A 53,741-nucleotide genomic window follows, 5' to 3' on the forward strand; every position below is an offset into this window, starting at 1 on the left:
TGTCATCCAGAAGCGAATATTGAAAACCCGCCGGCAGTTGTCCGACAGCCCGCGACAGGTCGGCTGCAAGCCCGGGCGAACCATCGATCGGTCGATCTCCCACCTCGGTTCCGATACGCCGCAGGGCCTGGTCGCTTGCTTCGATCATCCACTCCAGGTGAGCCGCGACCACATGCGCGGACGAGAGCGCGCGAGCTTCGCCTTCCTTCAGGGCCGTCCGGTAGTTTTCGAGGATAATAAGGCCGGCGACCGCCAGCAGGGCGAGGGCGAACAAGCCGGTCAGCAGGATCGGGAGGGTGGGCCTCGTTGCACGGGCCGCGTGTGGCAAGCCTGGTTTCACATCGTCACGCACAACCCGCTCCGGTTTCAGAGATTCCCTCCTAGCAGGTTGGATGCATCGGGGAAATGTCTTCCGACAAGGCGACACCAAAAACATTCGCCCGCAACCTGGATGATGCGGGCGAATGTCAATCTGTACTCAAGGGTGCAGGTTATTTCAATGCACCGACCAGCAGGTCGCGGCCGTTTTCGATGGTGACCCAGCGTCCCGTGTTGAACGAGGCCTGACGCTTCAGGAAGGTGTAGGGCGTTGCAAACCAGGGCTTCACCTCGTTATCGAGGTTGTCGAGGATGAAATCCCCGTCCGACGTGCGCAACGTCAGGACCGCATGGCCTTCGCCGTCCGGCTTGCGGACAACGGTCATCAGGAGATCGGAAAGGGCGAAGCCTTGCGCCGCGAGTTCCTTGCGCTTCTCGAGCGCAAAGTCCTCGCAATCGGCGAAATTGCTTGGATAGCTCCAGACCTCTTCGCGGCCGTAGACTTCCTTGTCGGTCTTGGCGATGTAACGCGCGTTGACGGCCCGGTTGATCTGGCGGACGGCAGCCCAGCCTTTGGCGCTGACCTTGGGGGAGGGAGCGGAGCGGCTCTTGATAGAGCATTCCGTCGCATATTTATGACAGAATTCGTAATGGCCGATTGGCTGGGAGGTAACGGCACCGGTGACCATCGCGGCCATTGGCCTTGGAGCCGGAACTGCAGCACTCACTGGTACAAGTACGCTAACTAGGATCACGGCTATACGCCGCGCCTGCAAGGCTATCATCATGGACCCGTCCCTTCAAATCCTAATGAAACGTTAAGGGCGGACGGGAGAGAGAGTCAATCGGTGAGTTTTGTTAACGGCTCATCGCTCGCATTATGGTTAAGGCTGCAACATTTTTGTATCAGCCCAAAATTTAATCATTAAATATTAGGGCCGAGACCGCAGCCCGCAATTTTTCGATGTCCTGGGGCCTGGAGAGCCGGTGATCTCCGTCGCGGATCAGCGTCAGGACGACGTCGTCGGCCGGCAGGAACTCGACGACCTTCAATGCGTGGGCATAAGGCACGTCCGGGTCCTTCATGCCCTGCAGGATGTGGACCGGGCAGCCCGTCTCTATAATGCCGGTCATGACCCGATTGCTGCGGCCGTCCTCTATGAGGGCGCGTGTATAGATATTGGGCTCCGGGCTGTATTCGGACCGCTCCTCGAGATAACCGCGCTCCGCAAGCGACTGCCGTTCGGCTTCGGTGAGATTCGGCTCGATGAGTTCCGCCGTGAAATCCGGCGCCGGCGCGATCAGCACGATGCCGTCGACCTTCGCAGCCTTCTTGCGCTTCTTCAATTCCTGCACGAGGCGCAGCGCGATCCAGCCGCCCATCGACGAGCCGACCAGGATGACCCGTTTCGGCTTGATATCGTCAAGGACGGCGATTGCCTCTTCCAGCCAGCGCGAGATCGTGCCCTCGCGGAAGGCGCCGCCGGAAACGCCATGCCCCGAATAGTCGAACCGGATCGCCGCGAGCCCGAGTTCGCCGGCAAGCGCGTCGAGTTCGACGGCCTTGGTGCCTGTCATGTCCGACCGGTAGCCGCCGAGCCAGACGAAGGCAGGCCCCGGCTTCCTCTTGCTTGAGCCACGGTGGAGGATTGCGATCTCCCGCGCAAATGTTCCGGAGCCGACGGTGATCGTTTTGCGGGTGAGATTGGCTGCTTCGGTCATGGTGGAATCCTGAGGTTTTGCCGCGCTTATAAAACAGATTCTTAGGCATAGGACAGCAGGTGATTTTTTCGCGCGGCTATGCTATTGACTTCGCCGTAGCGATCACGACATTGCCGTCGGCCGCAAGCCGGACGCTCTCGATGTGTCGCTGCGGTGCCGAAACAATCTAGGAGAATACGACCATCCGCAGACCATTCAAAACCGATGCCCCTGTTAAGGACGGGCCGCGCTCCAACCGGGAAATTCGCATTCCCAAGGTCCAGCTTATCGATGCCGAAGGCTTGAACCTTGGTATCGTTCCGACCGAGCAGGCTCTCAAGATGGCTGAGGACGCCGGCCTCGATCTCGTCGAGATCTCGCCGAACACCGAGCCGCCGGTGTGCAAGATCCTCGACCTGGGCAAGCTGAAATATGCGAACCAGAAGAAAGCGGCAGAAGCCCGCAAGAAGCAGAAGATCGTCGAAATCAAAGAAATCAAGATGCGTCCCAACATCGACACGCATGACTATGACGTGAAGATGAAGGCGATGAACCGCTTCTTTGAAGAGGGCGATAAGGTCAAGGTGACGCTGAAGTTCCGCGGCCGCGAAATGGCCCACCAGGAACTCGGCATGAAGCTCCTGCTTCAGGTGAAGGACGACACCACGGAAATCGCCAAGGTGGAAGCCGAGCCGAAGCTTGAAGGCCGCCAGATGATGATGGTGCTGGCGCCGAAATAAGCGCCCACCATTTGCCTTTAGCGGATTTGCCGGCATTTCGGCCGGGCTTTTGCCGCGTTTTTCTTTCCCATTGCGCTTTTGACCGACTGCGGTTATAAGCGCGCGTTCCGAACGGTCCGGCAGGGCATGCCGTGGCTGTTCTAAATGCTTGAAACCAGCATCGTCTGTGGTTTCGATACAAAACTGGAGTAGCAAAATGCCCAAGATGAAGACGAAATCGGCTGCCAAGAAGCGGTTCAAGATCACCGCCACCGGCAAAGTCGTTGCAGCCGCCGCTGGTAAGCGCCACGGCATGATCAAGCGGTCCAACAAGTTCATCCGCGATGCGCGCGGAACGATGATCCTTGCCGAACCCGATGGCAAGAAGGTTATCAAGAACTACCTGCCGAACGGTCTCTGAGACCCTCGTCACTTTTGGATCAGTTAAGGAGATCATGACATGGCACGCGTAAAACGGGGCGTCACTTCCCGCGCCAAGCACACCAAGACTTTGAAGGCAGCCAAGGGCTTCTACGGCCGCCGCAAGAATACGATCCGGGCCGCCAAGGCTGCCGTCGATCGTTCGCGTCAGTTCGCTACGCGCGACCGTCGCGTCAAGAAGCGCAATTTCCGCGCCCTGTGGATTCAGCGTATCAACGCTGCCGTTCGCGAATCCGGCCTGACCTACGGCCGCTTCATCGACGGTCTCAACAAGGCCGGTATCGAAGTCGACCGCAAGGTTCTCTCCGACATGGCAATCCATGAGCCGGAAGCATTCGGTGCTCTGGTTGCCGCTTCGAAGAAGGCTCTTGAGTACCTCAAGGACGCCGGCACCACCAACGAGTTTGAAAGCGCGGTTCGTTAACCAGCGCTTCCCAAGCTTAATTAGCTTTACTGATTTTGGGAAACCCGCGCTGGTTACGGCTGGCGCGGGTTTTTCTTTTGGCATCCCCGCACGTCATTCCCCAAAACAGCCGTCACGACCTCGCCATGCATCTCGCCGAGCATCAAACGGAAGAAACCATGTCCGATCTGGAAAACCTGAAAACTTCGCTCCTGGCGGAAATCGCCGGCACCAGTGACGAGGCGGCGATCGAGGCCGTGCGCGTCGGCGCTCTCGGCAAGAAGGGCTCCGTCTCCGAGCTCCTGAAGACGCTGGGCTCGATGTCGGCGGAAGAACGCCAGACCCGCGGCGCGGCGATCAACGCGCTGAAAAGCGAGATCACCGACGCCATCGCCGAGCGCAAGACGGTGCTGAGGGACGCGGCGATCGAGGCGCGTCTCAAGGCCGAGACGGTCGACATCTCGCTGCCGGTGCGCTCATCGCCGGCCGAGCGCGGCCGCATTCATCCGATCAGCCAGATCGTCGACGAGATCACCGCCATCTTCGGCGACATGGGCTTCTCGATCGCCGAGGGGCCGGATGTCGAGACCGACTACTACAATTTCACGGCGCTCAACTTCCCCGAAGGCCATCCGGCCCGCGAGATGCACGACACCTTCTTCTTCCAGCCCGACGAGAATGGCGAGCGCAAGGTCCTGCGCACCCATACCTCCCCGGTGCAGATCCGCACGATGGAATCGCAGAAGCCGCCGATCCGCATCATTATCCCCGGCAAGACCTATCGCCAGGACAGTGACGCCACCCACTCGCCGATGTTCCATCAGGTAGAAGGCCTGGTGGTCGACCGCAAGTCGCATGTCGGCAACATGCGCTGGATCCTCGAAGAGTTCTGCAAGGCCTTCTTCGAGGTCGACAGCGTCACCATGCGCTTCCGCCCGTCCTTCTTCCCGTTCACCGAACCGAGCTTCGAAGTGGACATCCAGTGCGACCGCTCCGGCCCGATCGTCAAGTTCGGCGAGGGCACCGACTGGATGGAAATCCTCGGCTGCGGCATGGTGCACCCGAACGTGCTGCGCGCCGGCGGGCTCGACCCGGACGAGTTCCAGGGTTTTGCTTGGGGCATGGGCCTCGACCGCATTGCCATGCTGAAATACGGCATGCCGGACCTGCGCGACTTCTTCAACGCCGACGTCCGCTGGATGAACCACTACGGTTTCCGCCCGCTCGACATGCCGACTTTGTTCGGCGGCCTGAGCGCGTAAGGGAGAAACGACGATGAAATTCACACTCTCCTGGCTGAAGGATCATCTGGAAACGGATGCGACCCTCGACCAAATCTGCGAGCGACTGACTGCGATCGGCCTCGAAGTCGAGGACGTCGACGACAAGGCGGCCTACAAGCCGTTCGTCATTGCCAAAGTTCTCTCGGCCGAAAAGCATCCGTCCGCCGATCGGCTCAAGGTGCTGATGGTGGATGCCGGCGACGGCAAGCCGGTGCAGGTCGTCTGCGGCGCCCCCAACGCACGCGCCGGCATGATCGGCGCCTTCGCGAAACCTGGAACTTACGTTCCCGGGATCGATGTCACGCTCGCCGTCGGCAATATCCGCGGCGTCGAAAGCCACGGCATGATGTGCTCGGAAAAAGAGCTCGACATGTCCGACAATCACGACGGCATCATCGATTTGGCCGAGGATGCGCCGGTCGGCACGCCTTTTGCCTCCTATGCCGGCCTCGACGATCCGGTCATCGAGATCAACCTGACGCCGAACCGTCCGGACTGCACCTCGATCCACGGCATCGCCCGCGATCTGGCGGCCTCGGGCCTCGGCACGCTGAAACCTCAGGCAAGGCCGGACTTCAAGACCGAGGGCCAGACTTCCGTCGATCTCAAGATCATTCTCGACGACGAGCGGCTCTGCCCCGGTTTCGGCCTGCGCCTCGTGCGCGGCGTCAGGAACGGCCCGAGCCCGCTGTGGATGCAGCAGCGGCTGAAGGCAATCGGGCTTCGCCCGATCAACGCGCTGGTCGATATCACCAACTTCATGACCTTCGACCATGGCCGGCCGATGCACGTCTTCGATGCCGCTAAGGTGAAGGGCGACCTGACGGTGCGCCGCGCGTTGGACGGCGAGACGGTGCTGGCGCTGGATACGCGCGAATACAAGCTGAACCCCAGCAACGTCGTTATATCAGATGAAAACGGCGTGGAATCGATCGGCGGCATCATGGGCGGCGAACATTCCGGCTGCGACGAGAACACCGTCGACGTGCTGATCGAATCCGCGCTCTGGGACCCGATCAACATCGCCAAGTCCGGCCGTTCGCTCGGCATCATCACCGACGCGCGCTACCGGTTCGAGCGCGGCGTCGATCCGGAATACATGGTTCCCGGCCTCGACCGCACCACCCAGCTGGTGCTGGAACTCTGCGGTGGCGTGGCCGCGGAAGCGAAAGTCGTCGGTTACAAGGGCCATCAGCCGAAGATCGTCGATTTCCCCTATGCGGAAGTGAAACGCCTGACGGGCCTGGAAGTCTCGACCGAGGAAAGCCGTCATATCCTGACGCGACTTGGTTTCGCGGTCGAAGGCTCCGGTGAACGCGTTACCGTCACCGTACCCTCCTGGCGTCCCGACGTCGACGGCAAGGCCGACCTCGTCGAAGAGGTCATGCGCATTCATGGCGTCGACCAGATCAAGCCCGAGCCGCTCGAGAAACTCTCGAGCGTCAATGCCAAGATCCTGACAACCTTGCAGATCCGCACCCGCACCGCCAAGCGGGCGCTTGCCTCGCGCGGCATGCTGGAAGCCGTCACCTGGTCGTTCATTCCGGAAGATCAGGCAAAGCTCTTCGGCGGCGGCGCCCGGGCGCTGAAGCTCGCCAACCCGATTGCAGCCGACATGTCCGACATGCGGCCGTCGCTGCTGCCGGGCCTGCTGTCCGCGGCACAGCGCAATGCCGACAAGGGCTTTGGTGACGTGGCGATCTTCGAGGTGTCCGGCACTTACGAAAGCGATAGGCCGGAAGGCCAGCGCCGCGTTGCCGGCGGCATTCGTCGCGGCACGGCTACGATCAACGGCACCGGTCGCCTCTGGTCGAACACTGCCAAGGGCGGCGGCAAGCCGGTCGACGTCTTCGACGCCAAGGCCGATGCGCTGGCGGTACTCGAAGCCTGCGGCCTGCCGATGGGCAACGTCCAGATCGAGAAGGGCGCGCCGGAATGGTATCATCCAGGTCGCTCCGGCACCATCAAGATGGGTCCGAAAGTCGTGCTCGGTTATTTCGGCGAATTCCACCCGAAGACGCTCGGCGCTCTTGACGTCTCGGGCGCTCTCTGCGGCTTCGAGGTTTTCCTTGATGCCATGCCGGAGCCGAAGAAGAAGGCGACGCGCACCAAGCCGCCGCTCGAGCTTTCGCCCTTCCAGGTGGTCAAGCGCGACTTCGCGTTCGTGGTTTCGAGCGATGTCGAGGCCGGCGCGATCGTCAAGGCGGCGTCGACCGCCGACCGCAAGCTGATCACCGGCGTCAACGTCTTCGACGTGTTCGAAGGAGCTTCGCTGGGCGAGGGCCGGAAGTCGATCGCGGTCGAAGTGCTGATCCAGCCGGTCGAGCGCACGCTGACCGACGAGGATTTCGATACGCTGACGGCCAAGATCGTCGCCAATGTCGAAAAGACTACGGGCGGTACCTTGCGCGCCTGAAACGGGTGGCCTCAATCACCTCTGAAAGATAGCCTGCCTCGCGGATGATGTGGGGCAGGCTTTTTTGTCGGAGGAACGATGCGCACACCGGGATCGATGAAAGGGCTTGAGGAACTCGGCCGGGTGCGGCTGTCGAAGAACTTCTTCTTCCGCGACTTCCTGTTTTCGGAGATCGCCAATTTCTACGCCATTCCGAACATTCCCGAAGACCCGGATCTGGCGATCGAGGCGGGCCGGCACCTTTGCGAGGAACTGCTGGAGCCGCTGCAGGCGACGTTCGGGCGATTGCATCTGCGCTCCGGTTATCGCTGCGCTAAGGTCAACGAATTCGGCAACAGGAACAATCTCAATTGCTCCTCCAATGCCAATACCGCCGCCGACCACATCTGGGATCGGCGCGATGCCAAGGGCTTCATGGGCGCCACCGCCTGCGTCGTTTTCCCCTGGCTGGTCGACACCTATCACGACGACGGCGACTGGCAGAAGATGGCTTGGTGGATCCACGACCACCTGCCTTACTCGTCGATCATGGTCTTTCCGAAACTCTGGGCGATGAACATCCAGTGGCACGAAAAGCCCGCCCGGCGTATCCGCAGCTTCGCCGAACCGCGGGGCGTACTGACCAAGATCGGGATGCCCAACAACGAAGGCGATCATTCCGAGCATTACATCGGGTTTCCGGCGCTTGAACGGTAAGCGACGGCGGACCGTTCAGGAATGCAGGTGATAGAGCTTGTTGACGATCACCCAGCGGCCGTCGATCTTCAGAAGCGAGAGATAGTCCGAGAACCGCATGCCGGCGAACTGGTCGACGACCTTCGCCGTCGCCGCGTCGCCGGTGACGTCGAGCGCTTCGATCTGGATCAGCGGCTGGGTATCGGCGGGTGCTGCACCTTCCGAGGTAACCGCCCCGATGAAATCGTCGAGCGACAGCCATTCGACCGCACCATCGTAATTGCCGATGATACACGCTTTGGGGTGGAACGCCTTTCGGAGCGCCGCCTCATGCGCAAACGTCATTCCGTCCACATAGAGATGGATCACCGCCTGAACGGCGCGCTCCTCGGACATCGATCTTCTCCCGTGTTAGCGCCAGCATACTAACACGAAAAGATGGAAGTCCGAGATTGCGTTAGCAAGTGCAAATTTAGCGATTGGTCCAGGCCATGGCCTGTGCCGCATAACGGGTCCCGGAGAATTTTTCCGGCGCCAGCAGATCACCGAGCGTCTTCAGCTCGTCCGCCGAGAGCGAAATTTCCGTGGCGGCAACATTCTGTTCCAGATGCGGGATTTTTCTGGCACCGGGAATGGGCACGATGAAATCGCCCTGCGCGAGAACCCAGGCCAGCGCCAGCTGCGCGGCGGTGACGCCCTTCTGGACTGCCATGTCCTCCAGCATCTTCACCAGGGCGGCATTGGCGGCCATGTTCTCGGCGCTGAAGCGCGGCAGCGTGTTGCGGAAGTCGTCCGGACCGAAATCCTCCGGCTTCTGAATCTTGCCGGTGAGGAAACCGCGGCCGAGCGGGCTGAACGGCACGAAACCGATATCGAGTTCGCGGCAGGTGTCGAGAATTTCTCCTTCCGGCTCGCGGGTCCAAAGCGAATATTCGCTCTGCAGCGCCGTGATCGGATGGACCGCGTGGGCGCGGCGGATGGCGGCGGCACCCGCTTCGGAAAGGCCGAGCGCACGCACCTTGCCTTCCTTGACCAGATCGGCCATCGCGCCCACAGTATCCTCGATCGGCACGTTCGGGTCGACCCGGTGCTGGTAGAAAAGGTCGATCACCTCGACCCCGAGGCGTTTCAGCGAGGCCTCCGCCACTTCGCGCACATGTTCCGGCCGGCTGTCGAGACCGGACATAGCCCTGGCGTCGGAGGCATTTGGGTCGATCCTGAAGCCGAATTTGGTGGCGATGACGACCTTGTCGCGGAACGGCTTCAACCCCTTGCCGAGCAATTCCTCGTTCTTGAAGGGACCGTAGACCTCTGCCGTGTCGAAGAAATTGACGCCGAGATCGACTGCGCGGTGCAGCGTCCTGATCGCCTCCTGTTCGTCCTGGCCGCCGTAGCCGTGGCTCATGCCCATGCAGCCGAGGCCGACGGCGGAAACGGTCAGTTCTTTTCCGAGCTTCCTCATTTTCATGAGAGCCTCCTTTTGTGATCGCAGAAAACTGACGGGCGTCTCGCGGCGCCCGCCGAATTGATCAGGCGCCGGCTTCGTTGAGCAGCTTCATCTGGTCGGCCGAGAGCGTCAGGTTACCGGCGGCGATGATCGCGTCGAGCTGGCCGACGCTGGTGGCGCTGGCGATCGGCGCGGTGACGCCGCGGGTCTGGATCAGCCAGGCGAGCGCGATCGAGGCGGGCTCGGCATTGGTCTCGACCGAGATCTCGTCGAGGGCTGCGAGGATGCGCAGGCCCTTGTCGTTGAGATAACCGAGCGCCCGGCCGCCGCGTGCCTTGCCTTCGGTATCGGCCTTGTCGCGGTATTTGCCGGTCAGGAAGCCGGAAGCGAGGCCGTAATAGTTGATGACGCCGATCTCTTGGCCGACGCAGAGATCCGCAAGCGGGCCTTCGAACGTGTCGCGGTCATAGAGATTGTATTGCGGCTGCAGCACGTCGTAGCGCGGCAGGCCGGCTTTCTTGGCAGCGTCGAAACTATCCTGCAGCATTTGCGCGTCGAGGTTGGAGCAGCCGACCGCGCGGATCTTGCCCTGTTCCTTCAGCTTGGCAAAGGCGCCGAGCGTTTCCTCGTAAGGCACGGTCTCGTCCGGCCAGTGGGCGAGATAGAGGTCGATATGGTCGGTCTGCAGGCGGCGCAGCGAATTTTCGACCTCTTCGAGGATCCACTTGGCCGACAGGTCCTTCTTGCCCTGGCCCATGTCGGACCCGACCTTGGTGACGATGACCGCCTTGTCACGGGCGATGCCGCCGCTCTTCAGCCATTTGCCGATGATCGCCTCGGACTCGCCGCCGACATGCCCGGGCACCCAGCGATTGTAGCTGTCGGCCGTGTCGATCGTGTTGAAGCCGGCGTCGAAGAACCGGTCGAGGATATCGAACGACGTCCTCTCGTCGGCGGTCCAGCCGAACACGTTGCCGCCGAGAACGACGGGCGCAATGGAAAGGCCAGTCCGGCCGAGTGCGCGCAGCTCCATGATATTCCTCCAAAATTTTTTAAGTGAGTGGATGAGCCTGGGAAAGGAGCCTGAGATTAGCCGATGTTCCGCCGCCGACCAGTCCCTATTTTGGGCGGACGATCACTTTTTCAAGCGCCGCATCCGGCCTGCCGTTGCGTGGGTGTCGGCAGGCCAATAAGGTGCGGCAACAATGCCATAGGGAGGTTCAACATGCTGCGTTTCGGAATCTTGTCGACTGCCAGGATCGGCCACGAACAGGTGGTGCCGGCGATCCAGGACGCGGAAAATTGCGTCGTCACCGCGTTTGCCAGCCGCGATCTTGCCAAGGCGCGGGCGCTCGCCGACCGCTTCGGCGCCCCGCATGCGTTCGGTTCCTACGACGAGATGCTGGCGTCCGACGTCATCGACGCGGTCTATATTCCGCTTCCGTCCAGCCAGCATGTCGAGTGGTCGATCAAGGCCGCCGAAGCCGGCAAGCACGTCCTCTCCGAAAAGCCGATTGCGATCAAGGCGAGCGAGATCGAGGACCTGATCAAGGTGCGCGACCGCACCGGCAAGCTGATCTGCGAAGCGTTCATGGTCACTTACGCACCGGTCTGGCTGAAGGTGCGCGAGCTCCTGAGCCAAAAGGCGATCGGCGAGCTGAAGCATGTCCAGGGCTCGTTCAGCTATTTCAACCGCGACCCGTCCAACATGCGCAACATTCCGGAACTCGGCGGCGGGGCGCTGCCGGATATCGGCGTCTATCCGACGATCACGACGCGTTTCGTCACCGGCCAGGAACCGCAGCGGGTGCAGGCGCGGGTGGAACGCGATCCCGGCTTCGGCACGGATATCTATTCCAGCGTCAAGGCGGATTTCGGTTCGTTCGAAATGACCTTCTACATCGCCACCCAGATGGCGGCCCGGCAACTGATGGTCTTCCACGGCACCGAGGGTTACATCGAGGTCAAGTCGCCGTTCAATGCCGGCCGCTGGGGTGCGGAGGAAATCGAACTCACCAATCAGAACCACGCGGTGTCGCAGATCTTCCGTTTCCCGGATAGCCGGCAATACAAGCGCCAGGCGGAGGCCTTCGCAAAGGCCGCCAGGGGCGAGCCGATCGAAGTCGTGACGCTTGAGAATTCGCTGGCGAACCAGAGGTTCATCGACGCCATCTATCGCGCCGGCGGGCACGACGGCTGGGAAGCGGTCTGAACGACATTATTGCCGGAAGACAAAGCGAGAATAGCCGAAGAAGCTGTAGGCCATCGCGGTGAGCGAAGCGAAGATGACCGCAATAACCGGCTGCAGGAGTGGCGCGCGGTACATGAGTGCCGAATAAACAGCGTAGTTGACGACCGCCGACGTGGTGCCGACCGCCCAATAACGGACGCCTTCGACGGCAAGCGAATGTCCGGAGGAGCCAAAGGTAAGTCGCCTATTGACGAGCCAAGTGAAGGCCATAGCGGTCATGATCGCCGGAATGCGGGCGAGAAACGGGCCGAAGCCCCAGATCCCGATCAGGACATGAGTAAGCCCTGCATCGAGGAGAAACCCGCCGCCACCGGCTATCAGAAACCAGAAGAGACGTTTCATGCGGCCGTCTTGCCGGCTTTGCTGCGCCGGACGGGTAGGATATCAGGCGGCGTCGCTTCGGCCTGCTGAGGCAGGCCCATATAATGGATGCGCAATTGCTCGGCCCGGCCCCGCGAGACGGAGTCGAGGATCAGTCCAGCGGTGAAGATCAAGAGCGACACCAGCATCAGCGCCAGCGAGAAGACCCATGTGGGCATGCGCTCTACAAGCCCGGTCTGGAAATAGGCGACCAGCACCGGCGCCATGAAGACAAGGCTTGCCGTCATGAAGGCGCCGCTGATCAGGCCGAAAAACGCGAAGGGCCGCGTCTCCTTCATCAGCATGGCGAACATCCAGAGGATCTTGGCGCCGTCCTTGAAGGTCGAGAGCTTGGAATGCGAGCCTTCCGGGCGCCTTCCGTAGTCGAGTTCGATTTCGCAGACCGGCAGCTTGAGCAGCGAGGCATGCACCGACATTTCGGTCTCAATCTCGAAGCCGCCTGACACCGCCGGAAAGCTTTTCACGAAGCGGCGTGAGAAGGCCCGGTAGCCGGAGAAGATATCGGTAAAGTCGGGCGCGAACATCGTCCGGTAGAGGAAGTTGAACAGCCGGTTGCCGGCGGCGTGGCCCTGCCGCCCGGCATCCGCATGTACGCCGCGCCGGGTGCCGACCACCATGTCGGCGCGCTCGGTCAAAAGCGTGCGGACCAGTTCTTCCGCATCCTGCGGCGCATAGGTGCCGTCTCCGTCGGCCATGATATAGATGTCCGCATCGATATCGGCGAACATCCGGCGCACCACATGGCCCTTGCCCTGCCGGCGCTCGCGCATCACCAGGGCGCCTGCGAGCATGGCCTGGAGCGCTGTGCCGTCCGTGGAGTTGTTGTCGTAGACAAAGATCCGGGCGCCCGGAAGCGCCTCGCGGAAACCGCGCACCACGCCGGCGATGGTCATGGCTTCGTTATAACAGGGCAGCAGGATTGCGATGTCGAAATGGCCGGTCAGGGCGTCGGTCATGTTGTTCACTCGATACACTGAAAACCGAACGCGGGAGTTTCCCGTGCCGCGGACTTTACTATTTCTTGGGAAGGTTAAGGCTAGGTTTCCTCGACCCTCGAAACAGGCGAAAAGTCCGCACCAAGATGACGGAAAACATGGCAGACAGATCCTTATCGAGGGCGGCGGGCCAGCCCGCTGCTCCGCTATTGTCGCGGCTCCTGCCTGCGGTGGCTCTTTATGCGGTCATCACCGCCGCGATAGCCCTCGCGTTTTTCCTCTCCGACGCCAAGGATTACGTCGGAGCCGACAATGACGACGTCATGCGGCTCGTCGAGATCCGGGATTTTCTCGGCGGCCAGAACTGGTTCGATCTGACCCAGTACCGGCTCGGTCTCGAGGGCGGCACGCTGATGCACTGGTCGCGGCTGATCGATCTGCCGATGGCGCTGCTGATCCGGCTGTTTTCGCTCTTCCTCACCCCGGATAAGGCCGAAGCCGTCGTTGTCACGATCTGGCCTCTTCTTCTGGTACCGCTTATGCTTCTGCCGCTCGGCTTGGCTGTCCGCCGGCTGGCGGGCGTCGCGGCCATGCATATCGCGCTAGGCCTTGGTGCGCTCTTCGCCCTCGGCTGCGTCCGCTTCAAGCCCGGTTCCATCGACCATCACAATGTCCAGCTCATGCTCGTCATGTGGATCGCCGCCATGCTGGTCGATCCGCAGAAGAGGGCATCAAGCTATATCGTCGCTGCCGTTGCCTGTGCGCTGGCACTGGCGATCGGCGCCGAAACGACGCCTTTTGTTGCTGTCGTTTGTGTCTGCGTTGCGCTTCAGTGGGTTTGGCACGGCCAGGCATTTTCCCGGCCTGCCCGTTTCTTCGGCCTGTCGCTCGCACTGTCCGTCTCGGCGGCTTTCTTCCTGACGATTCCGCCGCGCGCCTATGCGATCGTCACCTGCGACAACTTCTCACTTGGCTTCTATGCCCTGTCCGCTCTCGGAGGAGCGGCGCTGTTTCTCCTCGCGAGCCTGCCGAGACAACCAGGTCGCATCGTCCGCATCGTCCTGGCCGGCGTCACCGGCGGTCTCCTTCTTCTGACCACCCGCATCATCGCGCCGCAATGCCTCTCCGATCCGTTGAGCACGCTCGACCCGCTATTGGTCGAGCTTTGGTTGAACGGCGTGACGGAGGCGCGTTCGTTTCTGGCCGAGGCCAGGACCGAGCCGGAAATGGTCGGCGGATTCTACGCGGTCGGGCTTTTTGCGATCGTGGTCTGTCTTGTCCGCAGCGTGAGACGGGAGAAGACGGAACTCCATCTCGTGCTTCTGGCGCTGATCGGGGCGTCATGGGGGATCGCGCTGCTGCAGGTGCGCGGCGCTTTCTTTTCCAACATGTTGGCCATCCTGCCGTTGTCGTTGCTGATCACCGATCTGCGGCGCACCTCCGCGGCCGATCCTGGAAATCCCAGCGCCGCCTTTGCCTATATCAGCGCGGTGCTGATGTCCGTGCCGGTCGTCTGGGCCCTGGGCGGCGTCCTTGCGGTGCATGGCTGGAAACAGGCGGCCGACATGCGGGCGCTTTCGAGTGCCGGCATGTTCGCTGGCGAAAGCGGCGAATGCGGCGATGCGGCGGATATGGCCGTGTTGAACACATTGCCTGCGGGCGTCATAGCTGCGCCCTCGAACAGCGGGGCGGATATCCTGCGCTGGACCCCTCACACGGTCCTGACGGCCCCCTACCATCGCAACCAGAAAGGCATGCTGACCGAACTTTACATAGGTCTTGCCCAGCCGGGCGAGGCGAAGGCTTTCATGAGAGGGGCCGGGGTGACGGCGCTCGCCTTCTGCAAGACCGATCCGCAGACGGATGGCCTGATCAGGCGCAAGCCGGACGGGCTCTATGCCAACCTCGCCCGCGGCCAAGTGCCCGATTATCTGCAGCCCTTGGGACAACCGAGCAAAAGCGGTTTCCGTCTCTACAGGGTGCTACCGGATAAGAATTGATTGCGGGGATGAAATTCGCCTACGCCGCGTGGCGTGTATTCAAGGCGAAAAGGCCGGTGAGGAACCCGATCAGGCCGGCATTGTAGCCGAGGATGGCAATCAGCAGATTGAAATAGGACGTGGGGCCGGGTGATATGGCGGTCGCAAGCGCAAATGTCGCGGTGATCATAACAGCGATAAAAGCAATCGAGAACGCGGACCGCATCATGCCGACGCAAATGCCAATCGATGCAGCGGTCAGGAAAAGCACTCGGATATCTCCTCATCGGCCTCAAGGGAAACGAACGTATTAGCAATCTGCTAATAAATGCTTTCGCCCCAATGCGTGGCGGGGTCAATGCACCCGACGACGATTTCGATACGATCTGATTCGTTGCAGCCAAGCCATGTTCAGTGGCTCTGGTCTTTGCCTGAAGCGCCGCGGTCCACAAGATATGGCGTCAATGAGCTTGGCAGTTCTCCTCGCCAGACAAGCCGGACGTGGTAACCGGAGACCGGACAGGTGAGCGCGACGACCTCGCCCTCGAATTCGGCCGTTTCTCCGGTCGGCTTACGGATGATACCGTCACCCGAGACGGGATCGAACGTGACGCCGATCTCGCCGAGCACGGACATTGCCTGCGGCCTGTCCTCGAAGCGGAGCAGCAGGGTTTCACACCGCATTGCCGCCCGCCGCTTTTCTCAAACGAGGCCGGCGATCGCCACCGCCGTCGTGCCGGTCGCAAACACGCGGGTCACCCGCAGCGGAAGCAGGCCGCCACCCGGTACGTTCGAGAGTGTCAGTGTCTCGCCGGACAGCATGCGGACGGACAGATGGCCGCCGGTCCCTACATAGAGCGCGCGCGTTGTCTCCGGCAGGTCTGTGCTGTCGCTGGGCGTGATCGCAAATCCGGAGGCGGCGGGGCCGGAGAGCGAGGCTTGAGTATTGGCGAAACGGTCTGGCATGGACGAAATCTCCTTGAATATCGTTCGCCTTCATTGTCGCTCTCCTCTCTCCAGCGGGGAAAATGCGAGGCTTAAAAAGCGCTGTACCGGAGTTTTTCTGTTTCTCACAGAAAAGGAAATGTGGCGTACCCGGCAAAAGAAAAGGTGCAGCGTCAAATGCTTGGCTGCCAAGGAACGAACGGCCAGGCTCCAACGCATTGTCGGGCGGGCCTTTCGAAGCGGCCGTTTGCCGGCCGCATCCTCCCCGTTTCTGCCGTCCGGGAATGGTGAAATCGCCGCGCTCTTCCTTTAGAAGAAAAGGATGACCAGTTTGCTCGACAACGATTCGCCCACGAACCTCACCGAGTTTTCGGTGTCGGAACTGTCCGGCTCGATCAAGCGCACGGTAGAGAACGCGTTCGACCATGTGCGCGTGCGCGGCGAGATCTCCGGTTATCGCGGCCAGCATTCGTCGGGCCACGCTTATTTTTCGCTGAAGGACGATCGCGCCCGGATCGACGCCGTGATCTGGAAGGGCGCCTTCCCCCGGATCAAGTTCCGCCCCGAAGAAGGGATGGAAGTGATCGCGACGGGCAAGATCACCACCTTCCCGGGCTCCTCGAAATACCAGATCGTCATCGAGAACCTGGAGCCGGCGGGTGCCGGCGCGCTGATGGCGCTGCTCGAAGAACGTCGGCGCAGGCTTGGCGCGGAGGGCCTGTTCGACCAGGCGCGCAAGCGGCAGCTGCCCTTCCTGCCGCGGGTCATCGGCGTGGTGACCTCGCCGACCGGTGCTGTCATCCGTGATATCCTGCACCGCATCGCCGACCGTTTTCCGGTGCATGTCATCGTCTGGCCGGTCAAGGTGCAGGGCGAAGGGTCTGGCGACGAGGTGGCGGCCGCGATCCGCGGTTTCAACGCGATCGTGCCTGGCGGACCAATCAGGCGGCCGGACGTGCTGATCGTCGCGCGCGGCGGCGGCAGTCTTGAAGACCTCTGGAGTTTCAATGACGAGGCGGTCGTGCGCGCCGCGGCGGACAGCCAAATCCCGCTGATATCGGCCGTCGGCCACGAGACCGATTGGACGCTGATCGACCACGCCGCCGACGTCCGTGCGCCGACGCCGACAGGTGCCGCCGAAATGGCGGTGCCGGTCAAGGCGGACATGGAAGCGCAGCTCGCCAATCTGACGGCCCGCCTGCGGGGTGCCGCCAGCCGGCAGATGGACCTGCGCCGCCAATCGGTGCGGGCGCTGGTCCGCGCGCTGCCGTCCATCGACCAGTTGCTGGCTTTGCCGCGCCGTCGTTTCGACGAGGCGGCGGCTGGTCTCGGCCGCGGGCTGGAGCGCACGACGGTGGTCAAGCGCCGCAGTTTCGAGCGGGCATCGTCGGGACTGCGTCTTGAACTTTTGACCAACCGTCTTGTCCAGCAGCGGCAATTGCTGGCCGACCGGCTGACGCGCAGCGACCGTTGCCTGGAGCGGCAATTGCTGAAGGAGAACAACCGCGTCGCCAAGGCCGGCGCTTCGCTTTCGGCGCTTCCCGCAATGCTGCTGGGTCATCTGCAGCGCGAGCGCCAACACCTCACGTCGATGGCCCGTCATGCGGATACGGCGATCTCGCACACGCTGATACGCAGCCGCGCGGCAATCACCGCACAGGATCGCGTTCTGCAATCGCTCTCCTACAAGAACGTGCTGAAGCGCGGCTTTGCCGTCGTGCGGGGTGAGGACGACCGGCCGCTGACGCGGGCCGCGGGCATCGGCGAGGGGCAGGGTATCTCCGTGGAATTCGCCGATGGACGGATTACGGCGGTGACGGGCGAGGGTGGCGATCCTGCGGTTCCGTCCGCCGTGCCGCCTCAGCCCAAAAAGCGGCCGTCGAAATCGGAGCTGGGCGGAGACGCGCCGAAACAGGGTACGCTCTTCTGATGCATGTCCTCCTGGTGCTTGCCCATCCGCTGCCGGAAAGTTTTGCGCATTCGGTTGCCCGTCTGGCGCGCGAGACCCTGGAGGCCGGCGGCCACACGGTCGATCTGCTCGATCTTTATGCGGAGAGCTTCGATCCGCGGCTGACGGAACGCGAACGGCGCGGTTATTTCGATGTGCCGTACGACACATCGGAGGTGGCGGATCTGGTGGCACGGCTGCAGAAGGCCGAGGCGCTGATATTGGTCTTCCCGCAATGGTGGTTCAACCTGCCGGCGGTGCTGAAGGGTTTCTTCGACCGGGTCTTTGCACCAGGCGTCGCCTTCCACCACGACAAGGCCGGCGGAAGGATCGTCCCGCTGCTCACCAACATCCGCCATTTCTGGGTCTTCACGACCACAGGTTCGCCCTGGTGGGTGGTGAAGTTCTACATGGGCGATCCGGTGCGCCGCCAACTCAAGCGCGGCATCGCTGTCTTCTGCAACAGGAAAGCCGAGTTCCGCATGCTGGCGCTGCACGACATGGACCGCGCCACGGCAGAAAAGCGCGGGCGGCATCTGGAGCGCGTCAAGGCCGCGCTCCAATCCTTGCGATAGTCAGCGCACCCGCATGCCGGCCTTCTCGTCGAAATGCAGCGGCTTGTCGAATCTCTGAAGTGGCGCCTCCGGCACCGAACCGATCGTCACGCCGAATTGCCAGTCCGGCGGGCATATTGCGATATAGCGGGCATACCCGCCGACACCGCCGCCGAATTTCGGGTAGCCGATTGCTACCAGCGCACCCGTTTCCGGCACCTTGTCGAGGTTCGCCACGCCTTCCGCCTGCGCGAACCCGTTGTGCATCAGCCAGTATTCGCCTTCGAGGTTCGGTGTCGTATCGGTATCGAGCGGCTCGTGGCCGTGAAACAGGATCTTTCGCTCGAGGTGCAGGAATTTCAACGCATCGAGGCTGACGCCGGGAAACGGCTTCGTCGTGGAAAGCGAGGGATCCGGCCATTTCTTGTACCAGCCGGAGCGCACGAACACGACGGAGCCTTCCGGGATCCTGCCGTTCTTCTTCTCGAAATCGGCGATGTCGGAGACCTGCAGGTGATAACCGGCATCGGTCTTCACCTTGTCCTCGATATTGATGATGACGAGGGGCCGCACGGCATAGGTGGCTGGAAGTTCGTCGATCGCCGCATACTCGGGCGCCCAATGGGCCGGCGGATCGAGCTGCGTACCGAGCTGGTCGGTGGCGAGATTGTAGGTGGATGCGGCGAAACCATGCTTCTCATAGGTGAAGGTGTCGCCCTTCTTGGCATAACTATCCAGATCGACGCCGGCCGCGGCCTGACCGAAGGCTGATTTGCCGAAGCCCGCCCATACCGGGATATTCGGCGTGATCGTGTGGGTGAGGTCCACATATTTGGCGCCCTTTAGGGTCTCGTTATAGACCTTCCAGAGACCGGGCTCCTGGGCGGAGACGCTGGTGACGGGCGCAATGGCGAGAAGTGCCGCGCCGAGCGGTGCAGCCAGACGCATAAGAGAAATGGGCATGCTGTTTCCCTCTTTTCGGATTGTCCTGATCAGCGTGAGCCGACACATCGAGCGTGCCGGCGCGTTCAGTTTCCTGCCGTAAAAGAGGGAAAGTCAACTCTGCCGGGAAATCAGGAATGGACCTTGGCGGTCAACTCGATCCCCAACGACTTCATTACCGCAATCGTCGTCTTGAGCGTCGGGTTGCCGGTTGCGCTGAAGGAACGGTAGAGCTGCTCTCGGGAAAGGCCGGTGTCCTTGGCAATCTGCATCATCCCCTTGGCACGCGCGACCACCCCCAGGGCATGCGCAATGTAGGCCGCGTCCTCCGTTTCGAAAGCTTCGGCCATAAATGCCGCAATCGCCTGATCGGAGCCCAAGTCTTCGGCTGGATCATAAGCGGTTAGTTTTTCAGCCATCACTCACTCCGTTGACCATATGTAGTTTAAAAACTACATATGGTCAACGGATCATGAGCTTATCAGGCCCACTCGCCCTTGCGCATTACCGGCACCTTCGAGCCGTCGGCGCGCAGGCCGTCGATGTCGACCTTGTCGGAGCCGATCATCCAGTCGATGTGGATCAGGCTCGAATTGCCGCCCTGGGCCTTGATCTGTTCCTGGCTGAGCGATGCGCCGTCAAGGAAGCACTTCGAGTAGCACTGGCCGAGCGCGATGTGGCAGGAGGCGTTTTCGTCGAACAGGGTGTTGTAGAACAGGATGCCGCTTTTGGAGATCGGCGAGGAATGCGGCACCAGCGCCACTTCGCCCAGCCGGCGGGCGCCCTCGTCGGTATCGAGCACCTTGTTCAGCACTTCCTCGCCCTTCGAAGCCTTCGCCTCGACGATCCGGCCGCCTTCGAACTTTACCTGGATATTGTCGATCAAGGTGCCCTGGTGCGAGAGCGGCTTGGTGCTGGAAACATGGCCTTCGACCTTCAGCGCATGCGGCGTGGTGAAGACCTCTTCGGTCGGGATGTTCGGGTTGCAGGTAATGCCGTTCTTGGCTGTCGAGGCGCCGCCATGCCATTCGTGGCCGTCGGCAAGCCCGACCGTCAGGTCGGTGCCAGGGCCGGTGAAGTGGAGTGCGGAAAAGCGCTCGCCGTTGAGCCATGTCGAGCGCTTCTTGAGATTGCCGTTGTGTTCGGCCCAGGCCGCGATCGGATCAGCGAGATCGACGCGCGAGGCTGCGAAGATCGCGTCCGCCAGCTTGCCGACTGCGACGTCTTCCGGAACGTCCGGGAATACCTGGCGTGCCCAGGAGGGGTTGGGATAGGAAACGATGTTCCAGTTGATGTCGAAATTGGCGATCTTTTCGAGCGCTGGCTTGTAGGCCATGGAATTGGCCTTGTTGGCGCGCGCCACTTTGGCGGGGTCCTGGCCGGAGAGCATCATCGGGTTGTCGCCGGAGATGGCAAGTCGCGCGGCGCCGTTGGCATAAGCCTTGGCCATGCCGTCGTAGAGCCAGTCCGACGCCTTGTCGAAGCTTGCATCGGAGGCGTATTCGTAGCGCGCGAGCGTCGTTTCTTCGTCGGAATAGAAGGTCGAGACGATGCCGGCGCCGGCGATATACGCGTGTTTGGTGAGGAGCCGCACGAGCGGCAGGGCGGCGAGCGGTGCCGTGATCACCAGATCCTGGCCCTTCTCGAGGCGCAAGCCCACCTTGATGGCGACTTCCGCCAGCTTTTCGAGCTTTTGAGGATCGACGACTGTTTGAAAATTCGGCACGATTGTCATGTTAGACCTCACCTGATTTCTGTGATCGAAGAGACTTAAAGAGGTTTGGGGCAAAATTGAAGCTGAGGGATATATGTTCATGAAAACCGCCTTGCTGTGCGCCGTCCTCTTCGGCGCCTCGGCTTCTCCTGGTCTCTCGGCCGATTTTGCGGCGACCATGTTCGATCATCAGGTGGCCATCGCATCCGATGACGATGAGGAGAAACTGACGATCGACGGCCGGCAGGTCCATTCCAACCGGTTCCTGCTGATCGACAATGTCGGTCTGGTCGCGGGTGTACCGTTCGTCGTGGTGGTGAGTTCGGACGGCGGCAACGCCTGCCCGGGTTCGCCCCTGGTCGTCTCGTTCCCGCAGGATGAGGAGCCGCGTGTCGATGAACCGATAGACGATTGCCGCGCCGCCGCCTCGATCACCATGGAGGACGATCACCTTCTGCTTGCGACGCAGGCGGTTGCCGGCCAGCCGAGCCTGCGCTGGACCTGGACGCCCGAAAAAGGTTTCGCCGAGGCCGGCAAGGTCGCCTTCCAGCCGAGCGCGACGATGGGGTGGGATGACATGAAAAAGGCGGAGCACCCGTCCGACCTCCTCGGCATCGGGCCGATTGCCGAGGCGGCAGATGCAATGCTCGGCGAGCATAAGCAGGAGTTCGAGAGTTCCATCACCGGGCCGGGCAGCGGCGCCTACAAGAACGGTTTTTATATCGGCGAGGCCTGCATGCCGCATATGTGCACCGAGGCCGAGGCATTGATCGCGGCGGATATTTCCGCCAGAAAGCTCTATCTCGCCTGGAAGCCCGAGGGGAAGAAGATCATCCTGCGTCCAGCGGTGCGCAGATGGCCGGCCCCGGCGCTCGCCGCTCTCAAGGAGTGGTCGGCAAAGTGGCCGTGACAGCGGGGCGATGCTTTTTCAACGCGACAGCGCGGCTCTGACCGCGGCGATGTTGCTGGCATGAACCTCCTCGTAGGGCGCGAAATAGAGCACGGCGCCCGAGGCGATTTCCTCCTCGACGAAGGATTTCAAGGAGGGATCGATATCCTGACCTGCGGCGATGGCGCCTGCCATGTGGCGCAGATAGGCGCGGTTGGCATCGATGAGGTCCGGCCCATAACCGCCCGACGCAATCCGCTCCGCATCGCCATGGGCCGGCAGGATTTTTGCGATCGGCCAGGAGGCCATCCGGGCGAGCTCCGCGATATGCGTGCCGATCTCGGCGGCTTCCGAAATATAGGTGACGGTGTCTTCCAGGGTGTCGCCGGCGAGCAGAAGCCGTTCGTCCGGCATCCAGACCACGTTGCCGTCGGCGCTGTGGATGGCGAAATGGTGCAGTTCGATCCGGCGGGTGCCGACCGTCAGGTCCAGCCGGCCATCGAACAGTGTGCTCGGCATGACGAGCGGCGAGATCGGTGGATTGGCGTTTTCGATCTTCTCGCCGTTCTCCTTAAGTTTTTTGGCCGTCAGCGTCAGCGCGATGATTTCGCAATCGGAAAAGATCGCGTTCCCGGCAATATGGTCCTTGTGCCAGTGACTGAGCACTACGCGGATCTTCGTGACGCCGAGCCCCTCCAGATGGGTGCGGATCGCCTTGGCGTGGTCGAGCGAGATATGCGTGTCATAGACGAGCGCCTCGCCCTGATGGACGATCGCATAGGAGGCGACGCCGAGCGAGTAGGCGCCGTCGTCCAGCCAGTTCGCGGTTTTCGCGTGCAGCCGTTTGCCGGGCACCCGCCCATCGTAATAGGCAAAGATCCCCGGATAGGGCTCGAGAATTCGAAGGGTCGAGGTCATTTCACTCATGATCGCATTCACGCCACCAGCGGCGCGGCGACCGCCTTCAGTGCATCGCGGGCGGCCTTGGGGTCGAGCCGCACCTGCAGTCCGCGCTGGCCGCCATTGATGAAGACATGCGGCTCGTCGAGCGCGGTGATCTCGATCGCGGTCGGTACGAGCTTCTTCTGGCCGAAGGGGCTGATGCCGCCGACATGATAACCGGTTGCCCGTTCCGCATCGGCGGGCTTCATCATGCTCGCGGATTTGCCACCGAATGCGGCCGCGAGCTTCTTCATCGAAACCTCGTGGTCCGACGGCACCACGACGCAGACCGCCTTGCCGTCCACCTCCGCCATCAGCGTCTTCAAGACACGGCGCGGCTCCTCGCCGATCGCCTCCGCCGCCTGCATCCCGATCCGGTCCGCATTCGGATCGTATTCATAGGTGACGGTGGCAAAGGCGACGCCTGCCTTTTCGAGCATCTGGGTAGCACGGGTTGTCTTGGACATGGATGAATCCTGGGTTCAGATACCGGCAAAAGCCTCTTCATAAACCTCCGGCTTGAAACCGACGATCAGCTTCCCGTCCGCTTCCAGCACCGGCCGCTTGATCATCGAGGGCTGGGCGAGCATCAGCGTGATCGCCTTCTCACGGTCGAGGTCTGCCTTGTCTGCTTCATCGATTTTCTTGAACGTGGTGCCGGCCCGGTTGAGCACGATCTCCCAGCCGGCGCGGTCCGTCCAGGTATCGAGATGAGCACGGTCGATGCCCTCGGCCTTGTAGTCGTGAAAAGTGTAGGTGACGCCCTTGCGGTCGAGCCAGTCGCGCGCCTTCTTCATCGTGTCGCAGTTCTTGATGCCGTAGATCGTGATTGCCATCGAAGCCTCTTCATATCGGCTCGACCGATACCAAGGGCACCCCTTGCCGTGCAAGCCTTTCGGCGTGGTTAACGGTTGTTATGTGACAGTTGCATGGCTCCCCTGTCCCGTTGTGCATTGCACAAAAACAGCACAGGCATCATATTTTAGCAGAACGAAAAAGGAGAGTTTCACATGTCCGTACAGAAAAGAATCCGTGGCAGCGCCATTGGCCGCGCCTTCGCAGTTATGAGCGCCGCAATCTCGGTTTCGGCTGCCGTGGAAAACCATCGCCGCCCGAGCAACCGCGACCTGACCACCCTCGGCATCGATCCGAAGGCTTTCGATCGTCTCGGCTGATCCGTCTTTCCCGGCCTTGCTTGGCTGGGAAGGGCTTTGCATCTCAGCCTTAAGTATAAGGCTTCGCCGAGTACCCGCGGAAACTGTCCGTTAACCATGCCATCCTATATTCTCCTAATATTCCGGGAGATGTGGATTTGGTCGGGCAGGTTGTCAGGGAAGAAGCGCCGTCGGGGCCTGTGCCTGTCGACGGCGATGTGTTGAAGCGGTCCGTCGCCAAGCTGGCGAACGAGGCTTCCGCGCTCGGCCTTCATCTGGTCGATATTGCCGGTGCTATTCAGGATACGGCTGCGCAATCCTCCGCACATGCAACATTGCTTGGTCGCCTGACGCAGTCCGCTCAATCGATCGCGGACGCCAACGGCCACGTTGCCCGCTCCCTTCAGGAATCCGACAAGCTGACGGCGAACGCGCGCAAGGTGCTCGGCGAGCAGGCTGAACAGCTTTCCGGCTCGATCACCGCGATCGATCACATGGTCCATGCGTCCCAGGAAATCGGCGCCGAGATCAAGCTGTTTTCGACGGCCCTCGGAGACGTCGGACGGTTGGCAGATGCGATCGGCATGATCGCCAGGCAGACAAACCTTCTGGCGTTGAATGCCGCGATCGAGGCGGCGCGTGCGGGCGAAGCCGGCAAGGGTTTTGCCGTGGTCGCGGCGGAGGTACGCGCGCTGTCGCTGCAAACCTCCCAGACCACGAGTTCGATCCAGGCCACGCTCGATCAGTTGAACAGCCGCATCGACAAGCTGGTAACGGCCGGCGAAGGTGCTAGCCAGTCGGCTGAGGGCGTCAAGACGACCGCGATGAAGGTTCAAGGGTCATTCAAGGGCGTCGAAGGCGTCATGACCCAGATCCTCGACAATGCGTCTTCGCTTGCCGGAACCACCGAGACCGTCGACCGGCAATGCGGCGAGTTCGCCTCGTCGATTGCTTCCGCGGCAAGCGCGATCCTGAAATCCAATGACCAGTTGCAGCAGACCTCCTCCCGCGTCGGAGAGGTAGTGACGATTTCCGAGCGGATGATCCAGACGACGGCGAGCGCCGGCATCGAGACCCCGGACACTCCCCATATCCGCGCCGTCATGGCCTATGCCGCCGAGGTTTCCTCCGCCTTCGAGGCGGGTGTAAAATCCGGCCGCATCGATCTTGGCGCATTGTTCGACCGGCAATATGTTGCGATCCCCGGTAGCGATCCTGTCCAGTACATGACGCGCTTTACGGAGTTCACCGATGCCGTGCTGCCGCCTATCCAGGAACGGGCGGCCGAAGGCGATGCGCAGGTCGCATTCTGCGCGGCCATAGATGAAAACGGCTATTTGCCGACTCACAACCGAAAATTCTCGCAGCGTCAGCGTCCGGGCGACGCGACCTGGAATACCGCCAACTGCCGCAACCGGCGCATCTTCAACGACCGCGTGGGCTTGGCGGCCGGCCGCAACAAGGAACCTTTTCTGCTGCAGACCTACCGTCGCGACATGGGCGGCGGTGAGTTTGTGCTGATGAAGGACATTTCCGCCCCGATCACCGTCAACGGGCGCCATTGGGGCGGCCTGCGTCTCGCGATCAAGGTTTGATATCGGGAGGCGGGTCGGTCATCCCGCGTAGGCCGCGTCCAACTCGGCGATATCGATCTTCTTCATCGAGAACATCGCCTGCATGACGCGATAGGCGCGGGCGCTATCGCTATCCGTCAGCATTTTCGGCATCCGGGTGTAAGTGACCTGCCAGACCAGCCCGAAACGATCCGTCAGCCAGCCGCAGGGCTGTTGCTGGCCACCCTCGACAAGCTTGTCGTAATAGTGGTCGATCTCGTTCTGCGTCTCGCAATGGACAAGGAAGGAAACCGCGCCGTTGAACTTCGCCCAAGGTCCGCCGTTGATCGCCGCGAAATTCTGACCCTCGAGCTCGAAGCCCATCGCCATCACCGAACCCTTGAGCCCGGGACCGGCATCCCCAAAACGCGAGACATCGGTGATCCTCGAGTTCTCGAATACCGAGACATAGAAATTGACCGCTTCTTCCGCGTTGTTATCGAACCAGAGATGCGGAACGATCTTATGCTTCTGGATGGCCATTGTTCTCTCCTCAAAAGGGCGACCGTCCATAGGACGCTCAGGCGCCCGCCGATCCGACTCGCCTGGCAGAATTCTTTCAGATCATCATGCGGAGCTGTTCCGGCCGCGTCGGATAGGCAGGAGCATTCGGATCGAAGCTCCATCTTCCGAATTCCTCGTGCCGCGTCTCGCCGTAATGGCTGTAGACCAGCATGAACTCGCCGGCGATCCAGGCATAATTCCGCGCGATGGGCATGGGTTCTATGCGCCCGCAGCCATAGATCAGCGTTACATGCGGAGTAGTGTCCGCCATCCAGTAGTCCGGAAGGTTGTGACGGGCGAGAGCGCGGCGCAGCATCTGCGCGAACTGGACGACCACCGGATTGCCCCTGGCGCGATAGAGGGCGAGATGACGCTTGCCTCCGAACAGGGCGCTGCTGTCGAGCGTGACCGGGACAGGTCTCGCCTGGAGGCTGGCTGCGACCATCTTGGTTGCTTCGATAAGTGGCATGGGCGGCTCTTCGAACTGTTCCATGCACAGCAGGCTCATATGGAGAAGGTTGGCGGGATAGGCATCGCGGGTATTCTCGTTCGCGGCGTGGATCATTGCGTCGCCATGCATGACGAGACCGAGGGGATTGGACGGCTTGAGCACGAACATGAGCTTGCTCTTGCGCCGGGCAGGCGGGGCCGGTTTCGAAAGCCAGCCTTCGCCAAAGGGGAGCGAAGGCTGGCCAGCGTGCTTGCGCAAGCTCATCTTGCTACCGTCATAGTAATGCGACCTCATGCCGTTGAACGAAATCTAGCGGGACTCCCTGGACGAGTAAAGAACAAATGCGGAACAATTGCAATCATGGTTAATTCGCGAGCCGGTCCGGCAACGGCTTTAGCTGATAGGCCTGCCAGAAGAAGCTGTCGGCGGCAGCCTGGTCGTAGGAGAAGTTGCGGGCTTCCTTGATCTTGCCATCCTCGATGCGGAAGGCGAGCACCCAAACCGTATCGACATTGGCGCCGTCACGGTTCGACCAGCCCCGATGCATGTCGATCACCCAGTTTTCGTCGGCCATCAGTGCGATGAGTTCGGCGCGAAAGCCGGCCTTTCCGAGCTGCTGGAAAAACGCGGCGACTTCCACCTTGCCGCGTTTCGTCCCCGCAAGCGGGTGGTGGCCCGGAATATGCCATTCGATGTCATCGGCGAAAAAGGATGCGACCCTTGTCATGTCGCCGCTGCCGTAGGCGGCATAATAGTCGGTGATGACCTTGCGGTTCTGTTCGGGGCTGGCGGCCATGGCGGGCACTCCTGAAAAGAGGGTGGCGGTGACGAGCAGCGCTCGGAAGCTGGTTTTGAACATGGGTTCCTCCTCAAGGCTCAGCGGATTTTCGGGGCGCGTTCGGCCGCACGTGCAACGAGCCCTCGGTCGCCGGTTTCGTCCGTCGCAGTCATGGTCAGCGCGGACACTTTCCAGGCGGCATTGACCTTGACGAGTTCGTACCGGTAATGGCCCGTCAGCACCCAGAGATCGGTCCCGATACGATGGGTGGCCTGGAAATCGGCCTCGGCGGTTGCTTTCGCGCCTTCAAGGCTCGTGATTGTGTGATTGGTCACGAGGTGTTGCGTCTCGTCGAAACCCGGCAGGAAACCGGACCATTGCCGGATTATGTCGTCGGCCGCCTGGGTCGTTGGCGTGCCTCCCCAAAGGCTCGTGTAATCGAGCGTCACCTCGTCTGCAAAGGCGCGGCGTACCCGGTCCCATTGATGCCGGTCGGCGCCGGCCGCGATGTCGGTGATCGTGTCCATGATCGCCGCACGGTCTTGGAGAGCGATCTGCTGAGGCGCCTTCACGCGGGTGAAATGTGCTGCCGCGGCGTCCGCTGCGATCGTCACCGGCTCCGGCCGATCGTAGAAATCGAACTGGCTGATACCGTCGGGCCAGAGCTCCGATTTTTCACCCGGTAGCAGTGCGTAAAATGCATGCGCACCTTGCGGCACGGCGGCTCCCTCCGAATGAACGATCAAGGTGGGCTTGTCGAGCTTCGCCCCGAGCGAGACGGAATCGTAGGTCAGCCACGGCTCCCAGGAGGCGAGATTGAGCCGGTTGTCATATTGCGGGATAAGGCCACGATCCGCTTCTGTATAGTAGGGGATCTGGTACATGAGCGAAGCCTGATCGGTCGTGCTGGCGGCGGTGATGATCTTTGGTTCACCACGGCTTTCGGAGGCCACCGCCTCGCGTGACGTGGCGATCAGCTTGGAGACGCTGTCTTTTCCGCCATAGACCTGCTCGACGATCTGGCGGTTGTGTAGCCATGGTGCGACCAGGGCGACGGCGGCGAAATTTGCATTGCCGGTTGCCGCCGCTGCCATGTATCCCGCCGACGCGCAGATGCCGAGCCCGTTGATGTTAACCGCGTCCACTTCCGGCAGTGTCGCCATGAACGCGGCCGCCGCAGCGATGTCGCTTGTCTTTTCTGCCGGATCCTCCTTGAAGCGAACCTGGCCGCCGGACTGTCCCCAGCCGCGGTGATCGAAGGCGAGTGCGGCAAAACCGCGTTCCGCCATTTCGCGGGCGTAGAGGCCGGACATTTGTTCCTTGATCGAGGTCCAGGCACCACTGACCACCACACCCGGACGTCTTTCTCCGGACCGGTAGTCCGGCGGCAGATAGAGCGTGCCGGCGAGCGTCGCGCCTCGGTTCTCGAAGGAAACCCTACGGGTCTGGATATCCTCCGCGATGGCGGCAGAGCCCATCACCGCGATGAAGAAGGTCGAAACAGCTGCGGCTTTCATGGCGTTTCTCCTGTCTCATGTTGAATGACGGGAGGTTGGCAGCTTTACTGCGGCGGCACAGGCGCGGTTCTTGGCGTTCGTTATGCGATTATTGCTCAATTGGCTCTGAAGGCAGCGGGCGTCGTGCCCGTCTGGCGACGGAAATGCTGGCCGAACCGCGAGACGTCTTCATAACCGACGCGGGCGGCAACGGAGGAGATCGGCAGGCGGGTGGCCTTCAGGAACAGTTTCGCCAGCTCCATCCGTTCGTGAATGACATATTGAAGCGGCGACCGGCCGAGCGCCTTGGTAAATGCCCGCACGAAATGAAAACGGCTCATTGCCGCTTCGGCTGCCATGTCTTCCAGTGACAGATTGGCCGTGAGGTTGTCGTGAATGTAGTCGAGCGCGCGGTGCAGGCGCTTGTCATCGATGCCGACAAGCCCCGGCCGGGCCGGAGCCAGGATCTGGGCGAGGTGTGCCGCGAGCGCCAATTGCATCGTCTCGCGATAGAGCGCCGACGCATGGTCGGCGACCGAGACCGTCTGATGCGCAAGCTGCGCCAGCAACGGGTCGAAGGCGCCGACGACCGGCCGGAAGTCCGAATGATGTTCGAAGCCCACTTCGGTGAGCAGGTTTTCGGGCACTTCGAGCCTCAGGAAAGACAGCGCCTCTTCGTATTCGCAGATACCCGTCGCACCGGCCGGCAGGATCCAGCCTTCGCCGGTTTTCAGCGGCACATGCTGTCGTTTGTCCGAGCCGATGGCAATCCGGTGGCGCTCCTGATCGACGAGAAAAAGCCCGAGCGCCAGGCGCGATATCGCAAAGCGTCCGCCGCCGGGAGGCGTGTGCAGCCTCTCCGCCGTCAATTGCGCTTTTCCAGCCAATGGTTGCGATCCGCTCATAGGGAAAATTTAAGGAGCGGCCCGGGAACTTCAACCAACAGTTCTGTGAGAACTTCGCCCTTGCAGGCAAGAAACGGGTTGAATCCTTGAGCCTAAGGCACGATTTTAAGATCAATCGCAATGCGGAGGTTTCCTCATGACAACGCATCAATACCTGATTTTTCAAACCGCAGCCGGCTTCTGCGGCATCGCCTGGAATGAGGTCGGTATCACTCGTTTCCAACTGCCCACCAAAAGCGCGGATTCGACCGAGAAGCTGCTGCTGCGCCGGCTGCCTGAAGCCGAGCCGGGCACGCCGCCGGCCGAGGTTCTGGAGGCTGTCGACGCCGTGAAGCGTTATTTTGCGGGCGAGGAAGTCGATTTCTCGAAGGTCAAACTTGATCTCGGAGGCCAGGACGATTTCTTCAAGCAGAGCTATGCCGCCGCCCGCCGGATCGGCTGGGGGCATACGACGACCTATGGCGCGATCGCCAAGGAACTCGGCGCCGGTCCTGAAGCCGCTCGCGATGTCGGCCAGGCGATGGCGAAAAACCCCGTGGCGCTGATCATCCCATGCCACCGCGTGCTTGCCGCCGGCGGCAAGATCGGCGGGTTCTCGGCTCCGGGTGGCTCGACGTCGAAGACCCGCATGCTGGAACTCGAAGGCGTGCGCCTGGCGCCGCCGGAGCCGGCACAGCAATCCCTGGGGTTCTGAAACCCTAAACGACAAGACAACAGGCACCTCTCCGCGACGGCGCCCAGTTCGTGTCACGTTGCTGGGCTCCCCAGCCCCTCCACCAGCGCGCTCAAGGCCGCATCCAAGGGGGCCGATCCCACCTTCTCGGGCACCAACAGCCCATCGATCGCAAGCATGGTCAAGCCGTGGATGAGCCCCCAGCCGGCTGCCGCCTGACCTTCTATGGGCCGCTTGCGAATGCTGCCCGCGGCTTGGCCGAGCCGGAGGATTTCGCGGAGAATGTCGAATACCGCCAGCGCCCGCTCATTGAGATGCATTCCCACCGCTTTTCCCTCCTCCGCGCTAAACATCAGGCGGTAGAGAGCCGGGTTCTCCGTTCCGAACGCGAGGTAGGCCCGAGCTATCGGAGTGATTTCGTCGCGCAGAGTTTCGGGCGCTTCAGGCTTCGCAGCCGACAGGGATTCGCGCAGCCGGTCGAACCCGATCATTGCGAGTTCTGCAAGCAGCGCGGCCTTGTCGGGGAAGTGCTTGTAAGGCGCCGCGTGGCTTACGCCAGCCCGGCGGGCGACTTCCCGCAGTGTGAACTGCCAGCCCTTCTCCTCGGCAAGCATATCCAACGCCGTCTCGATAACCGCACGACGGAGATCACCGTGGTGATAGGGGCGGCTGGGTGTGTCCTGCATGGTTCCTCTAAGTTTCCCGTGCTTACATTGTTGACAGTGACTACTTAAGCGCCTATGTCAATGGCATAAGTTTCCCCTGTCTACATTGGAGTGGGTCATGAACGCAACCGCAAATACCACCGACGCTGATCGGCTAGGCACTCTCCTGGCCGCCCAGCGTACTGCGTTCCTGCGTGACGGAGCGCCCTCGCTGGCGCAGCGACGCGCTGATCTGGTTAGGTTCAGGGCCACCTTAATTGGGCACCGCAAGGCGATCGAAGATGCCATCAATGCCGATTTCGGGCATCGCTCGAGATATGAGACGGCGATCATGGAGGTTGGAGGGGTCGCCGAGGGCACGAAATATCTGATCCGCAACCTTCGCAAATTCATGGCGCCGACCCGCCGCCACGTTGCTCTGCACATGCGGATGGGCGAGGCCCGGATCGAATATCAGCCGCTTGGCGTCGTCGGCGTAATGTCGCCGTGGAACTATCCGGTGAACCTCGCGCTGATGCCGGCCGCAACCGCGATCGCGGCCGGAAACCGGGTGATGCTGAAACCCTCGGAGTTCACGCCCGCTACTAACACGCTACTCGCAAAAATGTTCGGCGAGATATTCTCCGAGGATCAGTTCGCGATCGTGACCGGTGATGCGACTGTCGGGGCCGCATTCACGGCCCTGCCGTTCGACCATCTCGTCTTCACCGGCAGCACCGCAGTGGGGCGGGCGGTGATGAAGGCTGCCAGCGACAACCTTGTCCCGGTCACCCTCGAACTGGGAGGCAAATCGCCGGTCATCGTCGCCAAAGGCCATTCCCTCGACCAGGCGGCGGCGTCCATTGCTTTCGGCAAGCTGCTCAACGCCGGCCAGACGTGCATCGCTCCCGATTATGCACTCGTCCACGAAGACGACGTCGACTCGTTCGTCGGCGCGTATGACCGGAAAGTGGCATCCTTCTATGCGGACGGGCCGACGAGTGAACACTATACTTCCATCATCAACGAGCGGCACCATGCCCGACTCCGGAGCCTTCTGGAGGATGCGAGCGCCGAGGGAGCGCGGATCGTCGAAGTCGGCAACCGGCCCGGCGATGCATCCCGTCGCCCCAACACGCTGGCGCCAACCGTCGTGCTCGGCGTCACGGACACCATGCGCATCGCTCATGAGGAGATCTTCGGCCCGGTCCTGCCGATCTTTCCCTACCGCGACATCGGCGATGCGATTGCCTATGTGAATGCCCGGGCTCGGCCGCTCGCGCTCTACTATTTCGGTGCCGACGATCAAGACCGACGCATGGTGCTGAGCCGGACAACCTCAGGCAACGTCACTACCAACGGAACGATCATGCACATCGCCCAGGATGACTTGCCCTTCGGCGGTGTCGGCCCCAGCGGCATGGGCGCTTACCATGGCGTCGAGGGCTTCCGCACGCTCAGCCATGCCAAGGGGATTTACGAGCAGGGTCGCTGGAACCTCTCAAACCTGCTCCACGCCCCGTTCAGGCAGCCGATCGATATCATCCTCAACATGATGCTTCGGTGACCGGCATGCCGTCATTCAATCAAGCCCCGGAGCATCAGCACATGACCACCCACACGTCGTTGTCGCTACGCGGCTCATGCGAATGCGGCGCCTGCTCGTTCGAGGTGCACACGTTGCCGAAAGCCAGGTTCCGGTGCCACTGCCTGATCTGCCAGGGGTTCAACGATAAGCCCTTCGCGGATGTGGTCGCTGTTCGTGCCAGTAACGTAGTGCTGAAAAACGTCGCCAATATCTCATTCAGGAAATACCGTTCACCGCCCAACTTCAATCGCGGGGTCTGCCGGACGTGCGGCAAGCCCGTTGTGGAGGTTGCGGGCGCCGGGCCGTTCAAGGTGATGTTCATCCCGGCCAGCAATTTCGAGCCTGAGGCCCGTCTGCCGCCAGTTAGGATGGATATATTCTATCACCGTCGGGTGCTGGACATGCCCGATAGCTTGCCCAAGTACAGTGGCTATTTCGCGAGCGAGCTCGCAGTCGGGAAAATGATCATCAGTGGCTTGTAGCGGGCCGCCGGCGACCTGCCGGGCGTCAGTCGCGCGATATGGACAGCCCCGCGAGAAGCGGAGCGTGCGCGGCGAGCCTGCGGGATACGAACTCCGTGAAGAGTTGCACGCGCTTCGTCTTGCGTGTCTCCCCCTGTGTGAGAAGCCAGAGCGTTCCGTACATGTGCAGGTCGGTGCCCGGCACCCTCACCAGGTGGGGGTCGGCATCTCCGACGAAGCACGGCAGCGTCGTGATCCCAAGCCCTTGCCGTACAGCAACGACCTGCGCCTCTGCGTCCGTGGTCCTGAATGGAACCCCAGTGGTTCGAACCTCACCCTCGCTGGCCCAATCCGGAATTCCATGAATGCTGATGACGATCCACCGGATGGGATCAGGCGCGCCTGCGCGCCATGCGGCCAGTCGATCGCGGGACATGTAGACGCCGCCGAACACCTCCGGTCCCTTCAAGCCGTGAAGATTGAGTGGCAGGGTCTTCCGGTCGTAGACGACGCGGATCGCCACGTCGGCCTCTCGGTTGGTCAGATTTGCCAGATCGCCGGACGACAGGATTTCCATCTCGATGTCCGGATGCAGACGCGCGAAATCGGCGAAGTCCGGCATGAGCAGGTGTGTCGCAAGCGGCGGAGCCAACGTCACCCGTAGAAGCCCGCGTACGCTCTGGTCACGCCCGAAGATGCGCGTCTCCAGTTGGTGCGACGACGCTTCCATCTGGTTAGCGAGCTCGAGGACCTCCTCTCCCGCAGCCGTCATGCGGTAGCCCGAAGGCAGCTTTTGGAACATCTGCGCCCCGAGGCGTTCCTCGAACTGTGCGATGCGTCGCAGCACGGTCGAGTGATTGACCCCGAGGCCTTCGGCGGCAGCCCGCACTGAGCCTCCGCGCGCCACGGCAAGAAAGTACCGAATGTCATCCCAGTCGATCATGGTGCAATCCGGCACCGCGCGGTGCGTTTTCCCAAAGTCCCTATCCGACGCTTCGTACAGCAATGCGGGCGGCTATCATAGCTATTGTCGATCAGCACGGCCCAGTTCCGAACGGCGGACATTGATCGTCGCGGCTGGCGTCAGTCTTCCAGCCGGATCGATTTTGCACCACCGATGTGCGCGCTTCCACACTCAGAAACTGATGCTGGCAAACCTATTTCGAGGGTCTCGGGGGGCGTCCCCGAACGACCAAAGGATGCATGACATGAACAGACTGAATGGAAAAACCGCCGTGATCACCGGCGGCGCTACCGGCATCGGCCTCGCCGCTGCAAAGCGCTTCATCGAGGAGGGCGCCTTCGTCTTCATCTTCGGCCGCCGGCAGGAAGCGCTCGACGCGGCTCTGGCCAACCTCGGTCCCAACGCCCGCGCGGTGAAGGGCTCGGTCTCCGATCAGGCCGACCTCGACCGGCTCTACGCCGCGGTGAAGGCCGAGCGAGGAAGCCTCGATATCGTCTTCGCCAATGCCGGGGCGGGAAGCCTCCTCGCGCTCGGCAAGATCACCGCCGAGCACATTGACGAAATCTTCGACACCAATGTGAAGGGTACGATCTTCACGGTCCAGAAGGCGCTGCCGCTGATGAGCGAAGGCGGTTCGATCATCCTGACCGGATCGAGCGCCGGCACCACGGGCGCCCCGGCATTCAGCGCCTACAGCGCCAGTAAGGCGGCAGTGCGCAACCTCGCGCGGAGCTGGGCGGAGGACCTGAAGGGCACCGGCATCCGGGTAAATGTATTGTCGCCTGGGGCGACGGCGACCGAACTCGCGAGGGAAGCGCTAGGCGAGGAGGGCCAGAAGGTCTTCGCCTCGATGACCCCGCTCCAGCGCATGGCCGATCCGTCGGAGGTTGGGGCGGTGGCCGCCTTTCTCGCTTCGTCTGACAGCAGCTTCATGACCGCTAGCGAGGTCGCCGTTGACGGCGGCATTGCGCAACTCTGACGCACCTACGCTCTGCGGGGCTCCATTCGATTATAGGGAGCACCGCATGGCTCGGCAAATAGCCCGGCGCCGTTGAGGGCCGGGGAATCAATGTCAACACAACATCGGAGAAAACACTATGAGCTATGCGATTGTAGGCTTCGGCAAGGTGGGCCAGGCTCTCGCCCACGCCTTCGCCCGTAAAAACATCGAGGTGGCCGTCGCGAGCCGCCGGCCGCCCGAGGCGTTAGCGCCGCAGGCTCGGGCGATCGGACTTAACGTCGTCGCCAAATCGCGGCGGGATGCGCTCAACTCCGACACGATCATCCTGGCGGTCCCGTTCGGGGAGCATCGCGAGGTTGCGAAGGCCCTGCCGAGCTGGGAAGGCAAGACAGTCATCGACGCGACGAACACGTTTGGAGTTCCTCCTGAAGAGCTGGACGGCCTGCCGTCTTCCGCCTTCGTCGCGAAGTCGTTCACCGGCGCCAGGTTCGTGAAAGGCTTCAATCACCTGATCGCAGCCACCCTGGCTACCGATCCGGTCGTCGAGGGCGGCCACCGGGTCGTCTTTCTGTCTGGTGACGACGAGGACGCGATCGCTCCCGTGGCGGATTTGGCCAAACAGCTCGGGTTTGCACCCGTCAAGCTCGGAAAGCTCAACGAGGGTGGCGCGCTGGTGCATGCACGCGGCCGCACATGGGGCCGGCTCATCTTCCAGGATTTGTTCAAGAAGGAGCAGTGATCGATCTACGACCGTGTGATCGACGTCAAAAATCGGTCGCGCGCGGCTGAAAAGTTGTAGACGGCTTCTCGCGAATGGCTTCATAAACAGGAGCGGCTAAAGCTGTCAGCTCGCAATCAGCGATCCTGATCCAGTCGATTGTGCACTACAAACGCCAATAGAGCCGGCATTGCGAACTGCTTCGTCGCAGCTACCATCTTAGAAAGCGTCGGCCCGCAAAATACCCCGCGACAGCCACAATGAGTATGGCGATTGGATACCAGGTTGCGACGAACAACGGACTGTCGTCGGGGCAATTGGAGGCATAAAGCGTGGCGGCAATACCGGCAGATGCCAACGCCGCGATTGCCCCAGCTTGACCGGGGTGATCCGGCGCGCCATGGCGCATTACCAGAAAGAGGAACATGGTCGGCGCTAACGAGAGGATCGGGATGACCGTCAGGCAATGCAACGCATTGTGGCCCAACAGTCTGGTTCCCCAAAGATCGGCCGGGGTGACGACCATTTCGATGGTAGCGGCGGCGATCAACAGCGCTGGTGCCAGCAGAAGCAACCAGCGCCGCGCCGTTGCGCTCTCCCCTGGACGGATAAGGCTCTCCATCAGCGATGCCGCCACAAAAAACAGCGCCAAGGTGGCAATGAACTTGAATGCGAAGCGCGCAGTCAGGATGGCTTGAGCAAAATCAGGTCGAACACCCAGGACCGAAAAGAACACCAATCCCGCCACCAATGCGCCAGCTGCTGTCGCCCGAGCAAGCGCCCTCGAGAGGTTGACGGGCCGCCGTGTGTCCTCCGATATCAGATTGATCAGGTCTTCCGTGTTCACTTAAATACTCCGTCTGCGGCTGGCCTGACGAGGACGGTCCCGTTTTGTCAAGCGACCTTGCGCAGGATTGGCAATCCTAGCATGATCAACGATGGTGCCATATCCGCAAGCGGATTTCGACCTCACGTTCGACATAACGCCATTCTTCGGTCGCCCGCAATCGAAGGAGCATGGCATCAAATTGAGGGGCACTTTCCTCCGCGAATTCAAACCAGGTGAGAAAATCGAAAGGCTCGCCAAGATCTCGACTGTGATAGAGGCGTCGAGCGACCGCAGGCAAATAGTCCATCCCGATCTGAAAATGCGCCGACCTCTCCTGAATGATGGCCCGGCGCTCGTCCTGCGCAAGAGACCACCAAAGATCCGACTTGCGGATCGGGATCAAGACCGCGAGGCACGCCGTTGCGCGGCCCAGCGGTGGTTGGCGTTCTGCAAGCCGATCGAGCTCGACACGGGTCGTGTATCGCGCGCTGCCAGCTGTTCCGCGCAGAACCCAGGCCACTGGATCGGGTAATATGACCTGATTGGTGTCCATGACACTAAGACGAGGCGCAACATCCAGGCCCTTGCCAGCAATGGCGCGCGTTGCCTCTACCTGCCATTGACCATCTTCACCAGCCACGAAGTATGTCGGTTTTACCATCGTGACCTACCAGCGCAACAGTCGGTGGCCAAGCAAAGCACCGGTCCCGGCAACTATCGAAATGGCAACCGGATACCAGAGCATTACAAAGAGCGGGCTGTCATCATCGCAATTGGCTGCGTAGAATGTCGCCGCGATCCCTGCCGCTACGAGCCCGGCAACAGCTCCCGCGACCGCCGGTCGGGTGGGGGCAGCGTATCGAAGCGCGTAGAGAAAACAGGCAAGAGGACCCACCGATAAGAAGGGGATAATCGTCAGGCAGAGGCTGGAATTATGCCCGATCATGCGCGTCACCCATGTCTCAGACGGCATGACCAACAGTTCAAGGATCGCCGCTGCAACCATCGACAGAGCGGGAACCAATAGACCCAATGCCGTCAACTGAACCGGGACCCCCGGTTTTCCAATCCGGAACATCACCATCCCACCGGTCAGGGTGACAGATCCCGTGATCAGGAATTTGAACAGGAAGCGGCCGGTCTCGATGGCCGTACCGAAGTCCGCACGCAAGCCGATGACCGCGAAGAATGAAATGGCGGCGATCAATGTGGCGGCAGTGGCAGCATGCATCAGGGCATGATCAAGATTCAGTCGAACCGGCGTATCCTGCACGAGCAGTTCGATCAATTCCTCAGTCTTCATGTCGCCCGCCCCGAATAGAGAGCAGCCAACCCCTTCAATGCCCTATGTAGGGAAACACGTACCGCCACCTCTGTCATTTCCAGGCGATCGGCGGTTTCCCGAACACTCGACCCTTCAATCGATATCGATTGAACGATCGTTCGTTGCGGATCCTTGAGCTTGCCCAGAATCTGTTCGATATCGATGCGATCGGAGGCTGCGATGCGTTCGTCTGTTTTGAGTGTAGCAATGACGTCCTCAAGCGGTACTGATTGCCTGCCACGGCGGCGCAGGCTATCGACCACCTTGTTGCGAACGATTGCCGATAGCCATGGCCCCAATGGCCGTGACGGATCCCATGTCCCGCGCTTGAGGTGGATAGTAAGCAGTACTTCCTGAACCACGTCCTCAGCCTCGCTGGCCGGCGCACCGAACTGGTCACAACGCTTCCGCGCCATCACCCGTAAATGTGGTGTGAAGGCCGTCAGGAATTTGTGATAGGCGTGGCTGTCGCCCGCAATCGCTAAACGCAGCCAGGATGCCCATTCCTTTTCACGCGCCAGATCTGTCATCCGACATATCCTTCTTCGGTGGTTCTCGTGCAATTGTTACAGAGACCAGCCAGATTTTTTTGCGTGTGGGATATCGGGCCAAAGCGTGCAAGGGTTTGAACGTTCATGTCATCGATCATGAGATAAGATTGTCTGACTGTGATTGGGGTTCCAGCAGTGCAAAAATGGGCCGGATAAGACCTTCCAGAAGGTCTCTTTCAGGACGCGTGCGCGCAAGCACACGAATACCAAGCAGTGTGCCGAGGAGCGTGCCGGCCATGTCCGATGCTTTTTGGCAACGATTGATCGATCCGTCTTCCTGGCCCTTTTCGACGCAGCGCCTGAAGAAAGCCTCAACCTGCACCAGGACTTGAGCCACCACACGCTGAAACTCATCATCATGTGGCGCGACCTCAAGCGCGGAATTGACCAACATGCAGCCTTTCCGCTTGGTATCGCTCAACGACCGCTCAATAATTTCGTTGAAAAATGCGCTGATCGCCTCGCGCGGCGGCTTCGTTTCGAACCGGCCGACACGGTCGCCAAAGCTCCGTTCGACATAAAAATCGAGGGCTTTGCGATAAAATGCGTGCTTGTCGCCAAAGGTATTGTAGATGCTCGCGGTGGTCAGCCCGATTGCCTGGGCCAGATCACGGATCGACGTTGCCTCGTAGCCGTGTTCCCAAAACCGCTCGACAGCCAGCAGCAACACATTTTCTTCATCAAACTCTCTGGGTCTGGCCATATATCCTGTCTCCCAGAGCATTGATCGGAACAGGCGACATGTCCAGGGTTATTGCCAAATCATTTTAGAACATACGATCTAAAACTCAACCCTATGTGGTTCAACCTTTGGCGACTTTCTAGTTAAAAAATCTCGACGTCAGCCTGTTAAGGCCGGAGAGCAGCCCGACAACGGCAACCCCGAAGATCACGTATCGCAGCTCCTCGAACGGGGTGCCGCTCAGATAATCCAGACCATACAGCCATGCGAGGATGATCAGGATGGTAGCAATCAGCGCCAGCAATAGGCCGGACAGATGGCGCCGGGCTCCTTTCACGCCCAGGGTCATGCACCAGGCTCCTCGCGAAAACTGTCGACCTTGAAAATCATCAGATTATCGCGGCGTTCGATATTGCCTTCAAGCACCACCGGTAAACCGGTCTTGTCGAGCAAGGCGGCCGGCATCGGTCCTCCGTCCTTTGAAGCGAGAAGAAAGAAGATCTGGCCGTCCACGGGTGCAGTGGAAACGAAGACCGGTGGAACGCCTCCAGAAATACACAGATTGGCGCAGGCCTTGTGCGCGAGGCCCGTTCCCGGCTTCATGGCGCCAGCACTGCATTTTCCGTCGCAGATCTCGCCCGTCAAACGCCACCGACCGAGGTTCTCCACCGCGGATGTGACCGGCAGGGCCGGCATTTGCGGTTTGGCTGCTTTCAGGTCGTCTTCGCCGCCGATCAGCAGCATGACCAGGTCTCCGCGCTTAACGAAGATGCCACCTGCCTGGGCGGCTTTGCCCGCAAGCGGCAGCGCCCTGTCGTCCACCCCGAACTTGCCCGCGCCCGCCAGCATGATAGCGCGCGCGGGTTTTGTGCCGTCGGCGGGAATGCGCAGTATCGGATAGGGCCTTACCTCCATTGTGCCGATCAGATGCTCTCCGGAGAGCTCATCCGCATAACTGCCCGCGCCTGGACTTTCGGTATTAAGGGACAGCAACGCCGAAGTCGTCGCCATGGCGGCAATGAAGAACACGATGAACCCGATCATCAGCCCCCTGACATCGGCTGGGACTTTCTTGAAGTAACCGACAAAAAATCCACGTTCTAAAGGTTTCAGCATCAAACCGTCCCTTCCTTTTTCGGCGCGGCAGCCGCGGGAAGCAACTCCGCGGGGATGGCCAACGGTTCCACCCTTGTGCCAAGAGGCAAGGGTTCCGGATCGACCAGAATGCCTGAGCCCTCCAGGCGAAGGCGATATTTGCGGATCCGCTCGCGGAACGGCGGTGGCGAACAACCGTCCTCGGGCCGATATTGATAGCCATGCCATGGGCAGGTGATAAAGCCGATGACGACCTTGCCTTCGCCGATGGGGCCGTTCTGGTGCGAGCAGATATTGGATACGGCTGAAAGACCACCCTTTGAACGGAAGACGGCAATGCGTTCGCCGCCCGGTGCCATCCCGATGATCGCCCTGCCTTCGGCAATCTCGTTGACGTCACCGACGATCACCCAAGGCGCCTCCGGGGCCTTTTTCGACGCAGCCGCGTCAGCCGATGTCTCTCGCCGACCTGCGATGAGGTGCAGGACGCACAGCGTAGCCAATCCGCCGAGCGACAAAAATGCCAAAGCAAGATCCCGGCGATCGATCAGAGCGCCGAGCGCCACATGCAGGATGACCGCAGCATAGGCGAAGTAGACGCTCATGTGGATCGCCTTCCACACCGGCGGCGTCAGGAAGGAGAGCCAGAAATCGTGGCTGGTTACCGCAAGGATCGCCAGAATGACGAGCGCGAAGACGCCGAAGAGTTCGAAAGGAAAGCCGGCGATGCTCGTAAAGCCGGTATTGCTGGTGAAGAGCGCCGTGAGCTGTGGTGTTGGGCTAAAGGAGAAATACCATCCGAGCACATAGTAGGCGTGCGTGGCTGCGATGATCGCGGTCATCACGCCAAAATGGCGGCGATTGTAGAGGAGCGGAGCGAAACGCGCATCGATCCGCGCCAGTGGCCCGATTGCGAGGACGATGGTCAGCATCAGCAAGGCCAGAGACCCGAAGGCACGCATCCGCTGGATCGGCAGGTCGGTATCCCGGAGTGCGGGGGATATGATTGGTCCCAGCCGCAGGAAAATAAGGATATAGATGAAGATCCCGGCCAGCATGACCGCGTCATAGATGACCTTGGTCTTGTTCCAGATGACTGGCTTGTAGGATAGGCTCACGGTTGCTTATCCCTCTGTGTTGCGGTGGCATCCAGGCGCACAGCCGGCGCATCGGTCGGCAGTTTCGGAACGCTAGCAAAGATAACAATAAGCATGATCGGGATAACGACCGCGATGCCTGTCCAGATCACTGTGTGCGCGCGACGGTGACGGCGTTGCATGCTAGCGTTCTCCCCTGGAAAGTCTGGTCCACCGCCAGACGACCAGCGGCCAGAGGAGAACGAGCCCGGGGATAAGGAGCGGCCGGACCGCATAGGCGTCACGTGCCCCCGGATCGACCTTGTCGAATCCGGACAGCAGAAAGGCGGCGGCGACGGCAAGACCGATGCCGGCCCAAAGCATCAATCCTGCGGAGACGGGATCGGAGATCGAAACCATGGGACCCTCAGGTGCGGCCGGTCGCCGGTATGGCCGCACCGGTGACGATGCCTGCTGCAGGCGAAATGAGGAACCCGATGAGCTTGGCGATATCCATTGGCTGAACCCAACTGTCCCTCTTCGCATTCGGCATCGCCGACCGGTTTTGCGGTGTGTCGATCGTGCCCGGCAAAATACAGTTGGCGGTAATGCGCTTGTCGCGGTTTTCCGCGGCGATCGCTTCCGTAAGCCGGATCACCGCCCCTTTCGATGCGGCATAGGCGGCTTGATTGGCGCCGGCCTTTAGTCCCGGCGCTGCCGCGACATGGACGATGCGGCCGTAGCCTGCCTGCTGCATAGGTTTCAGGGCCGCCGCACTAATTGCATAAGCCGTTCTGGCATTCATCTGAAACAACCGGTCCCACTGGTGCACGCCCGTCTCGTCGACCGGTCCTGTCTGGAAGCCGCCGACGGTATTGGCGAGCGCGTCGAGCCGGCCAAATCTCGCGAGCGTTTTTTCGACCGCTTCCTGGCATGACGTCAAATCGGCGAGATCCATGCCGCCGATCAGCAGGATTTCGTTACTCTCGGGCAGGCTCTCTGCCAATTTTTCCAAGGCTTCCGAATTGTGCTCAACACAGACGAGCCGCGTACCGTTCGCCGCAAGCTCCCTGATGACGGCGCTTCCAAGGTTTCCTGCTGCGCCCGTAACCATGACAACGGGGCTTGTTCCTGTTGCTTCACTCATGATGGTCCCGCCCTTTCGAATTGAGCCCGCCTGCAAAAGCCAGCCCCCGTAATTCGCGGCAGCACATGGTTTTGTTACATGCGTTTTTAAAAAAATTCCCGCCCGCTATGCGACGCGAAGAAATTTTGATGCGGCTGCGAAAAAATCAGGATCGGCTGTAACGAACCACCTGACTCGACCGTAAAGGTCTCTGTCGGACGAAGGGTAATGGGATCTTGAGGGTTCTGATCGGCGTCCTCCTGAAGGAGTAAACGAATGAAGCGCGATGCCTACGGTCTGATGACCAGCACTGACAGCAACGAGGCACAACGGGCATTCGAGAATGCCGTTTTTGGTCTGGCGGCGCATCGGCCAAGTACTGGTGTGGCCATCCAGTCAACATTGGCAGCCGACCCCCATCATGTTGCCGGCCATGCGCTGAAGGGCTTTGCAAATCTGATATTGGCGCGGTCGGAGCTCGATGAACCGGCTGCCAAGGCACTCGTTGATGCGCAGGCAGCGCTGGTGGTCAGAGGCGGAGGGACCGGTGACGAGGGCACCCTTGTGAAAGCACTGGAGGCCGCCGTCGAAGGCTCGTTTTCGCGTGCGACGGACATTCTCGACGACGGTTTCGAGGATCGGCCGGTGACGTTCTTGCCCTTTAAGATCTCGCAGGCTCTGCGTTTCATGCTTGGAGATGCCCGCGGCATGCTACGGGCCAGCACGCGTGCAGTCACCCGCCTTGACACCAGCACGACGGCGAGGGGCTTTATTCTTGGTTGCCACGCGTTTTCGCTTGAAGAGCATGGTCGGTATGCCGAGGCGCTTGCCGCCGGGCAGCTTGCGGTTGCTCTGCAGCCCGATGATTCCTGGGGCCTTCACGCCGTCTCGCATGTCTTCGAGATGCGCGGCGATACGGCAGAAGGCATTGACTGGCTCGAGACCAACCGCAAGGCCTGGTCGCGCTGCAACAATTTCTCCTTTCATATGGCCTGGCATCTCGGCCTGCTACACCTGGAACGCGGCGATCATGATCGGGTGCTGCAGATCTACGACGACGACGTTCGCCCACAGCAAACCGACGATTTCCGAGACATGGCCAATGCTGTCTCGCTCCTGTGGCGGATGGAGCAATCGGGAGCTCATGTCGGTGATCGCTGGACCGATCTGGCAGAAATAGCCCATCGCCGAAAGGCGGACACGACCTTGATTTTTGCAGCTCTGCATAATCTTGCCGCCATGGTTGCCGTTGGCGACCGCGATGGAGCTGTGGAGCTTGTATCGCATATAGAAGCCAAGGCGCTTGGCATGGATGACCAGGGCCGCGTCGCCGCCGAGATCGGTGTACCGATGGCGCGCGTTCTCACGGGTCTCGATGCTCCGGCGGACCGCCACATGCTCGAACGCATGGTGGCGAACCTGCCAAAGATCGGCGGCAGCAACGCACAGCGCGACTTCTTCGTCCTCGCGCTCGCCAGGGCGATGGCGACCGATGGCAATAATGTCGGTGTTTCGCGTATCGGCCAAATTCGCCAGCGGCTGAAGGCCGACGACCGATTGTTCAAGTCCATCGAACATTCGGTTGGCATGCGTTTGTCCGCCTGATCTCACCTCAAAGAAAGGAAAAACACGATGTCCATGATGGAAATGCAAAAGACGAGCGTCTTCCCTGAAATTCAACCAAGCCTCGGCCGGACGATTATTCTTTCCGGACTTGCTGCGAATATTACCTGGGAAATCTGGGCACGGCTGATCACGCCGCTATGGGTTGGCGGACCACTGGAGCCGGCTGCACTCGTTCAATCGGTGTTCGGGTTCAACAATCTGTTGCTGGCCGAAGCGATCCACGCGATCGTCGGTATCGTTTTTTATCCGATCGGCTACCTGTTCATCGCCCGGCCGTTGCAGCGGCTGATCGTCCCCAAACTGCCATTACTATTGACAGGTATCGGCTTCGGCATCGGTCTTTGGATCTTCGCTCTTTACGTCATGGCACACTTGTTTGGCGGCCAACCTGCATTTCTCGGTTTTGTCACTCTCACCTGGGCGTCGCTGATCGGCCACATGCTGTTTGGTACGGTTGTCGCGTTCGTCGTCCGCCGCATGGAGCGCTAGACCTGTCGGGACTAGGCCTGCCCGGTTCCGTGAGCCACTGGGCAGGTTTTCCAAGCGTCCAAGGTTTTAATTACCCGTGAGCGTTGAGCATTGCCCACTACATCAGATTCGAGAGATTTATAGTGACCGCGGAAAGCTTCGTAACGCCGAGAGTTGCCGACATCGTCGCCAGGACGCTTCATGCCCATGGCGTCCGTCATGCCTTTGGCATGCCGGGCGGAGAAGTGGTCACGCTGATCGACGGCCTGGAGGCCTCCGGCATCACCTTTCACCTTGCGCGCCATGAAACCGCGGCGGCGATCATGGCAGCGGGCGCGAGCGCGATGACGCAAAATCCGGAACTTCTCGTGACGACCGTAGGCCCGGGCCTTGCCAATGCGGTCAACGGCATCGCCGACGCTGCCCAGGAGCGCGTCCCCTTGATCGTCCTATCAGGCATTGTCGACCGCCCCACCCGTGCGCGTTACACCCATCAGGTGATCGACCATGCGCAGTTGCTGCGACCGCTGGTCAAGGCTTCTTTCGAAATCGAGCCCGAGAGCGCTGCTTCCACGGTCGCTCGTGCACTCGCGCTTGCCATGACGGAGCCGATGGGTCCCGTCCATCTCGACCTGTCTCCGGCGACGGCTGCCACGGTCTCGCCAACCTTGAATGTCATTTCGCCTCCGAAGCTTCTGAAGCCCTCGGTAACAATGACGGATCCGACCGTTCACACACTTTCCGAGAGGATTGGCCGGGCGCAACGACCGCTTTTTATCGCTGGTCTTGACGCCGTGCGAGATCATGCCGGTCCGGCACTCCAGCATCTGGTCGAAAAAATTGGCGCGCCGGTCATCACGACATATAAGGCCAAGGGCATCATCCCGGAGGGCCACCCGCTGTCGCTTGGCGCCGCCGGATTGTCACCGCTGGCGGATCAAATTCTTCTGAACCTGGTCCGGGATTCGGATCTGGTCCTGTCAATTGGATATGACCCAATCGAAATGCGGCTCGGCTGGCTGGATTTCGTCGGAGATCCAGCAAAGCTGGTGGAGATTTCCGATACCGCTACGGACCACGGCATGCATCATGCCGGAACCAGAATCCAGGCTGCACCTCGCGCTTTTCTACAGGCCTTGGCTGATGTTCACGCGGGGCACAAGACCTGGACGGCTGGCGAACCCGCCGCCGTGAAAAACGAACTTGCCCGTTTATTCGCAAGCAATGGCAGTTGGGGACCGCACGCAATTATCGAGGCCCTCAATGCCGTCGCCGGTCAGGAAGCAATCGTCACCGTCGACAGCGGAGCGCATCGCATTCTCCTGTCGCAAAAATGGGTTGCTCAGCGGGCGATGTCATTGCTGCAATCAGCGGGCTTTTGCACCATGAACGCGGCCCTGCCGCTTGCGATCGGTGCCAAGGTCGCCAATCCATCACGTCCGGTTTTCGCCGTGATGGGCGACGGAGGTCTTGAGATGGGAATCGGCGAGCTAGCCACGCTACGCGATCTTAATCTGCCTATCACCATCGTGCTTTTTCAGGATCGCAGCCTGGCGCTGATTGCGCTGAAGCAGGCATCCGCCGGTCTGAAATCGGCCGGCGTCACGCTCGGCGAAACTGACTTTGCAGCCGTCGCACGAGGGTTCGGCGGCTATGGCGTCAATGTGGAGAATTGTGATGACTTCCGTAACGAGCTTGAGGCAGCCGGTAAACGCCCAGCCTTCAGTCTCATCGCCTGCAGGTTCGACGCAAGCGCCTACAACGGCGCCTTCTGATCACGCCCAGGCGGCACCGCCGGCCGGTCACAGGACAAAGCGTCCACGGGATCCGCGCCTCGATTTCTTTCGCGGCGTCGGCATGCTCATCATCCTGCTCGCTCATATCCCTAACAATAATTGGGCGCTCTGGATCCCGGCCCGCTTCGGCTTTTCAGACGCGACCGAGATGTTCGTCTTCCAATCAGGGATGGCTTCTGCCGTCGCTTTCGGATCGACTTTCGACCGCAACGGTCCGGTCGCCCTCATAGCGCGCGTGGCGCAACGCATCTGGCAGATCTTCTGGGCTCACATCGCCGTCTTCATTGCCGTCACAGCCATCATGGTCGTCGCGGGGACACGATACGATGGCGTTACCTACGTCGAAAGCCTGAACCTCGTGCCGTTCATGCAGAACCCGGGCCAGCTGCTGGTCGGTCTGCTGACCCTGACCTACGTGCCGAACTATTTCGACATTCTGCCGATGTATATCGTCATTCTGGCATTGATGCCGGCGATGATCCTTGCGTCAAAAATCCACCGCTTCCTGCCGTTTGCCGCCATGATCACCCTGTGGCTCGCCACGCAATTCGAGTTGACACAGCTCCCGGCCGAGCCATGGTCGGATCGTCCCTGGTTCTTCGATCCGTTCGGCTGGCAGCTCCTGTTCTTCACCGGGTTTTTCCTGATGCGCGGCACCCTGCCAGCGCCCCGTTTCGATCGCCGCCTGATGGGGCTGGCCGTCATCACCTTGATAGCAACAATTCCTTTTGCCTGGGTACGGTTTCAGGAGATGCATCCGTTTTTCCAGATGACCGCTGCGCGGATCGCTCCGCTGACCGACAAGACCGATTTCGGCCTGCTGCGCTTCGTTCATTTCATGGCGCTCTGCTACATCGCCGTACATCTCGTCGGCAAGAAAGGCTCCCGGCTGCGCGGCCCTGCAGTGCGCGTTCTGACGGTAGTTGGCCAGCAATCGCTCGCCGTCTTCATCACCGGTGTTGTGATTGCCCAGCCGATCGGTATTGCGCTTGATCATGCCGGTCGCACCGCTTCTGCAGAGGCAATTGGAAATCTGACTGGCTTCGGCGTGCTTATAGCAACCGCCTATCTCCTACGCTGGTTCAAGAGTTCCCCCTGGAAATCGTGAGAATCCCGAATGTCTGACCATCGAAAACCCGCCAGCCTCGAAGGTCTGCGCATCCTCGACCTGTCGCGGATTCTCGCCGGACCGACCTGCACGCAGCTGCTCGCCGATCTCGGGGCCGATGTCATCAAGGTCGAGCGCCCTGATACTGGCGACGACACGCGCAGTTGGGGGCCGCCCTTCGTGCCGGATGCCGATGGCGGCGACAGCGATCTCAGCGCCTATTTCCTGTCAGCCAACCGCAACAAGCGATCGATAGCCATCGATCTTGCCAGCGATGAAGGTGTTGCGCTTGTCGAGCGGCTGGCGGCTGTCTCGGACGTGGTGATCGAAAACTACAAGCCGGGCGATCTCGACCGCCGCGGACTCGGCTATGAGGATATTCGCAAGATCAAGCCGGATATCGTCTGGTGTGCGATATCCGGTTTCGGCCAGACAGGACCCTATGCCGAGAGAACCGGCTATGATTTTCTCGTCCAGGCGATGGGCGGTATCATGAGCATCACCGGCGAAAGCGATACGGCCGGTGGCAGGCCCCTCAAGGTCGGCCTTGGCATCGCCGACGTGATGTGCGGCATGTATGCGACCGTCGGCATCCTCGCCGCTCTCCGCCATCGCGACCGCACGGGCGAAGGCCAGTATATCGATCTGGCGCTTTATGACAGCCAAGTTGCCTGGCTTATCAATGCCGCGACGAACCATCTGGTTTCGGGAAAGGTGCCAGAGCGGATCGGCAACCGGCATCCCAACATTGCTCCCTACCAGACCTTTACAACGGCTGCTGGCGAAATCGCCATCGCGGTCGGAAACGATCAGCAGTTCGCCCGCTTCTGTACGGCGATCGGCTGTCCCGATCTGGCGGGCGACGAGCGGTTTCGCCGCAACCGTGATCGCGTTGTTAATATCGATGCACTGGACCGGCTTGTGACCGAGGCTCTACAAGCCGACACCGCCGAAAGCTGGGAGCAGCGCCTTGTCCATGCCGAAATCCCTGCAGGCCGGGTCGCCACGATCGATCAGGTCGTGGCTAATCCGCATACCCTGGCGCGTGAAATGATCATGCCAATGGAAACCGTGGACGGACAAACCGTCCGCCTGCTCGGCAACCCGCTCAAAATGTCCGCAACCCCGGTTCGTTTCAATCGGGCGCCGCCGCATGTCGATCAGGATAAGGACGCCATCCTTCGCGAACTCACGATGCTCGAAGCTGCTCGCCGAACTTAAACTGTCGCTTGATCGCGTCGCGCAAATTGTCTTGCCGATGACGAAGAGAGACGTGCCGACAAAGTTGAGGGCAAGCGCCGACGGGCGTCGCCGTCATCAACCTGAAAGGTCCCTATCCGCAATGGGTCGAATAGGTGATTCATGTTGGCATCGGGACTTACGGATCAGGTTGTACCCTGACCTTACTCCAGTTTGCGTCGGCCTTTTTGATATACGCGCTGACATCCTCTCTCCACGTATTGAGGACGCTGTCATTGTAGTTGAGGTAGAGCTTGTTATCGACCACGGTAAAGGCTTGGGGTTCGGTCGACGCCTTGTAGCCTTGCGCCGTTCCAAAGGCGCAATAGCCGCCATACTGCGGAGCAAAATGTCCTGGATTGGCGGTGAATGCATCACGATGTGAGGCGGATGCAAAGTGGAACGTCGCTCCTTGGTAAGTTGCCGCGTATTTGCCCGACCCTTTCACAGGCTTGTGGTCGGTGAAATAGGCGACGGGATCATAGCCGTTGATGGCCACACCATTCGTCGTAAAAATCTCCGCGGAATAGCCGACAGAGGCGAAGGAAAGTGTGAGAGCCGCTGCAAGCGGCAGAATGGGGCGTAATGAGATCGTCATGATGTTATCCTCCTGTTGAACGAAAGCGGCCTGTCTTGCTCGTCACGGGATGCGTAGACGTTACATTCGCGCTTCCGCCATAACCAGAAATGGCCCACCCCCAGGCAGCTTACGCCACGTCGCAACGCATGCTTTGCCGCCCGTGAGGGCGTTGACGACCTTCGTGTCCTCAGTCGCGGTCGACGAGGATCCTGCTGGCCAGCACGGCGATCTGGTCGCGATGCGCCCAGGCTATCATCACGCTCAGCGCGAAGAGCACGATCGCGGGGACGGGCGAGCCCGGCAGCACGAAGAGATGGGTCAAGGTGGCGCCGACCATGATCGCGGCGAGCAGAAGCGCACCGAGCGAGGCCACAGCCGGGACGAGTAGCGCGGCCGCGCCGATCAACTCGAGTGTTCCGGTGAAATACCGAAACCACTGCCCGAGCCCGATCTGCTCGAAGTTCTGAACCAATATCGGCAGGCCGTAGAGGTTGGCACTGCCGGCTGCGATGAAGGCCGCAGCAAGGAGAAGCTTGACGCTCCACAGTCCGATTTGACGCCAGCGCGGCGCCGCTTCATTCTTTATCGCCGGGCTGTCTGAACTCTGCATGGTAACTCCTCGTATGGAACAATCAATTCTACGGCTGCGCATGCGTCTGTCTGAACATGAGTTCATTGCGAACACATCGAGAGCGCCACCTTCAATTCCAGCTCCCGGATTTTGCGGTCCTTCTCGGACACTTGCCTGATCATCTGCTCCATGCGGGCGTTCGGCGCGCGCGATATCTCCCAGAATGTCACGGTGAAAATCACAGGTACGGTGGCGGCAGTTTTATCGTCGATAGCTGCCAGTTGATCTGACTGCTGCGATGGACTTTCCGTCGCGACACGGCCCCAAATATTGAGAGTGCAACCGGCGCCTGTATCGCAGCGAACGAAGGCCTCCACCGCCGCTTCGCGTCGGACAATGGTGCGGCGAAACGCCGTGCTTTCGACGTGTATGCGAAACGTGGATCCATCGATGACATGGGGAAGCATCGCAACACTCGAGACGGTCTCGAACACGATACCGGGGCGTATCCGGGAAAAATCGATCGCTAACGCCCGCTGCGTCTGAACCAGATGAGCAATGCTCGGAGTGATAGCCTGCCCCCAGATAGCCGCACCTTCTCCGAAATGATGAACGATGGCATGGCCGATATTTGGACATGTAATTGACTGCAGCATGAGGGGTTCCTTTGTCATCCTCGAACGATCCGTCAGCATCGCGTCGGATCAGGTTTGCGACCTTGCTGCCTGCTAATTCGTGGGAATGCAGGCAGTTGTTACAAAGGATCTTCGTTTTTTTGCAGCCCGGTGTTCATTTGGGAAAGCCCACCGCTGCCAGGCCAGCATCAAGCATATCTGCCCGTGCCTCATGGCCACCGTTATGGATGCACATGACATTGTCGCCCCGAATGCAGTCCGGGACATCGTCGCACTCGATGCTATCCAGCGTGACTTTCTTCGCAGCCTTCATGTCGCATTTGCCACGCTCACGCAGAATGGCCAAGCTTTTGAACGCATCGCCCTGATGGAATTTTGTGCCAATCGCCCGACCGGCGAGCGGAAACGTCTCATCCGCGGTCCCATGAAAATGGATCATTGGAGGAAGATCGGCGACGCAGTCATCCGGTTCTGGAAGAGGGTTCCAGAACACGCCGGAGAAAGTCACCATCGCCGCGGCTTTCTCCCCCTGCTGGCAGGCGGTGTACCAAGCCATCGATGCGCCGATGGAAAAACCCCCGATCACCGTCTTGTCCGGGGTAAAACCGTAGCGTTGCCGCAGGTCATCAAAGACATTCGCGATGAACGCTTTCTCATCGCGACCCTGGCGGGGGCCGTGAGGAAACGCCCAACTTCCGTCGATGCCATCGACGGCTACATAGGCCAGATGATGCGCGAGCGTCATTTCGACCAGGGAGCGTTGCTGCATCTGCAACCCGGCGGAGCTTTTGAAACCATGGAAATAGACAAAGACGCCGCGAATGTCGCCATCGTGCGGCAACGCGATCCGATAGTTTCCCTCCTTGACCGGACAAGCAGTCTGCGCTCCGCAAGGCATTGCGGAAGAAACAGTAAGAGGCATGACGGCGATGAGGAGGAGAGCAGCGAGCAGGCATGTGCGCATGAAGATATCACCGGTGCTTATAATGATAAGTCTGTCAGAGTCCTGATGAGTGGCGAGCAGTTTGCAAGGCTATGATTTCACCTGGCCCATACGTCTGCCAGCTTTCTTCGAGCCATGCAGTGAATTTTCCTTCGACGATTACCATCGTTTCCCGGTTGCTGTGGCGACACCACGTCCTCCGCGGCAGATTCATAACACCACTGGGAGCAAGTCATCTCTCACGTTTGGAGCGCACATCGGAGGTCAATTCGAATTGGACCGGTCGGCCGTCTTCTGCTGCACTACAGCCAAGGTGGAAGCCCTCACGACGACCAATCGGGAATTAGCGGGCTATGGCGTACACATAGGACGGTTACATTGTCGTTGAACCAATCGCCGCGCGTGCTTGGTTCACGGAAATCGTGAGCGTAGCGAGTGGTCGTCTTCGGGAATTGTGGCGTCCGCGATGGCTGCTCCCACCCCGGCAGGCCCCAGACAGCAAAGGACAATCTACCGATCGGTAAAGATATCGACAGATTAGCTATACCTAATCTTTGCCGATCGGTAATTGGGCGGATGCGGTCCACATAGCCAAGCTGCTCTCAACCAACGCCTCAAGCTCACGTTGGCTTGCGCCGGCCCCTCCCTGCATGAGGATGCCGTGCATCAGGGATTGGACAAAGCGCACGAGACCTTCGACATTGATGGTCGGCAACAGGTCGCCGTCGCGCTTGGCCCGCTCAAACCGGGCCGCGAGCAAGTCGCGCCCGATGGCCTGGCGCCTGAGAACTTCGTTGCGAATGGGCTGCGCCTCATCACCGCCTTGCATTGCGTTAAGAACCATGAGGCAGCCGCGCGGTTGCCCCTCTGCCTGTTGATCGCGTAGCGCTCCCCTGAGCAGCGCTTCGAAAACGCCTCGCGCCGTCGGAGCCTGGAGCGCTTCAGTTAGGTAGTCTTTACGAAGTGACTGATAGAGATCGAGGGCCTTGAAAAACAAGGCTTCTTTGTTGCCGAATGCGGCGTAGAGACTGGGTCGAGTGATTCCCATCGCCTCAGTGAGATCATTCAACGATGCGCCCGCGAAACCCTTGGTCCAAAAGACCTTCATGGCTGCATCGAGCGCTGTGTCGGCGCTGAACCTTCGCGGGTCGCGGCCTAACTCGCCTGCCGGTGCCGCTCCCCTCGTTGAAGCGCTCGCGGCGGCCGCAACGTCGCTGATCGCCCGCCAGGCCGCCACCGCCTGTTCGGCACCCTCTCGCAAGTCGTCGTGCGGCGCGCCGCTGGCGGCTTTCATGGCGAGACCTCCGAGAACTGACGTCACATAGCTCGCCAGCCCTGAGGCATCAGCGTCCACAGGGAGTTCGCCACTCCGTTTCGCTTCTTCGAACCGGTCTCGCAGTTTCAGTTCTGCCAATTGGCGGCGATGAAGCAGGGCAGCGGGAATGTCGGCATTCTCACTGCCCATTGCCAAGCCCGCATGAACGAGTATGCGGCTGGACTCCTGCGCTGGCGAGGTCGTGAGCAAGCGCTTGACAACTTCTTCGGCCGTGGGGGCTGTGAGCGCCCACTCCCAGTGCTCGTCCTCGCGCGCACTACAGCGGCCGAGAACAGCGTCGAAAAGCCCGCGCTTGCTTCCGAAAGCCGCGTAGATGCTGGGAGAGTTCAAGCCCATTGCGGCCGTCAGTTCCGCCATGGTTGAGCCGTCGTAGCCCCGGCGACCGAAGACGTCCGCCGCGCGATCTAGCACTTCGCTTTCTTCGAACGCGCGGGGGCGGGCCATTGACAGTACTCAATTCTGTAACGTACATAACATAACTGGCTTTGGTCATCCGCCAATCGTGACGTGAGACGCGGGCCATTTTGTAGCAGGTGTTAGGCCTGCCTGGCTAGATAGTCAGCAAACCAGGAGGTAAAACATGAGTTCGTTCCGCTTCGAGCAACACGGTGCGGTGGGCAAACTGATCTTGCTCGGTGATGCAGACAGCGAGCCAGGGTCCGACTTTCCCTCGTCGCTGCGGGCCGCCGTTCGCCAGGCATATGCAAGCGACATCCGCGTCCTTCACTTGACGTCCGCGTCCGGCAACATCGCCGTGGCAGACGATCTGGGCGCCATCGGTGACAAGGGCTCGAAATTTCTCGAAGCGTTTGCGGCCGACATCCTGGCTTCGATCCGTCTCATCGAGGAACTGCCCGTCCCCACGGTTGCTTCGGTAGCAGGGATGGCCTTGGGCGGCGGTTTCGAACTGCTCTTGGCGTTCGATTTTCTGGTCGTCGCAGAGTCGGCGATGCTCGTCCTCCC

General features: G+C 60.8%; 63 protein-coding genes (2 of these 63 only partly in view). 24 read left to right on the forward strand and 39 right to left on the reverse strand.

The window, feature by feature from the left end; all coding sequences use genetic code 11:
* The 3 genes from C5J24_RS08405 to C5J24_RS08415 form a co-directional block, all read right to left on the reverse strand.
* Window positions 1–352, reverse strand: partial view of a sensor histidine kinase gene (locus C5J24_RS08405; RefSeq protein ID WP_172723892.1) — the 5' portion only. The gene continues 1,229 nt to the left of window position 1, outside the view; 352 of the gene's 1,581 nt are visible here — the first part of the coding sequence; it begins with the start codon at window positions 350–352; its stop codon lies beyond the left edge, outside the window.
* Window positions 353–491: 139 nt separating this feature from the next.
* Window positions 492–1,106, reverse strand: coding sequence for a transglutaminase-like cysteine peptidase (locus C5J24_RS08410; protein WP_046667300.1), 615 nt, complete (start codon window positions 1,104–1,106; stop codon window positions 492–494).
* Window positions 1,107–1,236: 130 nt separating this feature from the next.
* Complete coding sequence (locus C5J24_RS08415; protein WP_105417171.1) at window positions 1,237–2,040, reverse strand: carboxylesterase; 804 nt, start codon at window positions 2,038–2,040, stop codon at window positions 1,237–1,239.
* 182 nt (window positions 2,041–2,222) lie between these two features.
* Here C5J24_RS08415 and infC point away from each other — a divergent pair, with 182 nt between their 5' ends.
* The 6 genes from infC to C5J24_RS08445 all read left to right on the forward strand — a co-directional run bounded on the left by infC (window position 2,223) and on the right by C5J24_RS08445 (window position 7,977).
* A complete protein-coding gene (infC, locus tag C5J24_RS08420) occupies window positions 2,223–2,759 on the forward strand; it encodes a translation initiation factor IF-3 (protein ID WP_046603008.1) in 537 nt (178 codons plus the stop codon).
* Window positions 2,760–2,955: 196 nt separating this feature from the next.
* Entirely contained in the window at window positions 2,956–3,159 is a 204-nt protein-coding gene (gene rpmI / locus C5J24_RS08425; RefSeq protein WP_007751830.1) for a 50S ribosomal protein L35, read from the forward strand.
* 39 nt (window positions 3,160–3,198) lie between these two features.
* Window positions 3,199–3,603, forward strand: coding sequence for a 50S ribosomal protein L20 (gene rplT / locus C5J24_RS08430; protein WP_046627769.1), 405 nt, complete (start codon window positions 3,199–3,201; stop codon window positions 3,601–3,603).
* Between the two features lie 158 nt (window positions 3,604–3,761).
* Entirely contained in the window at window positions 3,762–4,844 is a 1,083-nt protein-coding gene (gene pheS / locus C5J24_RS08435; RefSeq protein ID WP_105417644.1) for a phenylalanine--tRNA ligase subunit alpha, read from the forward strand.
* 13 nt (window positions 4,845–4,857) lie between these two features.
* A complete protein-coding gene (pheT, locus tag C5J24_RS08440; RefSeq protein ID WP_105417173.1) occupies window positions 4,858–7,281 on the forward strand; it encodes a phenylalanine--tRNA ligase subunit beta in 2,424 nt (807 codons plus the stop codon).
* Between the two features lie 78 nt (window positions 7,282–7,359).
* Window positions 7,360–7,977 carry a hypothetical protein gene (locus tag C5J24_RS08445; protein WP_105417175.1) on the forward strand — a complete coding sequence of 206 codons (618 nt, stop codon included), beginning with the start codon at window positions 7,360–7,362 and terminating at the stop codon, window positions 7,975–7,977.
* A 15-nt stretch (window positions 7,978–7,992) separates the two neighbouring features.
* Here C5J24_RS08445 and C5J24_RS08450 read toward each other — a convergent pair whose 3' ends face one another.
* The 3 genes from C5J24_RS08450 to C5J24_RS08460 form a co-directional block, all read right to left on the reverse strand.
* Window positions 7,993–8,352: a nuclear transport factor 2 family protein gene (locus C5J24_RS08450; protein WP_105417177.1), complete on the reverse strand. Its 360-nt coding sequence runs from the start codon at window positions 8,350–8,352 to the stop codon at window positions 7,993–7,995.
* Between the two features lie 76 nt (window positions 8,353–8,428).
* Window positions 8,429–9,424 carry an aldo/keto reductase gene (locus tag C5J24_RS08455; RefSeq protein ID WP_105417179.1) on the reverse strand — a complete coding sequence of 332 codons (996 nt, stop codon included), beginning with the start codon at window positions 9,422–9,424 and terminating at the stop codon, window positions 8,429–8,431.
* Between the two features lie 61 nt (window positions 9,425–9,485).
* The gene (locus C5J24_RS08460) at window positions 9,486–10,436 is read right to left on the reverse strand and encodes an aldo/keto reductase (protein WP_105417181.1); all 951 of its coding nucleotides are present in this window, start codon (window positions 10,434–10,436) and stop codon (window positions 9,486–9,488) included.
* 192 nt (window positions 10,437–10,628) lie between these two features.
* Here C5J24_RS08460 and C5J24_RS08465 point away from each other — a divergent pair, with 192 nt between their 5' ends.
* The gene (locus tag C5J24_RS08465) at window positions 10,629–11,615 is read left to right on the forward strand and encodes a Gfo/Idh/MocA family protein (protein ID WP_105417183.1); all 987 of its coding nucleotides are present in this window, start codon (window positions 10,629–10,631) and stop codon (window positions 11,613–11,615) included.
* A 6-nt stretch (window positions 11,616–11,621) separates the two neighbouring features.
* On the opposite strand, the gene C5J24_RS08470 is transcribed toward C5J24_RS08465, so the two are convergent.
* Window positions 11,622–11,996, reverse strand: a complete 375-nt coding sequence (locus tag C5J24_RS08470; protein WP_105417185.1) for a GtrA family protein — start codon at window positions 11,994–11,996, stop codon at window positions 11,622–11,624.
* A complete protein-coding gene (locus tag C5J24_RS08475; RefSeq protein WP_105417645.1) occupies window positions 11,993–12,991 on the reverse strand; it encodes a glycosyltransferase in 999 nt (332 codons plus the stop codon). Before C5J24_RS08475 ends, C5J24_RS08470 begins: the two co-directional genes overlap by 4 nt.
* Before the next feature lie 137 nt (window positions 12,992–13,128).
* Between C5J24_RS08475 and C5J24_RS08480 the strand changes: the two genes are divergently transcribed.
* Window positions 13,129–14,970, forward strand: coding sequence for a hypothetical protein (locus C5J24_RS08480; protein ID WP_245446579.1), 1,842 nt, complete (start codon window positions 13,129–13,131; stop codon window positions 14,968–14,970).
* Between the two features lie 19 nt (window positions 14,971–14,989).
* Here the strand turns inward: C5J24_RS08480 and C5J24_RS08485 are convergent, their stop codons facing one another.
* From C5J24_RS08485 to C5J24_RS08495, 3 genes are all read right to left on the reverse strand, one after another.
* Complete coding sequence (locus C5J24_RS08485) at window positions 14,990–15,220, reverse strand: hypothetical protein (RefSeq protein WP_105417189.1); 231 nt, start codon at window positions 15,218–15,220, stop codon at window positions 14,990–14,992.
* Window positions 15,221–15,360: 140 nt separating this feature from the next.
* Window positions 15,361–15,633: a hypothetical protein gene (locus C5J24_RS08490; protein ID WP_105417191.1), complete on the reverse strand. Its 273-nt coding sequence runs from the start codon at window positions 15,631–15,633 to the stop codon at window positions 15,361–15,363.
* Between the two features lie 18 nt (window positions 15,634–15,651).
* Window positions 15,652–15,915 carry a hypothetical protein gene (locus tag C5J24_RS08495; RefSeq protein ID WP_105417193.1) on the reverse strand — a complete coding sequence of 88 codons (264 nt, stop codon included), beginning with the start codon at window positions 15,913–15,915 and terminating at the stop codon, window positions 15,652–15,654.
* Between the two features lie 301 nt (window positions 15,916–16,216).
* Here C5J24_RS08495 and xseA point away from each other — a divergent pair, with 301 nt between their 5' ends.
* Window positions 16,217–17,824, forward strand: a complete 1,608-nt coding sequence (gene xseA / locus C5J24_RS08500; protein WP_105417195.1) for an exodeoxyribonuclease VII large subunit — start codon at window positions 16,217–16,219, stop codon at window positions 17,822–17,824.
* Window positions 17,824–18,417: an NAD(P)H-dependent oxidoreductase gene (locus C5J24_RS08505; protein ID WP_105417197.1), complete on the forward strand. Its 594-nt coding sequence runs from the start codon at window positions 17,824–17,826 to the stop codon at window positions 18,415–18,417. Before xseA ends, C5J24_RS08505 begins: the two co-directional genes overlap by 1 nt.
* On the opposite strand, the gene C5J24_RS08510 is transcribed toward C5J24_RS08505, so the two are convergent.
* The 3 genes from C5J24_RS08510 to C5J24_RS08520 form a co-directional block, all read right to left on the reverse strand.
* Window positions 18,418–19,359 carry a cyclase family protein gene (locus tag C5J24_RS08510; protein ID WP_172723893.1) on the reverse strand — a complete coding sequence of 314 codons (942 nt, stop codon included), beginning with the start codon at window positions 19,357–19,359 and terminating at the stop codon, window positions 18,418–18,420. It lies immediately after the preceding gene.
* A gap of 110 nt (window positions 19,360–19,469) precedes the next feature.
* The gene (locus C5J24_RS08515) at window positions 19,470–19,757 is read right to left on the reverse strand and encodes an addiction module antidote protein (RefSeq protein WP_105402410.1); all 288 of its coding nucleotides are present in this window, start codon (window positions 19,755–19,757) and stop codon (window positions 19,470–19,472) included.
* A gap of 62 nt (window positions 19,758–19,819) precedes the next feature.
* A complete protein-coding gene (locus C5J24_RS08520) occupies window positions 19,820–21,073 on the reverse strand; it encodes an aminopeptidase (protein ID WP_105417203.1) in 1,254 nt (417 codons plus the stop codon).
* Between the two features lie 79 nt (window positions 21,074–21,152).
* Between C5J24_RS08520 and C5J24_RS08525 the strand changes: the two genes are divergently transcribed.
* Entirely contained in the window at window positions 21,153–21,962 is an 810-nt protein-coding gene (locus tag C5J24_RS08525) for a hypothetical protein (protein ID WP_172723894.1), read from the forward strand.
* A gap of 18 nt (window positions 21,963–21,980) precedes the next feature.
* Here the strand turns inward: C5J24_RS08525 and C5J24_RS08530 are convergent, their stop codons facing one another.
* Genes C5J24_RS08530 through C5J24_RS08540 form a run of 3 tightly spaced genes read right to left on the reverse strand, consistent with a single transcriptional unit; the run spans window position 21,981 to window position 23,719 of the window.
* The gene (locus C5J24_RS08530; protein ID WP_105417646.1) at window positions 21,981–22,868 is read right to left on the reverse strand and encodes an MBL fold metallo-hydrolase; all 888 of its coding nucleotides are present in this window, start codon (window positions 22,866–22,868) and stop codon (window positions 21,981–21,983) included.
* Between the two features lie 8 nt (window positions 22,869–22,876).
* Window positions 22,877–23,350, reverse strand: a complete 474-nt coding sequence (gene ybaK, locus C5J24_RS08535) for a Cys-tRNA(Pro) deacylase (protein ID WP_046630299.1) — start codon at window positions 23,348–23,350, stop codon at window positions 22,877–22,879.
* A 15-nt stretch (window positions 23,351–23,365) separates the two neighbouring features.
* Window positions 23,366–23,719: an ArsC family reductase gene (locus C5J24_RS08540; protein ID WP_105417206.1), complete on the reverse strand. Its 354-nt coding sequence runs from the start codon at window positions 23,717–23,719 to the stop codon at window positions 23,366–23,368.
* Between the two features lie 174 nt (window positions 23,720–23,893).
* Here C5J24_RS08540 and C5J24_RS31805 point away from each other — a divergent pair, with 174 nt between their 5' ends.
* Together C5J24_RS31805 and C5J24_RS08545 are read left to right on the forward strand one after the other, a co-directional pair.
* Window positions 23,894–24,058, forward strand: a complete 165-nt coding sequence (locus C5J24_RS31805; RefSeq protein ID WP_172723895.1) for a hypothetical protein — start codon at window positions 23,894–23,896, stop codon at window positions 24,056–24,058.
* A gap of 131 nt (window positions 24,059–24,189) precedes the next feature.
* Window positions 24,190–25,632: a methyl-accepting chemotaxis protein gene (locus C5J24_RS08545; protein WP_105402417.1), complete on the forward strand. Its 1,443-nt coding sequence runs from the start codon at window positions 24,190–24,192 to the stop codon at window positions 25,630–25,632.
* An 18-nt stretch (window positions 25,633–25,650) separates the two neighbouring features.
* On the opposite strand, the gene C5J24_RS08550 is transcribed toward C5J24_RS08545, so the two are convergent.
* From C5J24_RS08550 to C5J24_RS08575, 5 genes are all read right to left on the reverse strand, one after another.
* Entirely contained in the window at window positions 25,651–26,133 is a 483-nt protein-coding gene (locus C5J24_RS08550; protein WP_105402418.1) for a VOC family protein, read from the reverse strand.
* A 76-nt stretch (window positions 26,134–26,209) separates the two neighbouring features.
* Window positions 26,210–26,869, reverse strand: a complete 660-nt coding sequence (locus tag C5J24_RS08555; RefSeq protein WP_172723896.1) for a 2'-5' RNA ligase family protein — start codon at window positions 26,867–26,869, stop codon at window positions 26,210–26,212.
* Window positions 26,870–26,969: 100 nt separating this feature from the next.
* Window positions 26,970–27,464 carry a nuclear transport factor 2 family protein gene (locus C5J24_RS08560; protein ID WP_245446581.1) on the reverse strand — a complete coding sequence of 165 codons (495 nt, stop codon included), beginning with the start codon at window positions 27,462–27,464 and terminating at the stop codon, window positions 26,970–26,972.
* Window positions 27,465–27,481: 17 nt separating this feature from the next.
* Window positions 27,482–28,900 (reverse strand): nuclear transport factor 2 family protein, encoded by a 1,419-nt coding sequence (locus C5J24_RS08570; protein WP_245446583.1) that lies wholly within the window; start codon window positions 28,898–28,900, stop codon window positions 27,482–27,484.
* A 95-nt stretch (window positions 28,901–28,995) separates the two neighbouring features.
* The gene (locus tag C5J24_RS08575; protein ID WP_105417210.1) at window positions 28,996–29,748 is read right to left on the reverse strand and encodes a helix-turn-helix domain-containing protein; all 753 of its coding nucleotides are present in this window, start codon (window positions 29,746–29,748) and stop codon (window positions 28,996–28,998) included.
* A gap of 172 nt (window positions 29,749–29,920) precedes the next feature.
* On the opposite strand from C5J24_RS08575, the gene C5J24_RS08580 reads away from it, so the two are divergent.
* Window positions 29,921–30,478: a methylated-DNA--[protein]-cysteine S-methyltransferase gene (locus C5J24_RS08580; protein WP_105417212.1), complete on the forward strand. Its 558-nt coding sequence runs from the start codon at window positions 29,921–29,923 to the stop codon at window positions 30,476–30,478.
* Window positions 30,479–30,531: 53 nt separating this feature from the next.
* On the opposite strand, the gene C5J24_RS08585 is transcribed toward C5J24_RS08580, so the two are convergent.
* A complete protein-coding gene (locus C5J24_RS08585) occupies window positions 30,532–31,143 on the reverse strand; it encodes a TetR/AcrR family transcriptional regulator (RefSeq protein WP_105417214.1) in 612 nt (203 codons plus the stop codon).
* Between the two features lie 97 nt (window positions 31,144–31,240).
* On the opposite strand from C5J24_RS08585, the gene C5J24_RS08590 reads away from it, so the two are divergent.
* Window positions 31,241–32,668: a coniferyl aldehyde dehydrogenase gene (locus C5J24_RS08590; RefSeq protein ID WP_105417216.1), complete on the forward strand. Its 1,428-nt coding sequence runs from the start codon at window positions 31,241–31,243 to the stop codon at window positions 32,666–32,668.
* 41 nt (window positions 32,669–32,709) lie between these two features.
* A complete protein-coding gene (locus tag C5J24_RS08595; RefSeq protein ID WP_105417218.1) occupies window positions 32,710–33,171 on the forward strand; it encodes a GFA family protein in 462 nt (153 codons plus the stop codon).
* Between the two features lie 25 nt (window positions 33,172–33,196).
* On the opposite strand, the gene C5J24_RS08600 is transcribed toward C5J24_RS08595, so the two are convergent.
* Window positions 33,197–34,093: a LysR family transcriptional regulator gene (locus C5J24_RS08600; protein ID WP_105417220.1), complete on the reverse strand. Its 897-nt coding sequence runs from the start codon at window positions 34,091–34,093 to the stop codon at window positions 33,197–33,199.
* 265 nt (window positions 34,094–34,358) lie between these two features.
* Here C5J24_RS08600 and C5J24_RS08605 point away from each other — a divergent pair, with 265 nt between their 5' ends.
* Entirely contained in the window at window positions 34,359–35,093 is a 735-nt protein-coding gene (locus C5J24_RS08605; protein WP_105417222.1) for an SDR family NAD(P)-dependent oxidoreductase, read from the forward strand.
* 118 nt (window positions 35,094–35,211) lie between these two features.
* Window positions 35,212–35,814, forward strand: coding sequence for an NADPH-dependent F420 reductase (locus C5J24_RS08610; RefSeq protein ID WP_105417224.1), 603 nt, complete (start codon window positions 35,212–35,214; stop codon window positions 35,812–35,814).
* Window positions 35,815–36,004: 190 nt separating this feature from the next.
* Here the strand turns inward: C5J24_RS08610 and C5J24_RS08615 are convergent, their stop codons facing one another.
* The 10 genes from C5J24_RS08615 to C5J24_RS08660 form a co-directional block, all read right to left on the reverse strand.
* Window positions 36,005–36,640, reverse strand: a complete 636-nt coding sequence (locus C5J24_RS08615) for an NrsF family protein (protein ID WP_105417226.1) — start codon at window positions 36,638–36,640, stop codon at window positions 36,005–36,007.
* Between the two features lie 85 nt (window positions 36,641–36,725).
* On the reverse strand, window positions 36,726–37,283 hold the full coding sequence (locus tag C5J24_RS08620; protein WP_205836928.1) for a chlorite dismutase family protein: 558 nt from the start codon (window positions 37,281–37,283) through the stop codon (window positions 36,726–36,728).
* A gap of 6 nt (window positions 37,284–37,289) precedes the next feature.
* Entirely contained in the window at window positions 37,290–37,925 is a 636-nt protein-coding gene (locus C5J24_RS08625; RefSeq protein ID WP_105417230.1) for an NrsF family protein, read from the reverse strand.
* Entirely contained in the window at window positions 37,922–38,476 is a 555-nt protein-coding gene (locus tag C5J24_RS08630) for a sigma-70 family RNA polymerase sigma factor (RefSeq protein ID WP_105402430.1), read from the reverse strand. Before C5J24_RS08630 ends, C5J24_RS08625 begins: the two co-directional genes overlap by 4 nt.
* Before the next feature lie 115 nt (window positions 38,477–38,591).
* Entirely contained in the window at window positions 38,592–39,200 is a 609-nt protein-coding gene (locus C5J24_RS08635) for a TetR/AcrR family transcriptional regulator (RefSeq protein ID WP_105417232.1), read from the reverse strand.
* 118 nt (window positions 39,201–39,318) lie between these two features.
* On the reverse strand, window positions 39,319–39,528 hold the full coding sequence (locus tag C5J24_RS08640) for a hypothetical protein (RefSeq protein WP_105417234.1): 210 nt from the start codon (window positions 39,526–39,528) through the stop codon (window positions 39,319–39,321).
* The gene (locus C5J24_RS08645) at window positions 39,525–40,295 is read right to left on the reverse strand and encodes a hypothetical protein (RefSeq protein WP_105417237.1); all 771 of its coding nucleotides are present in this window, start codon (window positions 40,293–40,295) and stop codon (window positions 39,525–39,527) included. The genes C5J24_RS08640 and C5J24_RS08645 overlap by 4 nt, the downstream gene beginning before the upstream one ends.
* Window positions 40,295–41,392: a Rieske 2Fe-2S domain-containing protein gene (locus tag C5J24_RS08650; protein ID WP_105417239.1), complete on the reverse strand. Its 1,098-nt coding sequence runs from the start codon at window positions 41,390–41,392 to the stop codon at window positions 40,295–40,297. Before C5J24_RS08650 ends, C5J24_RS08645 begins: the two co-directional genes overlap by 1 nt.
* Window positions 41,393–41,554: 162 nt before the next feature.
* Entirely contained in the window at window positions 41,555–41,770 is a 216-nt protein-coding gene (locus tag C5J24_RS08655) for a hypothetical protein (RefSeq protein ID WP_105417241.1), read from the reverse strand.
* A gap of 7 nt (window positions 41,771–41,777) precedes the next feature.
* Window positions 41,778–42,497, reverse strand: a complete 720-nt coding sequence (locus C5J24_RS08660; protein WP_172723897.1) for an SDR family NAD(P)-dependent oxidoreductase — start codon at window positions 42,495–42,497, stop codon at window positions 41,778–41,780.
* A 255-nt stretch (window positions 42,498–42,752) separates the two neighbouring features.
* On the opposite strand from C5J24_RS08660, the gene C5J24_RS08665 reads away from it, so the two are divergent.
* The 5 genes from C5J24_RS08665 to C5J24_RS08685 all read left to right on the forward strand — a co-directional run bounded on the left by C5J24_RS08665 (window position 42,753) and on the right by C5J24_RS08685 (window position 48,695).
* The gene (locus tag C5J24_RS08665) at window positions 42,753–44,081 is read left to right on the forward strand and encodes a tetratricopeptide repeat protein (protein ID WP_105417245.1); all 1,329 of its coding nucleotides are present in this window, start codon (window positions 42,753–42,755) and stop codon (window positions 44,079–44,081) included.
* Window positions 44,082–44,108: 27 nt separating this feature from the next.
* On the forward strand, window positions 44,109–44,591 hold the full coding sequence (locus C5J24_RS08670) for a hypothetical protein (RefSeq protein ID WP_105402438.1): 483 nt from the start codon (window positions 44,109–44,111) through the stop codon (window positions 44,589–44,591).
* Window positions 44,592–44,674: 83 nt separating this feature from the next.
* Complete coding sequence (locus C5J24_RS08675) at window positions 44,675–46,345, forward strand: thiamine pyrophosphate-binding protein (protein WP_245446585.1); 1,671 nt, start codon at window positions 44,675–44,677, stop codon at window positions 46,343–46,345.
* On the forward strand, window positions 46,266–47,474 hold the full coding sequence (locus C5J24_RS08680; RefSeq protein ID WP_256427171.1) for an OpgC family protein: 1,209 nt from the start codon (window positions 46,266–46,268) through the stop codon (window positions 47,472–47,474). The genes C5J24_RS08675 and C5J24_RS08680 overlap by 80 nt, the downstream gene beginning before the upstream one ends.
* 9 nt (window positions 47,475–47,483) lie before the next feature.
* Complete coding sequence (locus C5J24_RS08685; RefSeq protein WP_105417251.1) at window positions 47,484–48,695, forward strand: CaiB/BaiF CoA-transferase family protein; 1,212 nt, start codon at window positions 47,484–47,486, stop codon at window positions 48,693–48,695.
* Between the two features lie 157 nt (window positions 48,696–48,852).
* Here C5J24_RS08685 and C5J24_RS08690 read toward each other — a convergent pair whose 3' ends face one another.
* The 5 genes from C5J24_RS08690 to C5J24_RS08710 form a co-directional block, all read right to left on the reverse strand.
* Window positions 48,853–49,311, reverse strand: coding sequence for a YHS domain-containing (seleno)protein (locus tag C5J24_RS08690; protein WP_105417253.1), 459 nt, complete (start codon window positions 49,309–49,311; stop codon window positions 48,853–48,855).
* A gap of 169 nt (window positions 49,312–49,480) precedes the next feature.
* The gene (locus C5J24_RS08695; protein WP_105417255.1) at window positions 49,481–49,903 is read right to left on the reverse strand and encodes a DoxX family protein; all 423 of its coding nucleotides are present in this window, start codon (window positions 49,901–49,903) and stop codon (window positions 49,481–49,483) included.
* A gap of 62 nt (window positions 49,904–49,965) precedes the next feature.
* Window positions 49,966–50,520: a hypothetical protein gene (locus tag C5J24_RS08700; RefSeq protein WP_105417649.1), complete on the reverse strand. Its 555-nt coding sequence runs from the start codon at window positions 50,518–50,520 to the stop codon at window positions 49,966–49,968.
* Window positions 50,521–50,653: 133 nt separating this feature from the next.
* Window positions 50,654–51,463, reverse strand: coding sequence for a PHB depolymerase family esterase (locus C5J24_RS08705; RefSeq protein ID WP_105417257.1), 810 nt, complete (start codon window positions 51,461–51,463; stop codon window positions 50,654–50,656).
* Between the two features lie 526 nt (window positions 51,464–51,989).
* Window positions 51,990–53,222, reverse strand: a complete 1,233-nt coding sequence (locus C5J24_RS08710; RefSeq protein ID WP_105417259.1) for a TetR/AcrR family transcriptional regulator — start codon at window positions 53,220–53,222, stop codon at window positions 51,990–51,992.
* Between the two features lie 136 nt (window positions 53,223–53,358).
* Here C5J24_RS08710 and C5J24_RS08715 point away from each other — a divergent pair, with 136 nt between their 5' ends.
* Window positions 53,359–53,741, forward strand: partial view of an enoyl-CoA hydratase/isomerase family protein gene (locus C5J24_RS08715; protein ID WP_105417261.1) — the beginning only. 406 nt of this gene lie beyond the right edge of the window; only the first 383 of its 789 coding nucleotides appear in the window; the start codon lies at window positions 53,359–53,361; its stop codon lies off the right edge, out of view.

Origin of the sequence: Neorhizobium sp. T25_27 (genome assembly GCF_002968565.1) — a bacterium.
In the GTDB taxonomy this organism is placed as follows: domain Bacteria; phylum Pseudomonadota; class Alphaproteobacteria; order Rhizobiales; family Rhizobiaceae; genus Neorhizobium; species Neorhizobium tomejilense.

What these genes read in the sequence shown, in the direction of transcription:
- C5J24_RS08410 (WP_046667300.1), bottom strand. Translation starts at nt 1,106, where the DNA reads ATGATGATAGCCTTGCAGGCGCGGCGTATAGCCGTGATCCTAGTTAGC.
- C5J24_RS08415 (WP_105417171.1), bottom strand. Translation starts at nt 2,040, where the DNA reads ATGACCGAAGCAGCCAATCTCACCCGCAAAACGATCACCGTCGGCTCC.
- rpmI (WP_007751830.1), top strand. Translation starts at nt 2,956, where the DNA reads ATGCCCAAGATGAAGACGAAATCGGCTGCCAAGAAGCGGTTCAAGATC.
- rplT (WP_046627769.1), top strand. Translation starts at nt 3,199, where the DNA reads ATGGCACGCGTAAAACGGGGCGTCACTTCCCGCGCCAAGCACACCAAG.
- pheS (WP_105417644.1), top strand. Translation starts at nt 3,762, where the DNA reads ATGTCCGATCTGGAAAACCTGAAAACTTCGCTCCTGGCGGAAATCGCC.
- pheT (WP_105417173.1), top strand. Translation starts at nt 4,858, where the DNA reads ATGAAATTCACACTCTCCTGGCTGAAGGATCATCTGGAAACGGATGCG.
- C5J24_RS08445 (WP_105417175.1), top strand. Translation starts at nt 7,360, where the DNA reads ATGCGCACACCGGGATCGATGAAAGGGCTTGAGGAACTCGGCCGGGTG.
- C5J24_RS08450 (WP_105417177.1), bottom strand. Translation starts at nt 8,352, where the DNA reads ATGTCCGAGGAGCGCGCCGTTCAGGCGGTGATCCATCTCTATGTGGAC.
- C5J24_RS08455 (WP_105417179.1), bottom strand. Translation starts at nt 9,424, where the DNA reads ATGAAAATGAGGAAGCTCGGAAAAGAACTGACCGTTTCCGCCGTCGGC.
- C5J24_RS08460 (WP_105417181.1), bottom strand. Translation starts at nt 10,436, where the DNA reads ATGGAGCTGCGCGCACTCGGCCGGACTGGCCTTTCCATTGCGCCCGTC.
- C5J24_RS08465 (WP_105417183.1), top strand. Translation starts at nt 10,629, where the DNA reads ATGCTGCGTTTCGGAATCTTGTCGACTGCCAGGATCGGCCACGAACAG.
- C5J24_RS08470 (WP_105417185.1), bottom strand. Translation starts at nt 11,996, where the DNA reads ATGAAACGTCTCTTCTGGTTTCTGATAGCCGGTGGCGGCGGGTTTCTC.
- C5J24_RS08475 (WP_105417645.1), bottom strand. Translation starts at nt 12,991, where the DNA reads ATGACCGACGCCCTGACCGGCCATTTCGACATCGCAATCCTGCTGCCC.
- C5J24_RS08480 (WP_245446579.1), top strand. Translation starts at nt 13,129, where the DNA reads ATGGCAGACAGATCCTTATCGAGGGCGGCGGGCCAGCCCGCTGCTCCG.
- C5J24_RS08490 (WP_105417191.1), bottom strand. Translation starts at nt 15,633, where the DNA reads ATGCGGTGTGAAACCCTGCTGCTCCGCTTCGAGGACAGGCCGCAGGCA.
- C5J24_RS08495 (WP_105417193.1), bottom strand. Translation starts at nt 15,915, where the DNA reads ATGCCAGACCGTTTCGCCAATACTCAAGCCTCGCTCTCCGGCCCCGCC.
- xseA (WP_105417195.1), top strand. Translation starts at nt 16,217, where the DNA reads ATGACCAGTTTGCTCGACAACGATTCGCCCACGAACCTCACCGAGTTT.
- C5J24_RS08505 (WP_105417197.1), top strand. Translation starts at nt 17,824, where the DNA reads ATGCATGTCCTCCTGGTGCTTGCCCATCCGCTGCCGGAAAGTTTTGCG.
- C5J24_RS08510 (WP_172723893.1), bottom strand. Translation starts at nt 19,359, where the DNA reads ATGCCCATTTCTCTTATGCGTCTGGCTGCACCGCTCGGCGCGGCACTT.
- C5J24_RS08515 (WP_105402410.1), bottom strand. Translation starts at nt 19,757, where the DNA reads ATGGCTGAAAAACTAACCGCTTATGATCCAGCCGAAGACTTGGGCTCC.
- C5J24_RS08520 (WP_105417203.1), bottom strand. Translation starts at nt 21,073, where the DNA reads ATGACAATCGTGCCGAATTTTCAAACAGTCGTCGATCCTCAAAAGCTC.
- C5J24_RS08525 (WP_172723894.1), top strand. Translation starts at nt 21,153, where the DNA reads ATGAAAACCGCCTTGCTGTGCGCCGTCCTCTTCGGCGCCTCGGCTTCT.
- C5J24_RS08530 (WP_105417646.1), bottom strand. Translation starts at nt 22,868, where the DNA reads ATGAGTGAAATGACCTCGACCCTTCGAATTCTCGAGCCCTATCCGGGG.
- ybaK (WP_046630299.1), bottom strand. Translation starts at nt 23,350, where the DNA reads ATGTCCAAGACAACCCGTGCTACCCAGATGCTCGAAAAGGCAGGCGTC.
- C5J24_RS08540 (WP_105417206.1), bottom strand. Translation starts at nt 23,719, where the DNA reads ATGGCAATCACGATCTACGGCATCAAGAACTGCGACACGATGAAGAAG.
- C5J24_RS31805 (WP_172723895.1), top strand. Translation starts at nt 23,894, where the DNA reads ATGTCCGTACAGAAAAGAATCCGTGGCAGCGCCATTGGCCGCGCCTTC.
- C5J24_RS08550 (WP_105402418.1), bottom strand. Translation starts at nt 26,133, where the DNA reads ATGGCCATCCAGAAGCATAAGATCGTTCCGCATCTCTGGTTCGATAAC.
- C5J24_RS08555 (WP_172723896.1), bottom strand. Translation starts at nt 26,869, where the DNA reads ATGAGCTTGCGCAAGCACGCTGGCCAGCCTTCGCTCCCCTTTGGCGAA.
- C5J24_RS08560 (WP_245446581.1), bottom strand. Translation starts at nt 27,464, where the DNA reads ATGTTCAAAACCAGCTTCCGAGCGCTGCTCGTCACCGCCACCCTCTTT.
- C5J24_RS08570 (WP_245446583.1), bottom strand. Translation starts at nt 28,900, where the DNA reads ATGAAAGCCGCAGCTGTTTCGACCTTCTTCATCGCGGTGATGGGCTCT.
- C5J24_RS08580 (WP_105417212.1), top strand. Translation starts at nt 29,921, where the DNA reads ATGACAACGCATCAATACCTGATTTTTCAAACCGCAGCCGGCTTCTGC.
- C5J24_RS08585 (WP_105417214.1), bottom strand. Translation starts at nt 31,143, where the DNA reads ATGCAGGACACACCCAGCCGCCCCTATCACCACGGTGATCTCCGTCGT.
- C5J24_RS08590 (WP_105417216.1), top strand. Translation starts at nt 31,241, where the DNA reads ATGAACGCAACCGCAAATACCACCGACGCTGATCGGCTAGGCACTCTC.
- C5J24_RS08595 (WP_105417218.1), top strand. Translation starts at nt 32,710, where the DNA reads ATGACCACCCACACGTCGTTGTCGCTACGCGGCTCATGCGAATGCGGC.
- C5J24_RS08600 (WP_105417220.1), bottom strand. Translation starts at nt 34,093, where the DNA reads ATGATCGACTGGGATGACATTCGGTACTTTCTTGCCGTGGCGCGCGGA.
- C5J24_RS08605 (WP_105417222.1), top strand. Translation starts at nt 34,359, where the DNA reads ATGAACAGACTGAATGGAAAAACCGCCGTGATCACCGGCGGCGCTACC.
- C5J24_RS08610 (WP_105417224.1), top strand. Translation starts at nt 35,212, where the DNA reads ATGAGCTATGCGATTGTAGGCTTCGGCAAGGTGGGCCAGGCTCTCGCC.
- C5J24_RS08620 (WP_205836928.1), bottom strand. Translation starts at nt 37,283, where the DNA reads ATGGTAAAACCGACATACTTCGTGGCTGGTGAAGATGGTCAATGGCAG.
- C5J24_RS08625 (WP_105417230.1), bottom strand. Translation starts at nt 37,925, where the DNA reads ATGAAGACTGAGGAATTGATCGAACTGCTCGTGCAGGATACGCCGGTT.
- C5J24_RS08630 (WP_105402430.1), bottom strand. Translation starts at nt 38,476, where the DNA reads ATGACAGATCTGGCGCGTGAAAAGGAATGGGCATCCTGGCTGCGTTTA.
- C5J24_RS08635 (WP_105417232.1), bottom strand. Translation starts at nt 39,200, where the DNA reads ATGGCCAGACCCAGAGAGTTTGATGAAGAAAATGTGTTGCTGCTGGCT.
- C5J24_RS08640 (WP_105417234.1), bottom strand. Translation starts at nt 39,528, where the DNA reads ATGACCCTGGGCGTGAAAGGAGCCCGGCGCCATCTGTCCGGCCTATTG.
- C5J24_RS08645 (WP_105417237.1), bottom strand. Translation starts at nt 40,295, where the DNA reads ATGCTGAAACCTTTAGAACGTGGATTTTTTGTCGGTTACTTCAAGAAA.
- C5J24_RS08655 (WP_105417241.1), bottom strand. Translation starts at nt 41,770, where the DNA reads ATGGTTTCGATCTCCGATCCCGTCTCCGCAGGATTGATGCTTTGGGCC.
- C5J24_RS08660 (WP_172723897.1), bottom strand. Translation starts at nt 42,497, where the DNA reads ATGAGTGAAGCAACAGGAACAAGCCCCGTTGTCATGGTTACGGGCGCA.
- C5J24_RS08665 (WP_105417245.1), top strand. Translation starts at nt 42,753, where the DNA reads ATGAAGCGCGATGCCTACGGTCTGATGACCAGCACTGACAGCAACGAG.
- C5J24_RS08670 (WP_105402438.1), top strand. Translation starts at nt 44,109, where the DNA reads ATGTCCATGATGGAAATGCAAAAGACGAGCGTCTTCCCTGAAATTCAA.
- C5J24_RS08685 (WP_105417251.1), top strand. Translation starts at nt 47,484, where the DNA reads ATGTCTGACCATCGAAAACCCGCCAGCCTCGAAGGTCTGCGCATCCTC.
- C5J24_RS08690 (WP_105417253.1), bottom strand. Translation starts at nt 49,311, where the DNA reads ATGACGATCTCATTACGCCCCATTCTGCCGCTTGCAGCGGCTCTCACA.
- C5J24_RS08695 (WP_105417255.1), bottom strand. Translation starts at nt 49,903, where the DNA reads ATGCAGAGTTCAGACAGCCCGGCGATAAAGAATGAAGCGGCGCCGCGC.
- C5J24_RS08700 (WP_105417649.1), bottom strand. Translation starts at nt 50,520, where the DNA reads ATGCTGCAGTCAATTACATGTCCAAATATCGGCCATGCCATCGTTCAT.
- C5J24_RS08705 (WP_105417257.1), bottom strand. Translation starts at nt 51,463, where the DNA reads ATGCGCACATGCCTGCTCGCTGCTCTCCTCCTCATCGCCGTCATGCCT.
- C5J24_RS08710 (WP_105417259.1), bottom strand. Translation starts at nt 53,222, where the DNA reads ATGGCCCGCCCCCGCGCGTTCGAAGAAAGCGAAGTGCTAGATCGCGCG.